At 73.2% G+C, this 41012-nt stretch carries 27 protein-coding genes; 12 read left to right on the top strand and 15 right to left on the bottom strand.

What is annotated here, in order from left to right:
- Positions 1-492 precede the first annotated feature (492 nt).
- The gene (locus tag ACIQ87_RS38360) at positions 493-2091 is read right to left on the bottom strand and encodes an alpha/beta hydrolase (protein WP_402416555.1); all 1599 of its coding nucleotides are present in this window, start codon (positions 2089-2091) and stop codon (positions 493-495) included.
- A gap of 261 nt (positions 2092-2352) precedes the next feature.
- Positions 2353-3375, bottom strand: coding sequence for a phospholipase (locus ACIQ87_RS38355; RefSeq protein WP_402416552.1), 1023 nt, complete (start codon positions 3373-3375; stop codon positions 2353-2355).
- A 503-nt stretch (positions 3376-3878) separates the two neighbouring features.
- Here ACIQ87_RS38355 and ACIQ87_RS38350 point away from each other — a divergent pair.
- Positions 3879-4262 carry a peptidase inhibitor family I36 protein gene (locus ACIQ87_RS38350; protein ID WP_402416550.1) on the top strand — a complete coding sequence of 128 codons (384 nt, stop codon included), beginning with the start codon at positions 3879-3881 and terminating at the stop codon, positions 4260-4262.
- A gap of 89 nt (positions 4263-4351) precedes the next feature.
- Here ACIQ87_RS38350 and ACIQ87_RS38345 read toward each other — a convergent pair whose 3' ends face one another.
- Complete coding sequence (locus ACIQ87_RS38345; protein ID WP_402416547.1) at positions 4352-5722, bottom strand: (5-formylfuran-3-yl)methyl phosphate synthase; 1371 nt, start codon at positions 5720-5722, stop codon at positions 4352-4354.
- 267 nt (positions 5723-5989) lie between these two features.
- On the opposite strand from ACIQ87_RS38345, the gene ACIQ87_RS38340 reads away from it, so the two are divergent.
- Positions 5990-8293, top strand: coding sequence for an HAD-IIB family hydrolase (locus ACIQ87_RS38340; RefSeq protein ID WP_402416544.1), 2304 nt, complete (start codon positions 5990-5992; stop codon positions 8291-8293).
- Positions 8294-8367: 74 nt separating this feature from the next.
- Here the strand turns inward: ACIQ87_RS38340 and ACIQ87_RS38335 are convergent, their stop codons facing one another.
- The 5 genes from ACIQ87_RS38335 to ACIQ87_RS38315 all read right to left on the bottom strand — a co-directional run bounded on the left by ACIQ87_RS38335 (position 8368) and on the right by ACIQ87_RS38315 (position 12625).
- Positions 8368-8952, bottom strand: coding sequence for a hypothetical protein (locus ACIQ87_RS38335; RefSeq protein WP_402416542.1), 585 nt, complete (start codon positions 8950-8952; stop codon positions 8368-8370).
- The gene (locus ACIQ87_RS38330) at positions 8949-10343 is read right to left on the bottom strand and encodes a hypothetical protein (protein WP_402416539.1); all 1395 of its coding nucleotides are present in this window, start codon (positions 10341-10343) and stop codon (positions 8949-8951) included. The genes ACIQ87_RS38335 and ACIQ87_RS38330 overlap by 4 nt, the downstream gene beginning before the upstream one ends.
- Positions 10340-11149, bottom strand: a complete 810-nt coding sequence (locus ACIQ87_RS38325) for an ATP-binding cassette domain-containing protein (RefSeq protein WP_402416537.1) — start codon at positions 11147-11149, stop codon at positions 10340-10342. The genes ACIQ87_RS38330 and ACIQ87_RS38325 overlap by 4 nt, the downstream gene beginning before the upstream one ends.
- A 44-nt stretch (positions 11150-11193) precedes the next feature.
- The gene (locus ACIQ87_RS38320) at positions 11194-12021 is read right to left on the bottom strand and encodes a zf-HC2 domain-containing protein (RefSeq protein WP_402416534.1); all 828 of its coding nucleotides are present in this window, start codon (positions 12019-12021) and stop codon (positions 11194-11196) included.
- A 73-nt stretch (positions 12022-12094) separates the two neighbouring features.
- On the bottom strand, positions 12095-12625 hold the full coding sequence (locus ACIQ87_RS38315; protein ID WP_392884269.1) for an RNA polymerase sigma factor: 531 nt from the start codon (positions 12623-12625) through the stop codon (positions 12095-12097).
- A 385-nt stretch (positions 12626-13010) separates the two neighbouring features.
- Between ACIQ87_RS38315 and ACIQ87_RS38310 the strand changes: the two genes are divergently transcribed.
- Positions 13011-13565, top strand: a complete 555-nt coding sequence (locus ACIQ87_RS38310) for a TetR/AcrR family transcriptional regulator (RefSeq protein ID WP_402416532.1) — start codon at positions 13011-13013, stop codon at positions 13563-13565.
- A 190-nt stretch (positions 13566-13755) separates the two neighbouring features.
- Here ACIQ87_RS38310 and ACIQ87_RS38305 read toward each other — a convergent pair whose 3' ends face one another.
- The gene (locus tag ACIQ87_RS38305) at positions 13756-15816 is read right to left on the bottom strand and encodes a phosphocholine-specific phospholipase C (RefSeq protein ID WP_402416530.1); all 2061 of its coding nucleotides are present in this window, start codon (positions 15814-15816) and stop codon (positions 13756-13758) included.
- A 241-nt stretch (positions 15817-16057) separates the two neighbouring features.
- Positions 16058-17263 (bottom strand): MFS transporter, encoded by a 1206-nt coding sequence (locus ACIQ87_RS38300; RefSeq protein ID WP_402416527.1) that lies wholly within the window; start codon positions 17261-17263, stop codon positions 16058-16060.
- Positions 17264-17390: 127 nt separating this feature from the next.
- Between ACIQ87_RS38300 and ACIQ87_RS38295 the strand changes: the two genes are divergently transcribed.
- Positions 17391-17783, top strand: a complete 393-nt coding sequence (locus tag ACIQ87_RS38295) for an ArsR/SmtB family transcription factor (protein ID WP_402416525.1) — start codon at positions 17391-17393, stop codon at positions 17781-17783.
- A gap of 52 nt (positions 17784-17835) precedes the next feature.
- On the opposite strand, the gene asnB is transcribed toward ACIQ87_RS38295, so the two are convergent.
- From asnB to ACIQ87_RS38280, 3 genes are all read right to left on the bottom strand, one after another.
- Positions 17836-19686 carry an asparagine synthase (glutamine-hydrolyzing) gene (gene asnB, locus ACIQ87_RS38290; RefSeq protein WP_402416560.1) on the bottom strand — a complete coding sequence of 617 codons (1851 nt, stop codon included), beginning with the start codon at positions 19684-19686 and terminating at the stop codon, positions 17836-17838.
- A 90-nt stretch (positions 19687-19776) separates the two neighbouring features.
- The gene (locus ACIQ87_RS38285) at positions 19777-20832 is read right to left on the bottom strand and encodes a Gfo/Idh/MocA family oxidoreductase (RefSeq protein WP_402416522.1); all 1056 of its coding nucleotides are present in this window, start codon (positions 20830-20832) and stop codon (positions 19777-19779) included.
- Entirely contained in the window at positions 20829-21359 is a 531-nt protein-coding gene (locus tag ACIQ87_RS38280; RefSeq protein ID WP_402416519.1) for a GNAT family N-acetyltransferase, read from the bottom strand. Before ACIQ87_RS38280 ends, ACIQ87_RS38285 begins: the two co-directional genes overlap by 4 nt.
- Before the next feature lie 202 nt (positions 21360-21561).
- On the opposite strand from ACIQ87_RS38280, the gene hemA reads away from it, so the two are divergent.
- Together hemA and ACIQ87_RS38270 are read left to right on the top strand one after the other, a co-directional pair.
- A complete protein-coding gene (hemA, locus tag ACIQ87_RS38275; protein WP_402416557.1) occupies positions 21562-22794 on the top strand; it encodes a 5-aminolevulinate synthase in 1233 nt (410 codons plus the stop codon).
- Between the two features lie 68 nt (positions 22795-22862).
- Positions 22863-23837, top strand: coding sequence for a hydroxyacid dehydrogenase (locus tag ACIQ87_RS38270; protein WP_402416516.1), 975 nt, complete (start codon positions 22863-22865; stop codon positions 23835-23837).
- Between the two features lie 60 nt (positions 23838-23897).
- On the opposite strand, the gene ACIQ87_RS38265 is transcribed toward ACIQ87_RS38270, so the two are convergent.
- Both ACIQ87_RS38265 and ACIQ87_RS38260 read right to left on the bottom strand, forming a co-directional pair.
- Positions 23898-24866 (bottom strand): LysR family transcriptional regulator, encoded by a 969-nt coding sequence (locus ACIQ87_RS38265; RefSeq protein ID WP_402416513.1) that lies wholly within the window; start codon positions 24864-24866, stop codon positions 23898-23900.
- A 10-nt stretch (positions 24867-24876) separates the two neighbouring features.
- Positions 24877-25887: a ScbA/BarX family gamma-butyrolactone biosynthesis protein gene (locus ACIQ87_RS38260; protein ID WP_402416510.1), complete on the bottom strand. Its 1011-nt coding sequence runs from the start codon at positions 25885-25887 to the stop codon at positions 24877-24879.
- A gap of 154 nt (positions 25888-26041) precedes the next feature.
- Between ACIQ87_RS38260 and ACIQ87_RS38255 the strand changes: the two genes are divergently transcribed.
- From ACIQ87_RS38255 to ACIQ87_RS38230, 6 genes are all read left to right on the top strand, one after another.
- Positions 26042-26641 (top strand): ScbR family autoregulator-binding transcription factor, encoded by a 600-nt coding sequence (locus tag ACIQ87_RS38255; protein WP_402416507.1) that lies wholly within the window; start codon positions 26042-26044, stop codon positions 26639-26641.
- Positions 26638-27582, top strand: coding sequence for an NAD-dependent epimerase/dehydratase family protein (locus ACIQ87_RS38250; RefSeq protein ID WP_402416504.1), 945 nt, complete (start codon positions 26638-26640; stop codon positions 27580-27582). Before ACIQ87_RS38255 ends, ACIQ87_RS38250 begins: the two co-directional genes overlap by 4 nt.
- Positions 27583-27828: 246 nt before the next feature.
- Positions 27829-29727, top strand: coding sequence for an HAD-IIIC family phosphatase (locus ACIQ87_RS38245; protein WP_402416502.1), 1899 nt, complete (start codon positions 27829-27831; stop codon positions 29725-29727).
- Positions 29724-29957, top strand: coding sequence for a phosphopantetheine-binding protein (locus tag ACIQ87_RS38240; protein ID WP_392884313.1), 234 nt, complete (start codon positions 29724-29726; stop codon positions 29955-29957). The genes ACIQ87_RS38245 and ACIQ87_RS38240 overlap by 4 nt, the downstream gene beginning before the upstream one ends.
- Positions 29954-30760 (top strand): thioesterase II family protein, encoded by an 807-nt coding sequence (locus ACIQ87_RS38235; protein WP_402416499.1) that lies wholly within the window; start codon positions 29954-29956, stop codon positions 30758-30760. The genes ACIQ87_RS38240 and ACIQ87_RS38235 overlap by 4 nt, the downstream gene beginning before the upstream one ends.
- Positions 30761-30875: 115 nt before the next feature.
- A partial coding sequence (locus tag ACIQ87_RS38230; protein WP_402416496.1) for an SDR family NAD(P)-dependent oxidoreductase occupies positions 30876-41012 on the top strand: 10137 nt, incomplete at its 3' end.

Raw genomic sequence — 41012 nt, 5'->3', positions numbered from 1 at the left:
ACGCTTCCTTCGGACCGCCTTCCAGCGGGCCCTCCGGGCTTCGTTCTTTCGTGTTTCCAGCTTATCAGATGTTTTCCGCTCCGTTTCCGGGGCTTTCCACTTCCGATTTGCCGGTGTCGCCCGGCGCTTGCGCTCCGTTCGACGTTTCAAACCTTAGCCGAGCTCTGCTCAGAAAAGCGAATCGGCCACAATCCGATTAAATGAACACGCCACATTCAGACCAGGCCGTATCTGCCCATGACAGATCCGCCCCAGCCCGAGCCGGGAAGTGTTGGTTCAAGGGATTGGCCGCCCCGGGACCGTCCGCGCCGATGCGTGTCCGGTGCTCCCATTCGAGCGACTGGGAGACAGTACTCCTCCTCGGCGCCCGAGACAAACGCCCTGTGCCGAGGGCCGTCGGCGCCGTGGAAGCGGAGCGAGTCGGCCTTCGACGGTGTGCCGCACGTCCTGCGGCACACCGTCGAGGGCGCCGGTCACTTCCCGTTCACCGCCTCACGGGCGGGCGGCGATGCAGTCGGTGTCCTGGGCGGGCAGGACGCCGTCCAGGAGGTAGCGGTCGACGGCCGCGTCGACGCAGGCGTCCCGCGGCGCGAACATGCCCGCGTAGACGGTGTGGTGGAAAGCTCCGCGCAGGGTGACGAGGCGGGAGCCGGTCAGGGCCCGGTGGGCGGAGAGCTGGCCGGCGCGGGTCGCGGCCGGGTCGCCGTCGGCGCCCACCAGCAGGACGGGTACGGCGTTGCGCACCCGGGTGGGCGGTTCGGCGGGCTGCGCGGGCCAGAAGGTGCAGGGGGTGAGGTTGCGGGTGAGCGGGCCGAACAGCGGCTCGTCGGCGCGGTGGGCCTGGACGTCCCGGTAGTAGGCGAGCGGGTCGCGCGAGGCGGCGCGGTCCGCGCACATGATCGCGGTCTGCACGGCGGCGGACCCGCCCGTGTCGGGGGCCTCCAGGCCGGTGAGCACGGCCTCCAGCAGCGCGGTCGGCTCGGCGGTCCGGCCTTCGGCGGCGTCGACCAGGACGCGCACCAGGTCGGCGAACTCGGTGTAGGCGGCGGTGTCGTCGCCGGCCGACACCGTCCACAGCACCTGCGGCAGGGTGCGGGCGTCGACCCGGTGGGTGCCGACCGTCAGCGGGGCCCGCTCGGTCTGCCGGCGCACCCGCTCCACCGCGGCCAGCACCCGGGTGGTGCTGGTGCCCAGGTGGTGGCGGTCGTCGTGGCGGGCCGTCCACTCCGCCCACGCGGTGAGCGCGGCGTCCATCGCGGGGCCCTGGGTGGCGGTCAGGTCGGGGCCGAAGCGGTCGGGGTCCAGGGCGGCGTCGAGCACCGCCCGGCCGACCCGCTCGGGAAACAGCTGCAGGTACACCTCACCGAGGTAACTGCCGTAGGAGGAACCGAGGTAGGCGATGGTCGGCTCGCCGAGAACGGCGCGCACCAGGTCCATGTCCCGGGCGGTTTCGCGGGTGGAGAGGTGTGGCAGCACGTCGCGGTACGGCGCGCAGCGGGCGGCCAGGTCCCCGGCGAGTGCGGCGGACCGCTCGAAGGTCGCGAGGGTGGGGCCGGCCGACCCCGGGCCGCCGGCGGGCCAGCCGCAGTCGAGCGGGGTGCTGGCGCCGACGAAGCGCGGGTCCATGGCGACGATGTCGTAGCGGGCGGCGAGGGCGGGCGCGGCCCGGCTCAGGGCGAGGCCGAGGTGCCGGGCGGGGACGCCCGGGCCGCCCGGGTTGTAGAAGAGGGCACCCAGGCGGTGGGCGGGATCGGTGGCGGGCAGCCGGGAGAGGGCGACGCTCAGGGTCGGGCCGTCCGGTCGGCGGTGGTCGAGCGGGACGGTGACCTCGGTGCAGCGGGCGCCGGCGTCGTCGAGCTCGGCGCCGGCGGTGTCCTGCGGGCCGGTTCGGCACGGGTGCCAGGCCGGCTGTTGACGGCGCAGCGCGGCGAGCGGGTCGACGGCGTCGACACCGTCGCCGGTCGCCCGGGCCTGGCCGGTCACGCCGGCCGCGCCGGAGACGCGGCCGCCGTCCGCCACGGCGGACGGCGCGGTGAGGAGGGTCAGGGCCAGCGCCGCCAGGGCGGCGGCCGGCTTGGCGGCGCGGATCACGATGGTTCCCCTCGGGTGTTCGGCAGGCCGTCGGGGCGACGCTAGGCGGCCCGGCCGACCGGGCACATCCACCGAAGGTACCGGTCGACGGCGCCGAACTGCGCCTTCCGGTCTACGACTTCAGGATCACACCCCCGGGTGCCGCGTTCGGCCCGGGGGTGTGGGCGAGAAGCCCGGGGGTGTGGGCGAGAAGGCGGAACCCCCGGGTGGGCGCCCGGCCGAGCCACCGCGCCGCCCTCCCGGTTCGCCCCTCCGGGCTGCCTACCTGAACAGGCGGTCGCCGGCGGTGGCCATGCGGTGGGTCCCGCTGTGGCGGTTCACCCAGTCGCGCACGAGGTTGACGGCGTTGGCGCACTGCCAGCTGTTGTCGTACTCCCGCACGCCGGTGAAGGCGCCGTAGCCCGCGATGATGCCGTCCACCTGCGCGTCGCCCAGCAGCTTGTCGACGTACCACGGGTCGTTGTAGGTGGTCGTCCAGGAGAGGGTGGCCGCGAGCCGTCCGGCGGCCCGGTCGGCTGCTCCCTTCTTCAGTTCCGCGCAGGTGTTGTAGGTGGCCTCCGTGCAGTTGCCGAAGCCCTTGGTGATGTCGCTGTCGCCGTAGTCCATCGCCCGGCGGCCGGCCGGGAATCCGGCGCCGGACTTGGCGAAGGCGCTCTGCACCTGGTCGCGGGTGCCGGTGGTGGTGATGCCCTCCAGCGGGCCGAGCTTGCCTTCCAGGCTCTTCCAGCCGCGGCCGCCGACGTCCGGGGTGCTGCCCCCGTGGTACTCGTAGAAGCCGTAGAGCACCTGGATGCCGGCGGCCGTCAGCCGCTGGGCCTTGTCGCGCAGTCCGGCGACGCTGCAGGTGCGGTTCGGCTCCTCGCCGCAGTAGTTGGGGTCCTTGATGTCCAGCCAGACCAGCGACAGCCGGCGGCCCGCGTTGGCGTTGGCGTTGGAGAGGATGCGGTCGAGCATGCTGTCGAAGCTGGGGCCGAGCCGGTTCTCGCCGGCCGAGGAACAGTCGTGGTAGGCGCGCCACTCGTTCGGGTTCCACCAGGCACAGACGTCGATCTCGATGGCGTTGGCGCCGTGGTCGATCGCGGCGTCCACACCGTCCAGGGTGTCGACCCGGTGCGCGATGGCGTAGATCGGGTGCCGCTGGTCGGCGGCGGCGGCCGCCGTGGTGGTGGTGGTGGTGGCGTACGCCGTGCTGCCGTACACCGTGGTGCCGATGATCCCGCAGAGCGCCGCGGTGAGGGCCGGCAGCATCCGCACCTGCGCACCGCGCCGGTGGTGAGTCGCCACGAGGGTGCTCCTTCTCGTCGATGTAGCAGTTGTCTGCGTCCTGACAATCGATATCACCAACTGTCCGTTGACGTACGGTCAATGGGCACTGAACGAGGATGCGCACAAGGTCCGCACATCGGTCGGGTACGGCCGGATCCGGCGGGTGGGCATCGACGTGGTGGCGGTCGGGGCACCCGCGGCGCCCCTCCGCCGTCGAACAGACGGCCTCCTCCCCCGCCCCAGCCGCCTCACCCGGACCACCGTCCCGGCGAGCGCCCGCGGAGTCGAATCCCCGCCCGACCCGCGACCAGGTGCCCGAGGCCCGTTTCCGTCATTTCTTCGCATACGCAGCTGTCCGCTGCCACGGCATGAAATTCTGAACTGGCCGCCGGGTGAAGGCCCCGGCGAGGGCGAGGCACCGGTATGCCCGTTCCGGCCTTCCCGCGCCCCCCGCTCACCCGGAAGCGTTCGATCGAACCGCTCGATCGAACCGCTCTGTCGAATCGCCCGAAGGAGACGTCATGTCCGTCGTTCGCAGGCTGCTGCTCACGGCCGCGGTCCTCGCCACCACCGTGGTCGTCGCCCCCGCCTCCTCCGCCCAGCCCGTCACCCTCTCGGCCTCCCACTCCGCCGCCACCAACCCCCTCGCCCGCCAGCCCAGCTTCCACGCCTTCAGCGACACCGGCTTCTCGGGCGCGGACCGGTGGTTCTCCGGCAACGACGGGGCCTGCACCTACGTCGGCGACAACTGGAACGACCGGATCCGCTCCGCCCGCACCGAGGGCGGCGACCGGGTCGAGCTCTGGGACAACTACGACTGCACCGGGGGGTCGATCACCATCGACGCCACCGGCTACCGCAGCATCGGCGCCTGGGTCAGCGCCTACCGCGCCCACCTCGGTTAGGGCCTGTCCTCGAAACTCGCGGCTCCCCCACGGCACCGCGACGGCGGCTCGTCGACCCGGACAACGGTCGGCGAGCCGCCGCCCGGTACTCAGGAGAGCCGGGAGAGCACCCCGTAGGCGTCGGCCGAGTACCCGGCGAGGTCGGGGTGGCGCTTGAACAGACCCGCCACGTCGTCGAGCGCCCCGGGTTGCTCCGCCATCCGCTGCGGCACCACCAGTCGGCTGCCCTGCTCGGGCGGGACCAAGCCGCTCACCAGGGTGCGGCGGACGGTCCGCTCGTGCCGGGTGCCGCGGCCGGTACCGCCGTACGGGTCCCGGGCCAGGGCGCTGACGCCGCCCCGGGCGGAGAGCTGGTCGAGCTCCGGGACGAGCCGCCAGACCTGCTGGGCCTGGTGGCTCTGCAGCGAGCCGGCCAGGTTCGCCTCCATTCCGTGGGCGTGGCAGAGCTCCACGAAGAACCTGATCTCCTCCAGCGAGAGGATGCCGGCCCTGGTCAGACCGTGCCGGTCGGTGTCGTGGCGGTCGAGGTCGACGAGCTCCGGGCTGCCCGCGGTGGAGACCAGGCCGATCCGGGCGACCTTCAGCAGGATGCTGGTGTCCACCATGATCGCGTCGGCCCCGGCCGCCGCGCTGGCCTCGACCATCGTGCGGATCGCCTCCCGATCGGTGCGACGGCCCGCCGTCAGGCCGTAACTCCCATGGGCGAAGGGCTCGTTGACGGCGACGAAACCGCCGGCCGAGTCCGCGGGCAGGGCCCCGGACGCCCGCAGTTCGACCAGGTCCGGCCTGCGACTGCCGAACAGCGGCCCGCCGTGCGCGTCGAGCAGCGCGTCCGCGTACTCGGCGAGGTCGAACGCCCCGGGCGTGGACGACTCGCACGGGTAGTACTCCCGCAGGCCCACCAGGGCGCGCCGCACCTGTGGCAGGGCCTTGCGGGCGTCCCACAGGTCGAGGTCCTGCGCGAACAGCACGGACATCACCCGGGTGTGCGACAGCTGCTCGGTCCGGCGCAGCGTCGACGTGATCTCGCCGAGCACGTCGGCCAGTTCGCCGGCCCGCATGCCGTCGAGGCCGACCTTGACGATCCCGCAGGGATGCACCCGGGTGCCCATCGCCAGGGCGACGCCGAGGGCCGCCTGCGATGCCTTGCCGATCCGCTCGTAGGCCGACTTGGGCAGGGCGAGCCCGTTCTCCGCGCGCCGGAAGAGCAGTTGGTCCTCACCGATGTTGGTGCTCAGCTGGACGGGCAGGTCCCGCCGGGCGGCCAGCACCGCGTCCGCGATGTCCATGATCCGCCGCGGCTTGATCGTCCCGAGAGCGCTGCGCGGATCCTCGCTGTCGATGATCCGCGCGCCCCCGAGGACCGCCTCCCGTGCCTCCTGCGGGTCGAAGACGCTGACCAGCAGCCGTCGATCCGCCCCGACCTCGCCGGGCATGCCGGGTATTCCGATAATCGACACCGCTCCCCCTCCGAGAACTGACCGTCTGTTCGGGGGCCAGTCTCGACCGGTGGAAGACCGCTGCCGACCGATCGATGACCGACCGCCACTCGAAGGAGTGAATCCGCTTGACAACCGACCAACCGGTCAACGTGAACCGTCAACGGCCGGGTGGATCAAGCGGGTTGACCCGGTCATCCGCTCGTCGCGCGCGGGCCGGCGTTCGGATGGACATTCATGTGATGTGAACACTTCACCACGCGACGTGATCGTGTTAGCGTCCCTCGGATGTCGAGGATTCTGGTCACCGATCTGGACGGCACCTTACTCGGCGGCACCCGGGACGACCGGCGCCGGTTGCGCGACGCCCTGGCCCGTCACCCCGAGGTGACCCTGGTCTTCGCCACCGGGCGCGCACTGGCCTCCGTCCGGGAGGTCCTCCGCGATCCGCTCGTCCCGCGGCCCCGGTGGATCATCGCCGACGTCGGCGCCACCGTCCTCGACGGCTCGGACTTCACGCCGGTGGACCCGGTGCAGGAACACCTGCGGACCGGCTGGCCGGGACCGGACCGGGTGCGCGCCGCGCTGCGCCGCTTCCCCGCGCTCGGCTACCAGCACGGCGTCGTCCAGGACGGGCGCTGCTCCTACCACCTCGCCCCCGAGCGGCTCACCGTCGAACTCACCGCGGCCGTCGAGGCACTCGGCTGCACCTGGGTCTACTCGGCGAACCGTTTCTTCGACGTCCTTCCGGCCGGGGCCTCCAAGGGCAACGCCCTACGGGCCCTGGCCGGGAAGCTGGGCTGGAAGCCCGAGGAGATCCTCGTCGCCGGCGACTCCCTCAACGACCTCTCGCTGTTCCGGGCCGGTACGCACGCGGTGGTCGTCGCCGGAGCCGAACCCGCGCTGCTCTCCGCCCTCGCCGACAACCCGCGGCTGCACCGCCCCGGCCGGGCGGGCGCGGCGGGCATCCACGCGGCACTCCGGGAGCTCGGCTGGCTCTCCCCCGAGCCCGAGCCCGAGCCCGAGACCAAGGCCGAGACCGAGACCGAACCCGGGTCCAGCCCCGGTCCCACCCGCTCCGCCGTCGAACGCGGTCCGGGCCGGCACTCCCTCGTGGTGGCCTACCACCGCCCGCCGCTGCACTGGAACGGCGAGAGCTGGCAGCCGCCCAGCAGCCCCAACGGCATCCTGCCCACCCTGACCAGCGCCTTCACCGACGGCCTGCCGGGCGTCTGGGTCACGGCCCAGGTCGGCGACCAGCCGCCCGACGGCCCTCCCGACGGCCCTCCCGAGGGCCCGCGCGGCGACGCGTACGGCGCCTCGCACGGCAGCACGCACCGCCACGACCGACCGCGTCCCACCGGGCTGCCGCTCTCCCCCGTACCGCTCGACGCGGACACCTGGACCGGCTACTTCCACCGCGCCTGCAAGGAGACGCTGTGGCCGGTCCTGATGTCCGAGCCCGGCCGGTCGGTGTTCGACGAACGCGCCTGGGCCGACTACCGCGCGGTCAACGAGCGCTTCGCCCGCCACATCGGCGCCCAGGCCGCGCCCGGCGCCACCGTCTGGCTCCACGACTACAACCTCTGGCTGGTCCCCGGCCTGCTGCACCGCGCCCGGCCCGACCTCAGGACGGGGATCTTCCACCACACCCCCTTCCCGGCCCCGGAGGTCTTCGCCACCCTCCCGGTCGCCGCCGAACTGCGCGACTCCCTGGCGCGCCTCCACTGGGCGGGCTTCCACACCGAGGACTTCGCCGAGAACTTCCGCCGGGCCCTGGCCGGCCTGCCCGATCCGCCGCGCACCGGCGTCCACCCGCTCGGGGTCGACCGGCCCGCCATCGAGAAGCTCGCCGTCGAGAGACACGCCCGCCTCCGCACGCCTCTCCCCGATCCGGCCGCCGGCCGGGTGGTGCTCTCGGTCGAGCGTCTCGACTACGCCAAGGCGCCGATCCAGAAGGTGGAGGCCGTCGACCGGCTGCTCACCCGCAGGCCCGGACTGCGCGGCCGGCTCACCTTCCGGCTGGTCTGCCCGCCGCCCGAGCCGGGCATCACCGCCTACGACACCACCCGCCGGCGGCTCGAACAGCGCGTCGCCGAGGTCAACGCCCGCTGGCGGCAGGGCCCCTGGCAACCGGTCGACCACCTGCCGCGCGCCCTGTCCACCACCGAGGTCGTCGACGCCTACCTGACGGCGGACGTGCTCTGGGTGACCTCGCTCCAGGACGGGATGAACCTCACCGCCAAGGAGTTCATCGCCGCCCGGTCCACCCTCCCGCGCCCCGAGCCCGCACCCGGCGTCCTGGTGCTCTCCCGTCACGTCGGCGCCGCGGCCGAACTCGGCGGGCCCGCCCTGCTCACCGACCCGCACTCCCTAGAGGACCTCGCCACCGTCCTGGCCCGCGCCCTCGACCTCACCCCCGCCGAACGCCGGGCCCGCATGGAGCGGCTCGCCGAACTCCTCGGCCGGGAGCGCCCGGCGGACTGGGCCGCCCGGATCGTCGCCGCCATCCGGAACCACCCCGCCGAGGTCGGTCCGCCGAGGGCCCGGCCCACCGCCACCCCGCGCCCGCAGACCGCGGGGTGGACCTGAGCGGGGTGGCCCCGATCCGCAGCTCGCCGTCGAACCCGCCCGGATCCGGACGGGCTCGACGGCCGGCGGACCCGTCAGCGCCGCGGGCCGGACACGGCGTACAGCGTGCCGCCGATCACCAGCAGTGCCACCGCGGTCCAGGTGGACGCCGCCGTGCCGGGGGGAGAGGTCATCCAACCGACCGCCCTCCCCACGGTGCTGGGCGGCAGTGGCGGAACGAGGACGGTGAACGCGAGCCAGGCGGTCGGCAGCGTCCAGGCGAGATGCGCCCCGCAGAGCACCGCCCCGAGCGCGGCGAGGCCGACCAGGCCCGCGGTGTCCCGGACGACGACCTCGGTGGGGACGAACCTCGGGCCCACCGCCTGGACCGCCAGCAGTGCCCCACCGGCGACCGCGCCGACCAGCACCGCGTGCACCGCCCGGCGGGGCACCCACCGGATCGAGGCCGTCCGGTCCAGTGCGGGGTCCTGACCGCCGAACCCGACGGAGCCGGCCGCCACACCGGCGGCGAGCACGAAGAACGCGGTCGGGTCCATCACGTCCGGCGCACCCGTGGCGTCGCCCCGGACGAAGGCCCACACCGCCGACGCGAGAAGGGTGACCGCCGCGGCGGACACGGGCATCTGACGTGAACGCGCGTACAGCATCAGCCACCTCATCGCGACCCACCCGCCGCGGGCAGCTCGCGCAGGCTCGCCGTGCAGGAGAGGGCGGCGGCGCGCAGCCCGGCGATCCGCGAGCGTTGCTCGGCCGGCGCCAGCGCCTTCAGCTCCTGCCAGGCGGCGTCGGCCTCCGCCCAGGTCCTGCGCGAGTACTCGTCGGTGCCCTTCTCCTCCATCGGCTGGAGGGTGGCGTCACCGAGGGCCCAGCTCACGGCGATGCTCCGCAGCGCGACGTCGTCCTGTCCTCCGCCCTCCCGGGAGGTCCTGGGGTGGCAGCTCGGTGCCAGCCCCTCGGCGACCAGCGCGCGGGTCAGGTCCCGGCCGGTCGCGTCGACGAACAGCTGGTCGTCGAAGTCGACCAGCACCGCGTCGCCGCGGAGGGAGCGGGGATCGCCGAACGCGCGCAGTTCGGTGTCCTGTCGCACCGAGGTCGGCGCCCTGTCGCCCAGGACGTCGTGCAACACGCTCAGTGCCTCCCGGCCGCGCGGCGCGAGCTCGGCCAGGTGCGACCGGCTCGCCTCGGTCACGCACACCGGCCCGTCGCAGACCGGGGCAGCGGCGGCCCTGTCGACGACGTAGGTGTCACGTGCGGCGGCCGGCAGGACCAGCAGGGCCACGGCCGCGCCGGCCAGGGCGGGGGTCACCGCGAGCAGCCGGGCCCGGCGGGTGACGGCGGCCAGCAGCGCGAGGCCGGTGGCGAGCAGCCCGAGCAGCCAGATCGTCTGGCCGAGGTGCGTGGAGCCGGACAGGGTCAGCAGCATCTGCCGCGGGTCCCCGGTCACCGGGGACAGCAGGCCCAACCGGTTCGGCCCCCTGGTCGACGGCACCTCCCCTTCGATCCGCACCCGCAGCATGCCCGTCACCGCGAGGCAGGCCACCACCAGGGCCGGCGGGGTGAGGACGAAGGGCAGCGTCCGCGCGACGCCCATGCCGAACACGGCGGCCGCGACGAGTCCCAGGACGGCCACCAGGGAGATCGGCACCCAGCCGAGACCCGTGTAGGTGGTCGGGCCGAGGGCCACCTGTACTCCGCCGACGAGGCTGAGGAGGCCGAAGCCCGCCGCCAGCGCGATCGCGATCGCTCCCGCCGGCACCGCCGCGCGGCGCCAGGCCGGCAGCGGCGTGGTCGCCAGCAGTTCGGTCATCCGCGAGCGGGGTTCACGCAGCCCGTAGACCGCTCCTATGCCGACCACGAGCGGTAGCCAGAAGGCCAGCAGGGAACGGGTCCACAGGGCCATGGTGGTCCACTGGGCCGTCCACCCCGCGGTGCCCCTCCACCAGATCCCGTCGATCAGGAAGAAGACCGCCAGGCTGCCGCCCAGGATGACGGCGCCGGCCCACGGGGCGGCCGAGCGCTTGAGTTCGGTGCGCAGCACACGTCCGTTCACCAGGCGCTCCCCTGCTGTCCGGAGTCGTGGAGCAGTGCCGAGTAGCCGCGCTCCAGGGGGCTGTCGCCCGGGTGCTCGGTGCTGCCCGCGGCGGCCAGCTCGTCCGGGGTGCCCTGGAAGACGAGGCGGCCGGCGGCGAAGAGCACCACGTCGGAGCAGGCGGCCGCGACGTCCTCGACCAGATGGGTGGAGACGACCACGCAGGTGTCGCGGCCCAGTTCGGCCAGCAACTCGCGGAAGCGCAGCCGCTGTGCCGGGTCGAGGCCGGCCGTCGGCTCGTCCAGCAGCAGCACCGTCGGGGAGTTGACGATGGCCTGGGCGATGCCGGCCCGCCGCACCATGCCGCCGGAGAGGGTCTTCATCCGGTGGTCGGCGCGGTCCGCCAGGCCCACCCGTTCCACGGCACGCTGGACGGCTTCGGGGATGTCCTTCTTCGGGACCTCCTTCAACCAGGCCATGTACTCGACGAACTCGCGCACCGTGAAGCGCTTGTAGTAGCCGAAGTCCTGCGGCAGGTAACCGATGCGGCGGCGCAGGGCCCGGTGGTCGCCCATCCCGGCCAGAGAGGTGCCGAGCATCTCCAGTTCGCCCTCGGTGGGGCGCAGCACCGTGGCCAGTGTCCGGATCAGGGTGGTCTTCCCCGCTCCGTTGGGCCCCAGGAGGCCGTGGGCGCCGAGGCCCAGGGAGAGGTCGAGCCCGTCGACGGCCATCCTGCTCCGTCCGACGCGCACCCTCAGGCCGCTGGCCCGGATCTCCCAGGCGTAGGTCTTCGGCGCGGTCTCGGCCGCGCTCGTCACGGGTGTCATGCGGTGGTCCCTTTCAGTGGTGGACACGGGTTGCACAGCGGGTTTCACAGCGCCGAGTAGGCGTTCCTGCGGGCGATCACGGCGCCGGTGCCGAGTGCCAGGAGCAGCCCCCACACCGGCAGCCGGTCCGGCTGCAGGGCGAGTCGCAGCACGTCGGGGACACGGCCGGTGACCGACGCGGGTACCAGCACGACGACGCCCCACGCGGCCGCCAGCCCGACGGCGGCGCGGGTCACCCCGACCACGCTGCCCAGCGCCAGAGCCGTGGAGGTGAAGGCCAGGGAGGGCAGCAGCCACTGCGCGGCCGTCGTGGTCCCGGTCAGCCATCCGCCCAGCAGGAGCACGGGCAGGACCAGCACGAGGACCGAGGTGGTGCGCCTGAGCAGCAGGGGCAGACCGGCCCTGGCGGTGGAAGCGGTCAGTTCGTGTGCCGGGTCCAGGCCGCTCGACCACGACACGGCGACACCGCACAGCGGCAGCACCGGCGCGATCAGCGCCACCGGTGAGGTGCCGCCGAAGACCTCCGGCGGCGCGGCCTCGTCCAGTAGCAGCGCCATCAGGGTGACCACGGCCGTCATGGCCAGCCACGGGGCCATGACCGGCGTCAGCCAGGACGACACCCAGCTCGGGCGGCGCCATCGCGCGGGCGCCGTGACGGCCGCGTCCAACTGCGGTGCCAGACCGGCGCGGACGGTTTCCACCAACGCGGCGATGTCGGGCGCCCCGGTGGCCACTGCGGCCGCCAGGCGGCTGCGGCAGGGCGCGCACGCCTCCAGGTGGGCCTCCAGTGCCCAGACCGTGTCCGCCGCGATCGTCGCGTCGCCGCGCGCGTAGTCGTCGATCAACCGCCCGGAGGCGTGTTCCCCGCTCATGCTCCCACCTCGTTCCGCTCGGCAGGCGCTCCGCACGGCACACACCTCTCGATGACCCGCTTTCTCCGCTCGTTCACGCCAGCGCCTCCCGCATCGCGATCCGGGCCCTGCGGGCACGGGTCTTGACCGTGCCTTCGGGCAGTCTGAGCAGGACGGCGGTCTCCCGGACGGAGAGCCCGTCGAGCACCGTGGCCTGCAGTACCTCTCGGAGTTCCGGCGCCAGCCGTCGCAGGGCGTCGCCGACGTCGCCGCCGACGGACCCGGCGAGCGCCTCCTCCTCCGCGGCGGGCACCACCGCCCGCTCGGCGGCCGCGACCGGCGGTTCGGCGTGGTGGGCACGGCGCCGGAAAGCGTCGACGAGGCGGCGTGCCGCGATCGTCCAGAGCCACCCGACGGCCGTCCCGCCGACCGCGCTCCCGGCGAACGCGCCGGCCGCGCGCCACACCGCGAGGTAGGTCTCCTGCATGACCTCGGCGACGATCTGCTCGTCCGCGCAGCGGCGGCGCAGCCGCACCGCCAGCCACGGCGACGTACGCCGGTACAGCTCGTCGAACGCCCCGCGGTCCCCCTTGGCCACCAGCCGGAGAAGCCGCTCCTCGTCCATGTCGTCCAGTGCTCTCCTGCGTGATCTCACACCAGCCAGACGCGGGATCCGGCACCCGGGTTCTCCGTTCGGTGTGACCTGCGTCACGTGTCGCGCTCCGGCCTTCCGGTCCGCTCCGGCCGCCGCGACCGAGGTCAGCGCGCCGGGCGCCCGGTGGATGCGGAGGTCGGGGGCCCCGGAGCGGGGCCGCCCGTCGGCTTCGCCGCCGTGTCCGGTGGCCGTTCGATCCACTCGCCGGGGTCCGCGCGGCACATCGCGTCGCCGCCGGGACGGCGTGCCTCCCGCCCGGTCGCCTCCGGCTGATCGGCCGGTCGGTGAGCGGGCGGAACCGGCGCCGGCGCCACCGATAGGGTGGTGGATCGTGGCCAGTCGTAAAACGTCGATCATGGAAGCAGCGGCGCGGGTGATCGCGCGGCGCGGGGTGCGCGGGCTGCGGGTGGAGGAGCTCGCCGCCGAGGCGGGGGTGTCCACCGCGCTGATCTACTACCACTTCAAGGACCGCACCGGGATCCTCCGGCAGACACTGGAGTTCATCAACGACCGGGCGGAGCGGTACACGACCGAACGTGCCGAGGACGCTCCGCCGCTGACGCCCCGCGAGGAGCTGGAGCAGACCCTGCTGCTGGAGCTCCAGGACACCACCGAGGTGCGGGAGAACAGCACCGCCTGGGGCGAGCTGCGGGCGAGCGCGGTGTTCGACGAGACGCTGCGCGAGGACCTGGCGCGGGCCACCCGGATCTGGGTGCAGGAGATCGCGGAGCTGCTCGGCGTCGTGCGGCCGATGTCCTCGGCGGTCGCGCTGGCCGGTGCGGCGGAGCGGCTGACCGCGCTGCTGGAGGGGCTGAGCACGCGCTGGCTCAGCGGGAGCCTGCCGCTGGCGCACGCCCGCGGCCTGCTGACCGAGGCGATCGACGTCGAGGTGGCCCGGCTCGGGTCCTGAGACGTACGGACCGCACGGGGGTCGTCACTCTGCGCGGGAATCCCGTCAAGGATGCGTCATCGCGCGCGGCCTGCGGCTCAATGTCCCCGAGGCCGTCCGGCGGCGGACGTGCCGCCTCTGCTTCCTCTGACCGCGCGTGCCGCCGCCCCGGGCACAGGGGTGTGCCCGGGGCGGCGGCGTACGGGGGGCGTCAGTGGGTGAGGATGCCCGGGTCGGAGAGGCCGGGGGCGCCGGTCTCGACGTGGCCGGCGAGCCGGCGCACGAAGTCGGCGGTCGCACCGGAGGTGACGGTGACGTCGTACCAGTTGCGGCAGGCGCTCAGGTCGACGGTGTGGGTGACGGTGGCGCCCCGGCGGACGGTGAGGGTCTGCGGCGTGCCGCCGTAGGCGTTGGTGAGGGTGAGCACGACGTCGGTACCGCCCGCGTTGGTGAGGGTCAGGTCGAGGTTGCCGGTGGCCGGGTTGTGGCGGGCGGTGACCTCGGGCCCGGCGGTCTTGCCGGGGTTGCGGAAGCGGCGCAGGAAGCCGTTGGGGCCGAACACGGTCAGGTCGGTGACGCCACCGGAGTACGCGGTGTTCCAGGCGTCCGCGATCGTCTTGCCGGCCTCCGTGGTGTACGTCCACGGGCCGTCGGTGCGGTTGGGCGAGGTGACCAGGAACTGGCCGCCGGCCGCCGCGCCCGCGCTGAAGGTGAGCCGGTACTTGCCCGTGCCGGTGTCGGCCGCCCCGTCCACGTACGGCGCGTACGCCAGCGGGCGGGTGGGCTTCGCCCCCGGCTCCTGGGTCGGCATGGTGCCGGTGGCGGGCGGGGTGGGCACGTAGTCGGGGTGCCGGTTGCGGTCCGGCGGGGCGTAGCCCGCCGTGGAGGGGAGCGCCGCCGGGGTCGCGTTCGACGCGGTGAAGTCGAAGGCGGAGGTCAGGTCGCCGCAGATGGCGCGCCGCCAGGGCGAGATGTTGGGCTCCAGGACGCCGAAGCGGCGTTCCATGAAGCGGATGATCGAGGTGTGGTCGAAGGTCTCCGAGCAGCTGTAGCCGCCGGTGCTCCAGGGCGAGACGACCAGCATCGGCACCCGCTGGCCGAGTCCGTACGGCCCGGCCGAGTAGCCGATGCTGCCGCCGTAGTAGTCGGCGCCGGTCGCCACGGTGGACAGGCCCTGCGAGGCGGAGGAGGGCGGGAACGGCGGCACGACGTGGTCGAAGAAGCCGTCGTTCTCGTCGTAGGTGATGAACAGCGCGGTCTTCGCCCACACGGCGGGGTTGGACGTCAGCGCGTCCAGCACCTGGGAGACGTACCAGGCACCGTAGTTGGCGGGCCAGTTGGGGTGCTCGGTGAACGCCTCGGGGGCGGCGATCCAGGAGATCTTCGGCAGGGTGCCGGCCTGGACGTCGCGCCGCAGCTGGTCGAACAGGCCGTCGCCCGCCTTGGCGTTGGTGCCGGTGCGGGCCTTGTCGTGCAGCGGGTCGCCCGGCTTGGCGTTGCGGTAGTTGTTGAAGTAGAGCAGCGAGTTGTCGCCGTAGTTGCCGCGGTACGCGTCGCCGATCCAGCCCCAGGAGCCGCCCGCGTCCAGTCCGTCGCCGATGTCCTGGTAGATCCTCCAGGAGACCCCGGCCTTCTCCAGCCGCTCGGGGTAGGTCGTCCAGGTGTAGCCGGCCTCCTGGTTGCCGAGGACCGGACCGTTGCCGGTCACGCCGTTGCCGGTGCAGCCCGTCCACATGTAGTAGCGGTTCGGGTCGGTGGAGCCGATGAACGAGCAGTGGTAGGCGTCGCAGATGGTGAACGCGTCGGCGAGCGCGTAGTGGAAGGGGATGTCGTCGCGGGTCAGGTAGGCCATCGTGGTGGCCGTCTTGGCGGGCACCCACTGGTCGTACCTGCCGCTGTTGAAGGCCTTGTGGCCGCCGGCCCAGTCGTGGTTGAGGTCCTGGACGAACTGCATCCCGAGGTCGCTGACCTGGGGGCGGAACGGCAGCACCTCCCGCTTGAGGGCGTCCGTCTGGTGCCATACCGACTTGCCGCTGGGCAGGGTGACCGGGCGGGGGTCGCCGAAGCCGCGGACGCCCTTCAGCGCCCCGAAGTAGTGGTCGAAGGAACGGTTCTCCTGCATCAGCACGACGATGTGCTCGACGTCCTGGATGGTGCCGGTGCTTCCCTGCGGGGCGATGGACGCGGCGCGCGCGATGCTCTGCGACAGTGACGAGAACGCGACGGTCGCGCCCGCGAGTTGGAGGAACCTGCGGCGGTTCAGCTCAGCCATGGGTGGATTGACCTCTGCATGTCAGGAACGAGGGTGGAGGACGGCGCCCACCAGGACAGCGGGTGCGGGGTACCGTCCGGAGGACCGTTCATGACTGCCCGCCGTACAGCAGAAGAACGCATCGAGTTGTACGGACAAGACCTGGGCGGGGATGTGAGGCGGACACAGGTGGTCCCGTGCGGGTGTGCGGCCGGAGCTCTCCGGCCGCACACACCCGCACGGGACCATCCGGGCCGGGAGGTCAGCTGCCGGCGTCGGCCGCCACGGGCTCGGCCTGCACCGGCGCCCCGACCGGCCGGCGCTGCGCCGCGCGGACGCCGGTGAGCTGGAGGATCAGCCCGAGCAGAGCGGCTCCGGCGGCGAACAGCGGGAGGACGGCGCCGTCCCAGTCGAGGGAGAAGGCGATGCCGCCGAGGCCGGAGCCCACCGCGCTGCCGAGGTAGAGGGCGGACTCGTTCAGCGCGACGGCGACCGGGCCGCCGCGGTCACCGCGGGCCAGCAGCAGGTCGTTCTGCTGCGGGACCTGGAGCGCCCAGCCCACCGCACCCCACACGGCGATGGGCAGCAGGGCGAGCAGCGGGGTGACCGTCGCGGCGGGGCGCAGCAGGGCGAGGGAGGCGGTGAGCAGGACGAGGATGCCGACGACCAGCGAGTACGGGCGCCGGACCCGGTCCACCAGCGGGCCGATGAGGAAGCTGCCGATGACGCCGCCGATGCCCCAGGCCCACAGGTAGGGGGTGATGTTGTCGACGCCGCCCATGACGTCGCTCGCCATGACGGGCGCGAAGTAGGTGTAGAGGCCGAGGCTGGCGACGGCGGCGAGGAAGGACACCCCGACGATGGAGGCGACCCGGGGGTCGGTGACCACCTGGGCGCGCTGACGCAGGGTCACCGAGGTGGTGGCGGGCAGGGCGGGCAGCCGCAGGGCGAGTCCGGCGAAGGAGACGAGGCCGATGGCGGTGACCAGCCACAGCGTGGTGCGCCAGCCGGAGTGCTGGGCGATGAAGACACCGAGCGGCACGCCGATCACGGTGCCGGAGCTCATTCCGCCCATGATCACGGCGAGGGCGCGGCCCCGGCGCTTCTCGTCGACGAGGGACGCGGCGGCCGAGGCGGCGAGCGCGAGGTAGAGACCGGCGCCGACGCCGGCGAAGGCCCGGGCGACCAGCAGCAGGCCGAGCGAAGCGGCGATCGCGCTGCCGGCGTTGGCGAGGGAGAAGACCGCGAGGGAGCCGAGCAGGCCGAGGCGGACCCGCGACGCGGACAGCAGGGTGGCGAAGACGGGCGAGGCGATGGCGTAGGCGAGGGTGAAGGTGGTGACCATCTGTCCGGCGGCCGACACGGAGGCGTGGAAGTCGTCGGCGATGACGGGCAGCAGGCCGGCCGTGACGTAGGCGTCGAGACCGAGCGCGAAGGCTCCGAGTCCGAGGAGGTAGACGAGTTTCACTGGCGCCCCAATGTTTGATAGTCGCGGTACATAGATACATAGTGCGAGGGCGCGGCCCCGCCGCAAGCTCGGCGTCGCTTTTCAGCCATCCGGACCCGGCCTTGATCGGATGTGCGATTCTTGGCGTGTGCGCCGCTACTTCCACCCGGACCCCAAGGACATCCGACTGCCCGCCGTCCTCTTCGCGTTGAGCGACGCGACCAGGCTGGGCATCGTGCTGACCCTGTCCGACGGCAGGGAACACACGGCCGGTGAACTCGGCGGTGACATAGCCAAGTCGACGATGACCCACCACCTGAAGATCCTCCGGGAGGCCGGAGTGCTCTGGGTCCGCTCCGAGGGGACGCGCTGCTACAACTCGCTGCGCACGGCCGACCTGGAGCAGCGCTACCCCGGCCTCCTCGACCACCTGCTCGGCTCCGCCACGCGGGACGGCTACGGGTCCGCCGGCGCCCGCGGCGAGGACCGCCCCGCCCTCCCGGGCGCGGACCGGGCCGGGGCCGCGGCCGGCACCGACTGAACGGCACCGCCCCGGCCCCGGCCCGCCCGCCATCAGGCCCCGGCCCGCCCGGTCAGAGGTCCAGCGTCACGTCGTACGCGACCAGCCAGTCGTTGACGCCGAGCGCCAGCTCCAGGCCCGAGCGGTCGTACTGCGCGCTCGTGTCGCCGACCGGCGAGTCCAGCAGCCGGCGGGCAGCGTCGCGGTCCAGCAGCGACAGCACCGGCGAATCCGCGTCGTTGAGGAGCGCGGTGAACGCCCGGCGCAGGCCCTGCTCGTAGGCCGGGTCCTGGGTGGTGGGGTACGGGCTCTTGACCCGCTGCACGATCGACTCCGGCAGCAGGTCCTTCGTCGCCGCCCGCAGCAGGCTCTTCTCCCGGCCGTCGAAGGACTTCATCCGCCAGGGCACGTTGAACACGTACTCCACCAGCCGGTGGTCGCAGAACGGGACCCGTACCTCCAGGCCGACGGCCATGCTCATCCGGTCCTTGCGGTCCAGCAGGGTCTGCACGAACCGGGTCAGGTTCACGTAGCTCATCTGCCGCATCCGCCGGTCCGTGGCGTCCTCGCCCGGGAGCACCGGGGTCTCCCCCACCGCCTGGGCGTAGCTGTCGCGGAGGAAGTCGGGCATGCCCAGCTTGTGCAGCAGGCCCGGGTCGAACAGCGACTTGCCGTCGAAGTACTTGCCGGTGGCCGACGTCAGCCACGGGAAGGTCTGGGCCTGGACCGCCTCCTCGTCGAAGAACCAGCGGTAGCCGCCGAACACCTCGTCCGCCGACTCCCCGGACAGGGCGACGGTCGACTGGGCGCGGACGGACTGGAACAGCCGGTACAGCGACGGCCACATGTCGCCCCAGTAGGCCGGCGGCAGGTCGAGGGCACGCAGGACCTTCGCCCGCAGCTGCGGGTCGGCGAGCTGGGCGCTGTCGATGAGCACCTCGCTGTGCTCGGCGCCGATGTGGCCGACCAGGTCCCGGACGAACGGCGCGTCGGAGGTTCCGCGCACCGGGTCGGCGACGAAGTTCCCGCCGTGGTCGGCGAAGTCGACCGAGAAGGAACGCACCGGGCCCTCGCCGCGGGCGACCAGCTTCTGGTGCGCGAGCGCGGTGATGGCCGAGGAGTCCAGGCCGCCGGAGAGCAGCGAGCACAGCGGCACGTCCGCGACGGTCTGACGGGTGACGATGTCGTCCAGGAGGCCGCGCACGGTGGCGATCGTGGTGTCGAGGTCGTCGGTGTGCTCCCGGGCCTCCAGCGCCCAGTACACCCGCTTGGACAGCCCCGCCCGGGTCAGGCGCACCAGCTGGCCGGGGCGCACCTCGTACATGCCGGAGAAGACGCCGTGCTCGGGGGTCTTCACCATCTCCAGGATCTCGCGCAGGCCTTCGGCGCTCACCCGGCGGGGCACCTCCGGGTGGGCGAGGATCGCCTTGGGCTCGGAGCCGAAGACCACGCCGTTCGGGGTGGGGAAGTAGTAGAGCGGCTTGACGCCCATGCGGTCGCGGACCAGCAGCAGGGTCTGCTCCCGGACGTCCCACACGGCGAAGGCGTACATGCCGTTGAGCCGGTCCACCAGGCCCTCGCCCCACTCCAGGTAGCCGCGCAGGACCACCTCGGTGTCGCTCCTGGTGCGGAACTTGTGGCCGCGGGCGACCAGTTCCTGGCGCAGCTCCTGGAAGTTGTACACCTCACCGCTGTACGTCAGGCAGGCCAGCGTGCGGCCCCCCTCCTCGGCGATCATGGGCTGGGCGCCGCCGTCGAGGTCGATGATGGACAGCCTGCGGTGGCCGAGCGCCGCGTGCCGGTCGCTCCACATGCCCTCGGCGTCCGGGCCGCGGCAGGCCATCGTCCGGGTGATCGCCTCCAGGATGTCCTGTTCCTGGCGCACGTCGCGGCCGAAGTCCACCCAGCCGGCTATTCCGCACATGTCGGTCTCCTTCTCGTCCTCACGCAGGAGGGACGGGGTCAAGGGCGTTGGATAACAAGGGAATCGAGGGGGATGCGAGGAGCGGGACGGTCAGCCCAGCCGCTCCCAGTCGGCCTCCTGGAGCACGGTCCGGCCGTCCGGGAAGTAGGCGACCGGCTCCGTGCCGCGCACCGCGCGCTCCATGGAGGTCAGCAGGTCCTGCAGGGCCAGGGCGTCGGCCAGGCCGGGGAAGGGCTGTGCGGGCTGCTCGCCGTGGACGACGAACCGGGCGACGTCGGCGGCCATCCGGCCCAGCTTGACCACCGTCGCGGCGCTCTCGGGCACCGGCTGCTCCCCGGTGTCCAGCTCGGCCAGCACCGTGTCGCCCTCCGAGGTGCGCCGCCAGACGCGCAGCCGGTCGGCGTCCCAGGCCGGTGTGTCGTAGACGGCGGTGGCGTACTCGAGTTCGCCGTCCGGCGTGCGGAAGACGAAGTCGACCTCCCGCTTGCGGGTGATGTTGACGAAGCTGCTGTAGCCGGTGACCACGCCCGGGCCCAGCCGGCCGACCAGCGCCACGCTGTCGAGGACGTCGGCCCCGGAGACGGAGAAGTCCGACCGGGTGCCGATGACCGAGTCCAGCTCCAGGTCCGCGCCGTCGCCCGCGATCCAGCCGACGAGGTCGAGCGGGTGGATGACCTCGCTCGCCACGCCGCTGGTGGGGCGGTGGTCGTTGATGCGGTCCTTGCCCCAGGTGAAGTGGGCCCGCACCAGGCTCAGGCCGGTGCGGCGAACGTGGTCGCGCAACCGCGTCGTCGCTTCCGAATAGCGTTCCACGAGATCCATGCAGAAGCCCGAGGTCTTCGCCATCGCCGCCGCCACGGCCGTCGGGTCGTCGTGGGAGGTGGTGAGCGGCTTCTCCGTCACCACGAAGCCCTGGAAGCCGGAAAGCTCCCCGAGGATGTCGGCATGGGCGGCGTCCGGCACGGTGACCACCACGACGTCCGGGTGGAAACGGTCGAGCCCCTGCCGCACGGAGGTGTAGTACGGGATATCCGGGTCGCGCCGGGTCCGGCCCACGTGCGCGAATTCCATCGGAATTCCGGTGTTCCGGAACGCGATGCGGAACCGCGTTCCGGCGTATCCGAGTCCGACGATGAGGACTTTCATGCCTCGATCACCTCGCAGCTGGTTTCGGCGCCCCGCAGGTCGAGGGCCAGGAGGTCTTCGCCCGTCGGCACGAATCCGAGGCCGCGGTAGAGGGCCGCACCGTCCGGCGTGGTCTGCAGCACCACGCCGTGCACGTCCCGCGAGCGCAGCCAGTCCAGGGCGTGTCGCATGACGCGGGTGCCGAGTCCACCGCGCCGCCGGTCCGGGTCGACCACGACCGACTGCACCCATCCCGTCAGACCGTTCGGGCAGTGCGCGGTCGGTGCGCGGTCGTCGATCACGGCGACGGCGCAGGCGGCCAGCCGGTGCGCCGGACCGATCACCGTCACCTGCACCCGGCCGGTCGGCCCGGTCAGCTGCCGGACCAGCCAGGAGCGGTACGCCGCGCGCCAGGCGGCGTCCTCCTGCGGGGTGCGGGCGGAGTAGGGGGCGGTGCCGGCACCGAGCAGGTGGCCGCGCAGCCTGACGAGTTCCTCGATGTCCATGGTGGTCGCCGACCGCGGCAGGTCGTGTGACTGAGCGATCATGATTCAGGACTATAGGCAAATCACCGATACAAGAGAAATGTCCCGGACGGTGATCCATGCGGTCCGCGAATAACTCCCCGAGGCGCTCTCCACCTCGATTTATCCGACCCGCTCATGGGCCGCCGGAAACAGAATTTACGAGAACCCGGAGCACCTGTCTATCTTTCCGGTGTCCGTTCTGAACCGGCGAACCGGAGGAATGATGTTCGACTACGTCGAATTCTTCGCATCCCAACTGGACGACCTGCGCGACCGCGGCGGCTACCGGACGTTCCTCGAGGTCGAGCGCCTGGCCGGCTCCTTCCCCGCCGCGCTGAAGCACGGCCCCGGCACCGGGCGCCGGATCCACGTGTGGTGCAGCAACGACTACCTCGGCATGGGCCAGCACCCGCTCGTCCTGGAGGCCATGAAGCGGGCCGTCGACGAGTCCGGGGCGGGCAGCGGCGGCTCACGCAACATCTCGGGCAACCACCGCTACCACGTGGAGCTGGAGCGCGAACTGGCCGACCTGCACGGCATGGAGTCCGCGCTCGTCCTCCCCACCGGCTACGCCGCCAACGACGCCGCCCTGACCGTCCTGGCGGGCCGGCTGCCCGGCTGCGTCGTCCTGTCCGACGAGCTCAACCACGCCTCGATGATCGCGGGCATCCGGCACAGCGGCGCGGAGAAGCTCATCTTCCGCCACAACGACATGGAGCACCTCGAGGAACTGCTGGCCGGCACCGATCCCGCCGTCCCCAGGATCGTGGCGCTGGAGAGCGTCTACTCCATGGAGAGCGACGTGGCACCGCTCGCGCGGGTGGCCGAACTCGCCCGCGAATATGGCGCGTTCACCTACCTCGACGAGGTGCACGCGGTCGGCATGTACGGGCCCCGGGGCGCCGGCAAGGCCGCGGAACTCGGCCTCCAGGGCCGGTTCGACGTCGTCCAGGGCACCCTGGCCAAGGCCTTCGGCGCGGCCGGCGGCTACATCGCCGGCCCCGCCCCGGTGGTGGACGCCGTCCGCAGCTTCGCCTCCGCGTTCATCTTCACCACCTCGCTGCCCCCGGCCGTCGCCGCCGGCGCGCTGGCGGCCGTACGGCACCTCAAGCGCTCCGAGAAGGAGCGGAGCCAACTGCGCGAGAAGGCCGCGCTGTTGCACACGCTGCTGCGGGAGCGCGGCATCCCCGTGGTCTCGGACGCCGCGCACATCGTCCCCGTGCTGGTCGGGGACTCCCGGGCCTGCCGGGAGGTCGCGGACGAGCTTCTGGAACGCCACGGCTTCTACGTCCAGCCGATCAACGCGCCCAGCGTCCCCGCGGGCACCGAGCGGCTGCGGGTCACCCCGACCCCGCAGCACGACGACAGCGGGATCGTCGCCTTCGCCGACGCGCTCGACGACATCTGGCGGCGCGCCGAGCTGCCGCGCCGCCTCGCGGCCGAGCCCGTCGCATGACCCCGCCCAGCCACGCCGACCGGTCCGCACCGAACGGTCGGCCGCACCCGTCCGAGGAGAACACCACCGTGGGGAAACCCGTCGTCGTCGTGGCCGACCCGCTGGCCCCGGAGGCACTCGCCGAACTGGACGGCTACGACGTCCGCAGCTGTGACGGACGCGATCCGCGGGCACTGCACCGCGCGCTCGCCGACGCCGACGCCCTGCTGATCCGCAGCGGCACCCGGGTGGACGCGGCGGCCCTGGCCGCGGCGCCCCGGCTGCGGATCGTGGCCAGGGCCGGGGTCGGACTGGACAACGTCGACGTCCAGGCGGCCACCGCGGCCGGCGTCCTGGTCGCCAACGCGCCGCTCTCCAACGTCCTCAGCGTGGCCGAGCTCACCGTCGGGCTCATCATCGCGGCCGCCCGCCAGATCGTGTCCGCCGACGCGTCCCTGCGGGCGGGCCGGTGGGAGCGGTCCCGGTTCCAGGGCAGGGAGCTGGCGGGCGGCACGGTCGGCATCGTGGGCCTGGGACACGTCGGCGCCCTGGTGGCCACGCGGCTCGCCGCGTTCGGCATGCGGATCCTCGCCCACGACCCGTACGTGACCCGCGGACGGGCCCAGGACCTGGGTGTCCGGCTGGTCGAGCTGGACGAGCTGATGGCCGGGAGCGACGTCGTCACCGTGCACGTGCCCAAGACGCCGCAGACCACGGCGCTCATCGGCGAGCCCGAACTGCGGCTGGCCCGCCCCTCCCTCATCCTCGTCAACACCGCACGCGGCGGCATCGTCGACGAGAACGCGCTGGCCGTCGCGCTGAAGGAGGAACGCATCGCCGGGGCGGCACTCGACGTCTACGCCGTCGAACCGGCCGTCGGCAACGCCCTGCTCGCCTTCCCCTCCGTCGTCGCCACCCCGCACCTGGGGGCCAGTACGCGGGAGGCGCAGGAGCGGGCGGGCCGGGAGGCGGCCCAGGCGGTGCGCCTGGCGCTCGTCGGCGAGCCCGTCCCCGGCGCGGTCAACGCCGAGGCCCTGAAGGGGAGAAGCGCGGGCGGCGAGTGACGGCGCACACCCGCCGGCGGCCGACACCCCGCGCTCCGCGGTGTCGGCCGCCGGCCCGGCTCAGCGCCCCGCCAGCACCCGGCCGGCCCTGGCGCCCTGACCGTGGCCCAGGGCCGCGCGCCCGGAGCCACGGGACAGCAGGACGCGCCGGGTGACCTCGGTGAAGCGCTCGGCGAGCGGGTGCGCGCCCTGGGCGGGACGGATCAGGGACAGCGGGATGCTCGGTGCTCCGCGCAGCGGCACGAACTCCAGGGCCGGGTGGAGGTTGCGCTGCAGGACGAGGTCGGGCATCACGCTGACGCCCCGTCCGGCCGCCACCGACTCCAGGCACTCGTCGAAGTTGTCGCAGTGCACGATCCGCGGGTGCTCGGCGCCCAGCTGCCCGTCCGGGTCCAGGAGGGCCCGGCCGGTCGAGTTGATCACCAGCGGGTGGTCGCCCAGCTCCGTCCAGTCCACCCACGGGCGGCCCGCCAGGGGGTGGCGGTGGGGGACGGCCGCGGCGCACCCCTCGGTGCCGAGCCTGGTGGCCTTCATCCGGTCGGCCGGAGGGTGACCGCGCAGCAGCGCGATGTCCACGACGGCCCGGTCCACGCCCGCCCAGCGGTCGTCCCTGCGGTGCAACTGCACCCGGGCGCCGCTCTCCCGCTCGAACCGGACGATCGCCTCGTGCACCCAGCCGTCCGGAAGCAGCCAGGAGAACCCCAGCCGCAGGACGGGGCTGGCCGGTTCCGGATCGAGCGCCTGCTTGAGCTGGGGCAGCAGGTCCTGCAGCCGGTCCCGCAACCGGGCCCCGGCCGGGCTGAGGGCGACCTGACGGGTGGTGCGCAGGAAGAGCGGAACCCCCAGCTGCTCCTCCAGGCGCTGCACGGAGCGCGTGAGAGTCGGCTGGTTGCTTCCGAGCTGGGCCGCCGCGGAGGTGAAGCTCAGGGTGTCCGCGACGGCGAGGAACGCCTGAAGATGCTTGAGGTTGAGATCCCAGAGAGGCGTCTCCGGATCCGGCCGGCGTGACCCAGGGGCCGTCGTCGTCATGCTGCGTCGCTCACCGTGCGACCCGGCCGCTGTCCGCCAGGACGGGAGCGGCGTGGGGGACGAGGTCGGCGGTGAAGCGCTGCCGACCGTCCTGGACGGCCGTGATCCTCGTCCACCTCACCGCTCCGCTCCCGCTGTCGGCCGGTTGCGCGTCGGGGTCGAGCGGGGTGGTGACGATCGTGCAGGGGGTGTCCAGCTCGACGTACCGGTGGAAGGTGCAGTCGAGCGTGCTGACCGCGCCGCCGGCCGCCTGGTGGGCCGCCTCCAGCAGCAGCATGCCGGGCACGTGGTCGACGGGGTGGTCGAAGTAGATCGGGTGGTTCGGGTTGACCCGGAGCTGCCGGCCGCCGTCGGCCGGGGAGGTGAGGAGCACGTCCCCCGCCCGGTGGCGGCCGGTACCGGCGCACGGCGCGGAGGCGGGGGCGGGTAACGCCTTCGCGACGGCGGCCTCGGTGTCGGCGTACGCGCCGCGCAGCCGCTGGTACACGGCCCTGGACTGGACGGTGAACCGCGTGTCGACCGTGGCCACCGGCAGGCCGCCCCAGCTGACGATCGCCCGCAGCGACAAGGCCGTCGGATACTTGCCCCGGTAGGACACGTCGAAGCAGCGGACGTCCAGCTCCACGTCCGGGCCGCGGTCGACCCCGGCGTACGCGGCGTCGTCGATGTCGTAGCGGATGCGGTCCCAGATCAGCTGGTACCCCCGCGGCACGTCGTAGGCGGCGTGGCACAGCAGCGGGAAGGTCTGACGGACGGTCTCGCAGAGCAGGAGCGGGTCGAAGTCCGCGGCGACCCGGTAGAACGGGTGCCGCGACGGACGCCGGGCCCGTATGTGGAAGGCGTCGGGCCCCGTACGGCGCCAGCGGGTGAGGTACACCTCGTCAGGACGCAGCTTGTGCACCTGCCAGGGTTCGACGGGGACGGTGTCGTCGGAGGCGGTGTCCGTGAGGCCGGCGTCCGTGAGGCCGGGTTCGCCGGCGTCGTCCGGGCGGCTGCGGTCGAGCTCCTTGCAAACAAGCATGAAAGACCCCCAGTGAAGGCGCCGGGTCGCGGCGACGACCCGTCGGCGATACGTTCATGTGTAACATAGAGATCGTTCTGTATCCATATTTGTTGCTCGACAATGACAGGCGGACTACACGCGGATGACGAGTGGACACAAACACGAACAGGCCTTGAGAACACGGGCCGCGCTGGTCTGCGCCGCGGCCGAGGTGTTCGACCAGGTCGGCTACCACGGCGCGGGGATCAACCGCATCCTGGCGACGGCCGGCCTGACCTCAGGGGCGATGTACTTCCACTTCAAGTCCAAGGAAGACCTCGCCCGGGCCGTCATGCTGGAGCAGGCGAGCACCCTGCGACTGCCCGCCGAACCGCAGGGGCTGCAGCAGCTCGTGGACGTCACGCTCACCCTCGCCGTCGAGCTGCAGAGCAACACGCTGTTGCGGGCCGGGGTGCGCCTCGCGGTCGACCAGGGCGGCCCCGCCCTGAACGACGACTCGGCGTACGACTGGTGGGCGCGGCGCTTCCACGGCGAACTGGACGTGGCGCGCGAACGGGGCGAACTGCGCGAGGACGTCGACGGGAGCGAGTTCGCCGAGGTCCTGGTGGCCGCGTTCACCGGAACCCAGCTGAAGTCGCAGATCTCGGCGGGCTGGTCCGACCTCCCCGAACGCATCGTCTCCCTGTGGCGCTACCTGCTGCCCGGCGTCGCCTCCGCCGAGGCACTGCCGCAGATCCTCCTCGACCCGGAGCGGGGGCGGCAATGGGTGTGACGCCACGCCGAGTGGTGCTGACCGGTGCCACGGGATTCATCGGCTCGCACGTGGCCGCCCTGCTGCTGCGCGATCCCGCCTGGCAGGTGCGCGTCGTCGGTCGCAGAGCGCCCGCCGAGCTGATCGCCGCCGGAGCCGAGTGGGTGGAGGCCGACCTCTCCGCCCCTGACAGCCTGCGCGGCGTGTGCCGGGACGCCGACGCGCTGCTGCACCTGGCCTCCCTGATCAGCGGCGACCACGACGCCAGCACCGCCGTCAACGTGCACGGCACCGCGCGGCTCATGGCGGAGGCCGTCCACTCCGGTGTGACCCGGGTGACCCACCTGTCGACGGCCGCCGTCTACGGCCACGGCCCCCACCGGGGAACGGACGTGGGCGACGTGGAACCGGCACCGGTCTCCGTGACCAGCGCCACCCGCCTCGCCGGTGAGCAGCCCGCCCTCGACGCCGGTGCCGTCGTCCTGCGCCCCGGACTCGTCCTCGGCGCCGGCGACCGGTGGGTGGTGCCCGCCGTGGCCGAACTGCGCCGCCGGGTGCCCGCGCGCTGGGCCTCGGGGGCCGCGCTCCTGTCCGTCGTCCCGGTGGTGGACCTGGCCCGGCTGATCGTCGCCACCCTGTCCACACCCGACCCCCTCGGCCCGGCCGTCCACCACGCGAGCCATCCCCGCCCGGTGCGCCTGCAGCGCCTGCTGGACACGTTCGAGGAACACGGGGTCCTCCCGCCGGTCCCCGACCGCGACTGGACCTGGCCGCAGTGCGTCGCCGCCCTCGACGCGAGCGGCTCACGGTTGAGCACCCGCCAGTTCTCGCTGCTGGCGCAGGACAACTGGTTCGCCAGCGAACGCGTCTGGGCACTGGCCGGCGTCGACTGCGGCGACGACGCCCTGGCCGCCCTGCCCTCCTGGGCCCCCTGGTACCGGGAGCGCTGCGGCACCGCCTGACCCGGGACACACCCCCCCCAGCAGCCTGCGGACGGGCCGTCGGCCCCGTGCGCTCCCCGAGGCCGTGCCTCCCGGAGCCCACGGGGCCGACTCGCGGTCTGCCGTGGTGCCGGCGGGCCTCCGCCTCCGCGCCTCGACGACCTCCCGCGGACAGCCGACTGATCACCACCTCACACAGACCCTAGGGGCGCTTTAGACCGTCTGCCGAGCATGACCGGCGTCGTATCGACGTACGGGAGAGCTGGGATGGGCGAGAAGATGAGCGGCACCCTCCGGTTGTTGCACGAGGACGGCCTGCTGGCCGCCGAGTACCCCCGCGTCCGGGAACTGATCGCCGCGATCGACCAGGAGGGCGACGCGGACGGGCTGCGCCGGGCCGGGAACATGCTGGCCCGGGTGGGCGCGGACGCGGTCCTCGATAAGCACCCGCAGACGCCGGTGGTGACGGTGGCCATCACCGGCCACAGCACGGTGTCCGGGCTGACCGGGCCCCTGACCGCCCAACTGGCGCGGCACGGCGTGCTGTTGCGCCCGCACGTCGCCGACTTCGACTCCTATGTCTTCGATCTGTCGGACCCGGACAGCGCCCTCTACCGGGCGCGGCCGGACGCCGTGGTGTGCGTGCTGGACGCCTCGGTGGTGTTCGACGAGGTGCCGGTGCCGTGGACGCCGGACGACGTGGAGCGGGTCCTCGCGGAGAAGCTGGCCCTGTTCGAGCGGCTCGCCTCGGTCTTCGCCGGCGCGGGGCGCGGCACGCTGGTCCTCAACACGTTGCCGCTGCCGCGCACCTGGTCCGCCCAGCTGGTCGGGCTGCGCGACCGGGCCCGGCTGGCCGCCGTCTGGCGGGAGGCCAACGCCCGGCTGCTGCGGCTGATGGACGCGCACCCGGCGCTGACCGTCCTGGACCTGGACCCGCTGGTCGGCGCGGACGTGCCGCTGCGCGATGCCCGGCTCGGCGTCTACACCAAGACCCAGCTGTCGCCCGAGCTGCTCGCGGAGTACGCCCGGGAGGTGGCCCACCTGCTGCGCGGGGCGACCGGCCGGGCGAAGAAGTGCCTGGTGCTGGACCTGGACAACACGGTCTGGGGCGGGGTGCTCGGCGACGACGGCATCGAGGGCATCGAGGTCGCGGGCAGCTACCGCGGCGAGGCCTTCCGGACCCTGCAGAAGGCGGCCAAGCAGCTCGCCTCGCAGGGTGTCCTGCTGGCGGCGGTGAGCAAGAACGACCTGGAGCCGGTGCGGGAGGTCCTGCGGGACCACCCGGAGATGACGCTGCGCGAGGCGGACTTCGTCCGGGTGATCGCCAACTGGCGCCCCAAGCACGAGAACCTGCGCGAGCTGGCGGCGGACCTGAACGTCGGCGTGGACAGCTTCGTGTTCGCGGACGACAGCCCGTACGAGTGCGGCCTGGTCTCCCGGGAGCTGCCGGAGGTGTCCGTACTGCGGCTGAACGAGGAGGCCGCGCTGCACGTGGAGAAGGTGCTGCGGGACGGCTGGTTCGACGTCCGGGACATCACCACCGACGACCTGAAGCGGCCCGCGCGCTACCGGGAGGAGCTGGACCGCAAGGACTTCCTGCACGGCTTCGCCTCCCTGGACGACTACCTGCGGGAGCTGGACGTACAGGTGCGGCTCGCCGACGCGGACGAGTCGGAGATCGCCCGCGTCTCCCAACTGACGCTGCGCACCAACCAGTTCAACCTCACCACCCAGCGCCTCCAGCCGGCCGAGGTGACCGAGCTGGCGGCCGACGAGGACGCGCTGGTGCTGACGATCCGCTCCAGCGACCGGTTCGGGGACAACGGCGTGGTGGGTGCCGTGCTGGCCCACCGGGACGGGACCGTCCTGCGGATCGACAACTTCCTGCTCAGCTGCCGGGTCTTCGCCCGGGGCATCGAGCAGGCCTGCCTGTCGGCGGTGCTGAGCCACGCGCGGGAGCGCGGGCTGACCGCGGTCGAGGGCAGCTTCCGGCCGACCGCCAAGAACGGCAAGGTCAAGGAGTTCTACCCCGGCAACGGCTTCCGGCCGGTGGCGGAGGAGACCGACGGCGCCGGATCGACCACCTTCCGCCACGACCTGGCGGAGATCGCCGAAACCCCGGATCACATCCGGCTGACGCTGAGCCTGGGAGGGCCCCAGCAGTGAACACCATCGACGACTTCCTCACCCTGGTCCACGCCGAGATCGGCCTGTCGCTGACGCCGGACAGCCTCGCGCTGGGCTTCGACGAACTGCCCGGCTGGGACTCGCTCCACCTTCTGACGCTGCTGACCGCGCTCGAGCGGGAGACCGGGCAGCAGGTGTCCATGCCCAAGGTGCTGGAGGCCGGCAGCCTGCGCGACATCTACGAGCTGACCGCCAGGTCCGGAACATGACGGCGGCCCCCGGCGCGTTCGCACCGCCCGGGCGCCTGGGCCCGGGCCGCTCGCCCTACCTGCTGCCCCGGCAGCCGGATCCGGGTGACGCGCCGCTGCGGCTGATCTGCTTCCACCACGCGGGTGGCATGGCCTCGTCCTTCTCCACCTGGCAACAGCAGCTGGGGGCCGAAGTCGCCGTCGTACCGGTGCAGTTGCCCGGTCGCGAGCACCGGGTCCGGGAGGCCCGGCTGCACGACTTCGACCGCCTGCTCGACGAACTGGACGAGGCCCTGGACCCGCTGCTCGACGAGCCGCACGCGTTCTACGGGCACAGCATGGGCGGCCAGGTCGCCTTCGAGCTGACCCGGCGGCGCCGGGCCCGCGGCCGGGAACTGCCCGAGCGGCTGCTGCTCGGGGCGGCCCCGCCACCGCACACGCCCCGGCAGGAGATCGAGCCGGCGATGCGGACCGACGAGGAGCTGACCAACTGGATGGCGGGCCTCGGCGGGATCCCGGAGCTCGTCCGGGCCTACCCCGAGTGGCTGGCCCACGCGGTCACGCTGCTGCGCGACGACCTGCGGCTGGCGCTCAGCCGGGTCGATCGCGGGCAGCCGCCGGTGCCGGTGCCGGTGAGCGTGCTGGTCGGGTCCGGCGATCCGCTGATCGGCGCGGCCCTGGCCCAGGAGTGGGCCCGGCACACCACGGCCGACTGCCGGGTGTTCACCCTGCCCGGCGGCCACTTCTTCCACCGGGACTCGCCCGCCGCGACGCTGGCGCTGATCCGCTCGCTGCTCGCCCCGGCGCCGGCCGTACGGGCCTGAGGCGCCGGGCGCCCGGCGCCCCCGAACCCCGAAACCCGAAACCCGAAACCCGAAACCCGAACCACCAGAAACCGCCGACGTACCTCGGCGGACCCGATCTCGGAGACGGTAGACGATGACTGCTGAGCCCACCCCCGTCGTGCTGTGGACCGTCTCGGCGCCCGGCCCGGCCTCGCTGCGGGCCCGCGCCGCGGCCGCGGCGCGACTGCTCGACACCGAGCCCGCACCGAGCCCGGCCGCCGCCTCCGCCGCCCTGCTCGCCGCGGACCGGGCGGCCCGCCACCCCGCCGCCACCGCGTACCGGGCCGCCCTGGTCGGCCGGGACCGGTCGGAGCTGCTGGCCGGGCTGCGAGCGCTCGCGGAGAGCGGGACGGAGGCGGTCTCCGCGGGCCTGTGGGCCGGTCGGGCCGTCGGTGCCGAGGGAGGGGTCAGGCCGGTCTTCGTCTACCCGGGCTTCGGGGCGCACTGGGCGGGCATGGGCGCCGACCTGCTCGACGCCGACCCGGTCTTCCGGGAGCACGTCGAGGCCTGCGAGCAGGTCCTCGCCCCCCTGGTGGACTGGCGGTTGACGGAGGTGCTGCGGGGCACCGAGGGCGCGCCGCCGCTGGTGGCGCCGACGATCGTGATGCCCGCGCTGGTCGCCGTGATGATCGCGTTGACGGCGGTGTGGCGCTCGCGCGGCGTCGAACCGGCCGCCGTGGTGGGCCACAGCCTCGGCGAGCTACCCGCCGCCCACGCCTGCGGCGCGCTCTCCCTGGAGGACACCCTCCGGGTCGCGGTGGTCTGGGGCACCGCCTTCGCCGAGGACCTCTCGGGCCACGGGGGCATCGTCGCGGCGCTGCTGCCGGAGGCCGAGATGCGCGCCCGCCTCACCGCCTGGGACGGCCTGCTGGACGTCGCGGCCGTCAACGGCCCGGGCTCGGTCACCGTCTCGGGCGACGACCGGGCGCTGTCCGAGCTGCTGGAGCAACTGGCGGCGGACGGGGTACGGGCACGCCGCGTGCAGGCCGACTTCCCGGCCCACGTACCCCAGGTCGACGCGATCATGGACCGGCTGCTCACCGAACTGCGCACCGTCCGCCCGCTCGACGGCGGTCCGATCCCGTTCTACGCGGCCGCGACCGGGACCCGGCTGTCTTCCGAGCAGCTGGACGGGGAGTACTGGGCCCGCCAACTGCGCACCCCGGTGATGTTCGAGTCGGCCGTACGGGCCCTGCTCGCCGACGGGCACCAGGCCTTCCTGGAGACGAGCCCGCAGCCGCTGCTCACGATGGCCGTCCGCGACATCCTTCAGGACTGCGCCCGGTCCGACCACAGCGAAGGACTGGTGACCGGCACGCTCGCCCGGGGCAAGGACAGCCAGGCCGAACTGGCCGACGCACTCGCCCAGTTGTACGTCCACGGGGTGCCCGTCGAGTTGTCCGGAGCAACGGCCGACGAGACGGCTCCGCAGCTGGAGCTGCCCGAGTTCGACACGGAGCCGGCCGAGGACGGGCCGTCCGCGCCGGCCAACCCGCTGCGCGCCCGGCTGGAGGCCCTGCCGCCCCACCAGCGGCAGCCGTTCCTCCTGGACCTCGTCCGGGAACAGGCCGCCGCGGTGCTCGGGCCCGGGGACCCCGCCGGGCCGCCGCCGGACGACCGGCGGAAGTTCCGGGACCTCGGCCTGGAGTCCGCGGGCGCGGTGGCGCTGCGCGACCGGCTGACCCGGCTGCTGGGTGTGCGGCTGCCCGTCGCCGTGGCCTTCGACCGCCCCACCACGCAAGCCCTCGCCGAGCACCTGCACACGCTGCTCTTCGAGGCCGGGACGGACGACGGCACGACCGTCGAACGCCGCTCGCCGGTGCTGCCGAGCGAGCCGATCGCCATCGTCGGCATGGCCTGCCGCTACCCGGGCGGCGTCTCCTCCCCCGAGGACCTGTGGAGGCTGGTCGCCGAGGAGACCGACGCCATCGGCACCCTCCCCGCGGACCGCGGCTGGGGCGAGGACCTCTACGATCCGGACCCGGAGGCCACCGGCCACTCCACCACCCGCCACGGCGGCTTCCTCACCGACGCCGGCGGCTTCGACAGCGCCTTCTTCGGCATCAGCCCGCGCGAGGCCCTCGCCATGGACCCTCAGCAGCGCCTGCTGCTGGAGACCGCCTGGGAGGCCGTCGAACGGGCCGGCATCGACCCCGGCACGCTGCACGGCAGCGACACCGGCGTCTTCACCGGAACCTACGGGATGGAGTACGGCCCCCGACTCGCCGAGGCCACCCCCGGCGTCGACGGCTATCTGCTCACCGGCCAGCTCGGCAGCGTCTCGTCCGGCCGGATCGCCTACACCCTGGGCCTGGAGGGCCCGGCGCTGAGCGTCGACACGGCCTGCTCCTCCTCCCTGGTGGCCCTGCACCTGGCCGTACGGGCACTGCGGGCGGGCGAGTGCTCCCTGGCGCTCGCGGGCGGCGCGGCGGTCATGGCGAGCCCCGGCATGTTCGTGGAGTTCAGCCGCCAGCGCGGACTGTCCCCGGACGGGCGCTGCAAGGCCTTCTCCGACGAGGCGGACGGCACGGGCTGGAGCGAGGGCGTCGGCCTGCTGCTGGTCGAGCGCCTGTCGGACGCCCGCCGCAACGGCCACCCGGTCCTCGCGGTGATCCGGGGTACGGCGACCAACCAGGACGGCGCCAGCAACGGCCTCACGGCCCCGAGCGGACCGGCCCAGGAGGCGGTCATCCGACGCGCCCTGGCCGACGCGGAGCTGGCCCCGGCCGACGTGGACGCGGTCGAGGCGCACGGCACCGGCACCCGTCTCGGCGACCCGATCGAGGCCCAGTCCCTGATGAACACCTACGGGCGCGCCCACGACGCCGAACGGCCGCTCTGGCTGGGTTCGTTGAAGTCCAACATCGGGCATTCCCAGGCGGCCTCGGGCGTCGGCGGCGTGATCAAGATGGTCATGGCGATGCGGAACGGCGTCCTGCCGCGCACCCTGCACGCCGAACAGCCGACCAGCCACGTCGACTGGTCCGACGGCACGGTGCGGCTGCTCGGCGAGGCACGGCCGTGGGACGTCGAGGACGAGCGACCGCGCCGGGCCGCCGTGTCCTCGTTCGGTATCAGCGGCACCAACGCCCACCTCATCCTGGAGCAGGCCGACCCCGAACCCGACCACGAGGGCACCGAACTCTCCCCGCTGCCCTGGCAGTTGTCGGCGAAGTCGGCACCGGCACTGCGCGAGCAGGCACAGCAGCTGGCCGAGTACCTGGAGCAGCGGCCCGAGGCGGACACCGTCGCGGCCGCCCACACCCTCGCCGCGCGTACCCGCTTCGACCACCGCGCGGTCGTGAACCCGACCGACCACGAGGGCCTGCTCGCCGCGTTGCGGGCACTGGCCGAGGACACCGAGGCACCCGGGCTGGTCACCGGCACCGTCCGACCGGGCAAGACCGCCTTCCTGTTCACCGGACAAGGCAGCCAACGCCACGGCATGGGACGCGAACTCTACGAAACCGTCCCCGCGTTCGCCGCCTCACTCGACGAGACCGCCCGCCTCTTCACCCCCCACCTCGACCACCCGCTGACCGACGTCCTCTGGGGCGACGACCCGGAACTCATCCACCAGACCGCGTACACCCAGGCCGCCCTCTTCACCCTCCAGACCGCCCTCTACCGGGCCCTCGAACAGCAGGGCATCACGCCCGACTACCTCATCGGCCACTCCATCGGCGAAGTCACCGCCGCCCACCTCGCCGGCGTGTTCTCCCTCGAAGACGCCGTCACCCTGGTCGCCGCCCGCGGACGACTCATGCAGTCCGCCCGCAACGACGGCGCGATGGCCGCCCTGGAAGCCACCGAAGAGGAAGTACTGGCACTACTGGAGACACAGGGCCACGAGCTGGACCTCGCCGCCGTCAACGGCCCGCACTCCACCGTGGTCTCGGGTGACACCCCCGCGGTCGAAGCCGTCGCCGCGCACTTCGCCGCCCAGGGCCGCCGCACCACCCGCCTCCAGGTCAGCCACGCCTTCCACTCCCCCCACATGGAAGACATCCTCGACGACTTCCGAACCGCGATCGCCAACCTGGCCTACCACCCGGCCCGGATCCCGGTGATCTCCAACCTCACCGCGCAGCCCGTCACCACGGAACTCACCGACCCCGCCTACTGGGCCCGCCACATCCGCGAAGCCGTCCGCTTCCACCCCGGCATCCAGCACCTCGAAACCGCCGGCGTCACCCGCTACCTGGAGCTCGGCCCCGACGCCACCCTCACCGCGCTCACCCGTCAGAGCCTCACCACCGACGCCATCGCCGTCCCCGCCCTGCGCAAGAACACCGCCGAGGCACAGTCGTTCACCACCGCGCTCGCCACCCTCCACACCGCCGGCCACACCCCCACCACCTACCAGCCGGCCACCCCCACCCCCCACACCGACCTCCCCACCTACCCCTTCCAACACCAGCACTACTGGCTCACCCCCCAGCAACCCACCGGCGACCTCGGCACCGCCGGCCTCGCCTCCGCCGGCCACCCGCTCCTCGGCGCCCTCATCACCCTCGCCGACAGCGACCAACTCGTCCTCACCGGACGCATCTCCACCACGACCCACCCCTGGCTCGGCGACCACACCATCGCCGGCTCGATTCTCCTGCCCGGAACCGCCTTCGTCGACCTCGCCCTCCACGCCGTCCAGCACACCGACACCCCGACGATCGAGGAACTGACGCTGGAGGTCCCGCTGTTCCTGCACGACCGCGACGCGGTCGACCTGCAGGTCAGCGTCGAAGCCCCCGACTCCGAAGGCAGGCGCGCGCTCACCGTCCACTCGCGCGCGGACGAGGACCACCCCTGGATCCGTCACGCCTCCGGCACCCTCACCAACACCACCGCCGACACCCCCAACGCCGACACCACCTGGCCACCCGCCACCGCCACCCCCCTCGACCTCACCGACACCTACCAGCACCTCACCGAACGCGGCTACACCTACGGCCCCGCCTTCCAAGGCCTCACCAAAGCCTGGCGCGACACCGACAACACCCTCCACGCAGAAATCACCCTCCCCACCGACCTCACCCCCGAAGGCCACACCCTCCACCCCGCCCTCCTCGACGCCACCCTCCACACCCTCCTGATCGCCGGCACCGAGCGCGGCCTTCCGTTCACCTTCCGGGGTGTGACGCTGCACTCCGTCGGCGCCACCCGGCTCCGGCTCACGGCCCGCCCGTCCGACGACGGCGCCGGAACCACGCTGCGCCTCAGCGACCCGACCGGCGCACCGGTCGCCGAGATCGACGCGCTGGTGATGCGCGAGGCCTCCGCCGAGCAGTTGCGCGACGCCGACCAGCGGCACCCGCTGTACACCGTCGCCTGGCAGCCCGCAGCCGCCGCGCTCGCCGAGGCGCCCGGCGGCCGCTGGGCCCTGATCGGCGATGCCGGAACGGCCGAGGCGCTCGAAGCCGTCCGGTACGAGGACGCAGCCGCCCTGCGCGCGGCCCTCGACGACGGGACGGCCGAACCGCCCGAGGTCCTGGTGTACGCGCCGGGCCACCCCGAGACGGACGGCACGGACGGCGGCGCCCTGTTCGAGGCGGCCCGCCGGGCCTCCCACGACTCCCTGGCGACCGTCCAGGCGCTGCTCCAGGACGACCGGCTGGCCGAGACCCCGGTGCTGGTGCTGACCCGGCACGCGGTGCCCGCCGGCGGCCCGACCGAGGCCGGGGTGCCGGCCGCGGCCCCGGTGTGGGGTCTGCTGCGGACCGTGCAGTCGGAGTATCCGGGCCGGTTCACCCTGGTGGATCACGACGGCACGCCCGAGTCGCTGCGCGTCCTGGGCGCCGCTGCCGCCACCGGTGAGCCGCAGTCCGCGCTTCGGTCCGGTGTTCTCCAGGTGCCCCGGCTCGCCCGCGTCAACGCTCCGGCCGCGGCCGACTCCGGCCCGGTGCGGCTCGACCCGGAGGGCACGGTGCTGATCACGGGCGCCTTCGGACGGCTGGGTGCCCTGCTGGCCCGGCACCTGGTGACCGAGCACGGCGTCCGGCACCTCCTCCTCACCAGCCGCCGCGGCCACGACGCCCCCGGCGCCGCCGAACTCGTCACCGAACTCACCGAGTCCGGCGCCGAGGTCCGGGCCGTCGCCTGCGACACCACCGACCGCGACGCCGTCGCCGCCCTCCTCACCGCCGTACCCACCGACCACCCCCTCGCCGCCGTCATCCACACCGCCGGTGTCCTCGACGACGGCATCATCACCACCCTCACCCCCGAGCGCCTCGACACCGTCCTGCGCCCGAAGGTCCGGGCCGCGCTGCACCTCCACGAGCTGACAGCCCACCTCCCGCTGACCGCCTTCGTCCTGTACTCCTCGGTCTCCGGTCTGATCGGCGCCGCCGGCCAGGCCAACTACGCCGCCGCCAACGCCTTCCTGGACGCCCTCGCCCACCACCGACACACCCTCGGCCTGCCCGCCACCTCCCTCGCCTGGGGCCTCTGGGGCCAGGGCGGCATGGGCGAGAAGCTCAGCGGCGCCGACCTCGCGCGCATGGCCCGCGCGGGCGTCGCGGCGATGTCCGAGGACGAGGGGTTGGCGTTCCTCGACGCCGCCCTCGGCCGCCCCGAGGCCCTGCTCGTCCCGGCCAGGCTCGACCTCGCCGCCGTCCGGGCGCGGTCCGACGCCGAATCCGTCCCGGCGCTGCTGCGCGGGCTGGTACGGACCGCCCCGCAGCGGGTCCGGGCCAGGGCCGCCCAGCCGGCGGGCAACGAGTTCGCCGAGCGGCTGGCCGGACTGGACAGGGCCGAACGCCTCGCCACCGCACTGGAGTTGGTTCGCACCTCGGCGGCCTCCGTACTCGGCCACAGCAGCGCGGAGACGGTCGACGCCTCCGCCGGCTTCAAGGAGCTGGGCGTCGACTCGCTGAGCGCGGTCGAGCTGCGCAACCGCATCAACTCGGCGACCGGGCTCCGGCTTTCGGCCACCCTGGTGTTCGACTACCCGACGCCCGGCGCCCTGGCCGAGCACCTTCAGGAGCAACTCGCCAAGGCCGCGGGCCTCGTGCAGGCACCCCGCCCGCGGACCACCCGAGCCGTCGGGTCCGGGACCGCCGCCGACGCGGAGCCGATCGCCATCATCGGCATGGCCTGCCACTACCCGGGCGGCGTCACCACGCCCGAGGAACTGTGGCAGCTGGTCGACCAGGGCCGCGACGAGATCGGCCCGTTCCCGTACGACCGCGGCTGGCCGGAGGACCTCCACGACCCGGACCCCGAGGCGGTCGGCAAGTCCATCACCGACCGGGGCGGATTCCTCTACCGCGCGGGCGAGTTCGACTCCGAGTTCTTCGGGATCAGCCCGCGCGAGGCCACCGCGATGGACCCGCAGCAGCGGCTGCTGCTGGAGACCGCCTGGGAGGCCGTCGAGCGGGCGGGCATCGACCCGACCACCCTGCGCGGCAGCGACACCGGGGTCTTCGCCGGCGTGATGTACCACGACTACGCCCCGCCGGTTCAGCTCATGCCGAAGGAGCTGGAGGGCATCCTGCTGACCGGCAACACCGGCAGCGTCGTCTCCGGCCGGATCGCCTACAACTTCGGTCTCGAAGGCCCGGCGATCACGGTGGACACCGCCTGCTCCTCCTCCCTGGTCGCGCTGCACCTGGCCGCCCAGGCCCTGCGGGCCGGCGAGTGCTCGCTCGCCCTCGCGGGCGGCGCCACCGTCATGTCCACCCCTGGCACCTTCGTGGAGTTCAGCCGCCAGCGCGGACTGTCCCCGGACGGGCGCTGCAAGGCCTTCTCCGACGAGGCGGACGGCACGGGCTGGAGCGAGGGCGTCGGCCTGCTGCTGGTCGAGCGCCTGTCGGACGCCCGCCGCAACGGCCACCCGGTCCTCGCGGTGATCCGGGGCACCGCCGTCAACCAGGACGGCGCCAGCAACGGCCTGACCGCGCCCAACGGGCCGAGCCAGGAACGCGTCATCCGGCAGGCCCTGGCGAACGCGCGGCTCGCACCGGAGGAGATCGACGCCGTCGAGGCGCACGGCACCGGCACCCGCCTCGGCGACCCGATCGAGGCGCAGGCCCTGCTGAACACCTACGGCGAGACACGCGATGCCGAACACCCGCTCTGGCTCGGGTCGTTGAAGTCCAACATCGGGCACTCCCAGGCGGCGGCCGGCGTCGGGGGCGTGATCAAGATGATCATGGCGATGCGGCACGCGACCCTGCCGCGCACCCTGCACGCCGAGCTGCCGACCAGCCACGTCGACTGGTCCGACGGAACCGTCCGGCTGCTCACCGAGGCACGGCCCTGGGACGTCGAGGACGACCGTCCCCGCCGGGCGGCGGTGTCGTCCTTCGGCATCAGCGGCACCAACGCCCACGTCATCCTCGAACAGCCCGCGGAGGCACCCCGGCCGGCCGAGCGGACGGAACAGCCACCGCTGCTCCTCGCGGCGCGCACCACGCAGGCACTGCGCGAGCAGGCACGGCAGCTGACGGCCTTCCTGACCCAGCGGCCCGAGACGGAGACCGCTTCCGTCGCCCACAGCCTCGCCGCGCGTACCCGCTTCGACCACCGGGCGGTCGTGACCGCGACGGACCGTGAGGGCGTGCTCGCCGCGTTGCGGGCACTGGCCGAGGACACCGAGGCACCCGGGCTGGTCACCGGCACCGTCCGACCGGGCAAGACCGCGTTCCTGTTCACCGGACAAGGCAGCCAACGCCACGGCATGGGACGCGAACTCTACGAAACCGTCCCCGCGTTCGCCGCCTCACTCGACGAGACCGCCCGCCTCTTCACCCCCCACCTCGACCACCCGCTGACCGACGTCCTCTGGGGCGACGACCCGGAACTCATCCACCAGACCGCGTACACCCAGGCCGCCCTGTTCACCCTCCAGACCGCCCTCTACCGGGCCCTCGAACAGCAGGGCATCACGCCCGACTACCTCATCGGCCACTCCATCGGCGAAGTCACCGCCGCCCACCTCGCCGGCGTGTTCTCCCTCGAAGACGCCGTCACCCTGGTCGCCGCCCGCGGACGACTCATGCAGTCCGCCCGCAACGACGGCGCGATGGCCGCCCTGGAAGCCACCGAAGAGGAAGTACTGGCACTACTGAAGGCACAGGGCCACGAGCTGGACCTCGCCGCCGTCAACGGCCCGCACTCCACCGTCGTCTCGGGTGACACCCCCGCGGTCGAAGCCGTCGCCGCCCACTTCGCCGCCCAGGGCCGCCGCACCACCCGCCTCCAGGTCAGCCACGCCTTCCACTCCCCCCACATGGAAGACATCCTCGACGACTTCCAAGCCGCGATCGCCAACCTGACCTACCACCCGGCCCGAATCCCCGTCATCTCCAACCTCACCGCACAGCCCGTCACCACGGAACTCACCGACCCCGCCTACTGGGCCCGCCACATCCGCGAAGCCGTCCGCTTCCACCCCGGCATCCAGCACCTCGAAACCGCCGGCGTCACCCGCTACCTCGAACTCGGCCCCGACACCACCCTCACCGCACTCACCCGCCAGAGCCTCACCACCGACGCCATCGCCGTCCCCACCCTGCGCAAGAACACCCCCGAAACACAGTCCTTCACCACCGCGCTCGCCACCCTCCACACCACCGGCCACACCCCCACCACCTGGACCTCAACCACCCCCACCCCCCACACCGACCTCCCCACCTACCCCTTCCAACACCAGCACTACTGGCTCAACCAAACCACCACGAAGCCGACCGACGTCACCGCCGCCGGCCTCGCCTCCGCCGGCCACCCGCTCCTCGGCGCCCTCATCACCCTCGCCGACAGCGACCAACTCGTCCTCACCGGACGCATCTCCACCACGACCCACCCCTGGCTCACCGACCACACCATCGCCGGCTCGACCCTCCTCCCCGGCGCCGCCTTCGTCGACCTCGCCCTCCACGCCGCCCAGCACACCGACACCCCGACGATCGAGGACCTCACTCTGGAGGCGCCGCTCGTACTCGACGAACCGGGTGCGGTGGAAGTCCAGTTGACGGTGGGCGGCCCCACCGACGAGGGACAGCGGACCTTCGCCATCCACTCGCGCGCGGACGAGGACCACCCCTGGACCCGTCACGCCACCGGCACCCTCACCCACACCACCGCCGACACCCCCAACACCGACACCACCTGGCCCCCCGCCACCGCCACCCCCGTCGACCTCACCGACACCTACCACCACCTCACCGAACGCGGCTACACCTACGGCCCCGCCTTCCAAGGCCTCACCAAAGCCTGGCGCGACACCGAC

It is taken from the genome of Kitasatospora sp. NPDC096204 (assembly GCF_044763205.1).
Taxonomy (GTDB): domain Bacteria; phylum Actinomycetota; class Actinomycetes; order Streptomycetales; family Streptomycetaceae; genus Kitasatospora.
The sequence above is the reverse complement of the archived record's forward strand: the minus strand, read 5'-3'. Positions and strand labels throughout refer to the sequence as shown.

Excerpts from the sequence above, each read along its gene's own strand:
- asnB (WP_402416560.1), bottom strand. The coding sequence starts at position 19,686 with ATGTGCGGAATAGCCGGCTGGGTGGACTTCGGCCGCGACGTGCGCCAG.
- ACIQ87_RS38325 (WP_402416537.1), bottom strand. The coding sequence starts at position 11,149 with ATGACACCCGTGACGAGCGCGGCCGAGACCGCGCCGAAGACCTACGCC.
- hemA (WP_402416557.1), top strand. The coding sequence starts at position 21,562 with ATGTTCGACTACGTCGAATTCTTCGCATCCCAACTGGACGACCTGCGC.
- ACIQ87_RS38280 (WP_402416519.1), bottom strand. The coding sequence starts at position 21,359 with ATGATCGCTCAGTCACACGACCTGCCGCGGTCGGCGACCACCATGGAC.
- ACIQ87_RS38315 (WP_392884269.1), bottom strand. The coding sequence starts at position 12,625 with ATGGACGAGGAGCGGCTTCTCCGGCTGGTGGCCAAGGGGGACCGCGGG.
- ACIQ87_RS38285 (WP_402416522.1), bottom strand. The coding sequence starts at position 20,832 with ATGAAAGTCCTCATCGTCGGACTCGGATACGCCGGAACGCGGTTCCGC.
- ACIQ87_RS38350 (WP_402416550.1), top strand. The coding sequence starts at position 3,879 with ATGTCCGTCGTTCGCAGGCTGCTGCTCACGGCCGCGGTCCTCGCCACC.
- ACIQ87_RS38310 (WP_402416532.1), top strand. The coding sequence starts at position 13,011 with ATGGAAGCAGCGGCGCGGGTGATCGCGCGGCGCGGGGTGCGCGGGCTG.
- ACIQ87_RS38260 (WP_402416510.1), bottom strand. The coding sequence starts at position 25,887 with ATGCTTGTTTGCAAGGAGCTCGACCGCAGCCGCCCGGACGACGCCGGC.
- ACIQ87_RS38265 (WP_402416513.1), bottom strand. The coding sequence starts at position 24,866 with ATGACGACGACGGCCCCTGGGTCACGCCGGCCGGATCCGGAGACGCCT.
- ACIQ87_RS38320 (WP_402416534.1), bottom strand. The coding sequence starts at position 12,021 with ATGAGCGGGGAACACGCCTCCGGGCGGTTGATCGACGACTACGCGCGC.
- ACIQ87_RS38235 (WP_402416499.1), top strand. The coding sequence starts at position 29,954 with ATGACGGCGGCCCCCGGCGCGTTCGCACCGCCCGGGCGCCTGGGCCCG.
- ACIQ87_RS38335 (WP_402416542.1), bottom strand. The coding sequence starts at position 8,952 with ATGAGGTGGCTGATGCTGTACGCGCGTTCACGTCAGATGCCCGTGTCC.
- ACIQ87_RS38245 (WP_402416502.1), top strand. The coding sequence starts at position 27,829 with ATGGGCGAGAAGATGAGCGGCACCCTCCGGTTGTTGCACGAGGACGGC.
- ACIQ87_RS38340 (WP_402416544.1), top strand. The coding sequence starts at position 5,990 with ATGTCGAGGATTCTGGTCACCGATCTGGACGGCACCTTACTCGGCGGC.
- ACIQ87_RS38305 (WP_402416530.1), bottom strand. The coding sequence starts at position 15,816 with ATGGCTGAGCTGAACCGCCGCAGGTTCCTCCAACTCGCGGGCGCGACC.